Below are 57671 nucleotides of genomic sequence, written 5' to 3' on the forward strand. Positions count from 1 at the left end.
CCAACGTATCGGCGATGAACGTTGTGTACGCATGACCGATATGGGCTTCGCCGTTAACGTAATAAATAGGGGTAGTAATATAGTTTTTCATTGGTATCCTTAGACAAATTGACCGTGCGTACAGTATCGATGGAATAATTATCGTAATTCTATCGGGTGTTACATTTGAAAGTATTAAATTGTAGGTTGATTTTCGGTAACTTTTAGAGCTTCTAGGGCGCATAATCTGATATGTGGGAGTTTTTCGCGAATCACCATTTCAATAATCGGAAGATTGATCCCTTCATAATCGTGAGCGATAAAATTGCGTATATCGTATGAGCCTTTGAGGTCTTCGCGATCAAAATGAGTCAATATAGAGAAAGATGCATCATTTTTAAGTTTTTCAAACTGTTCAGCCATGGCGACTAGATGCATCAAAATGGCAGGACGTTTGAGTTTAGTATCGGATAAAGCGGCGACTATTCCGCCACTTTCACTAACGATTTCGAGAATAAGATCAATTTTTTCGATGATGGTTTGAACCCGCTGCGCATCACGAATATCAGACATAAATCGCCTCTTTAAGCAATTTATCTCTTTTAACGTCATCTAACCCTGATAGATCACAAATATCGACACGTCCCCCACCAAAACGATGCGATATAGCACTTCGAAGTTCTTCGATCACACGCAATGCTTCCCATCCGGGATGAACTTGTAAAAAGCGGGGCGTAGTGTGCATAATGATGTCAATATCACTACCCCACACCGCACTTTCACGCGCGTAACTGCCAAACAAGCCTAATTTTTCGATCCCTTCGCTTTCTAATTTCGGGCGAATGGACGAGAGATAGGCTAAGATTTCTTCTTTTTTTGTCATGAGTTAATTATAACAGAGTTTAGGGGATTTTCTAGTCATTCCCGACTTGATTTTGGGAAGTGTCCTTTTGGAAAATAGTAATAAACCAGATTGTCATCTTTAAGCTTTAATCATATAATTTGCCTTGATTTTTATTTGATAGTTGTATGTAACGTTTAAATACAGTAGCAAAGTGCTGTAAAAACTTTATTAGTGTGCTATGTTTTGTTACATTTATCTTCTTACATACTTTTTTACTATTCCTAAATTTGCACATTCTAAATGAAAAGTATTAAATTTATCTGCTAATTTTTGATTTGCAAATGATGTTATATATTGCATATCTGCATTTGCTACAATCATATCATTTGTGATTTCTAATTCTTCTGCGATTATAAAATTATTAACTATATCTCTAAATCGTGGTTGAGTATGTCTATATTCAGAATTATCGTATGTGACCAACTCTCCAGTTACAGCACAAGGTACTTCTCCTTGACTGAATAATAGTTTTTTCTCTTCAATTAATCTTGGTGAGACAGCAGCACGACATGCTGAATAAAAATCTTGCAGTAATGTTGGATTAGCGCTATTTATACATGTTTTTATTGAAAAATCTGTCGTACTTCCATCATTTCGTTTTATATGGAAACAACTTGTTGGGTGATCTGGTGATTGGTCACGATAAAAACAATTAATTCCTATTCCAACTTTTTCTTCAACTTCAGGATGACGTTGAATTAAATCAAAAAGTATATTGTCATCATCATCGGATGAGACAACATCTCCATCGTTGTAACATGCAAGCATATCTTTGAAAAACTGTCTAGCTTCTGTTTTGGTCGAAAACTCTTTATGAGGTAATTTGATTGAGTAACCTGCCATTCTATCCCTTTGTGTTGATATAACATTTAAAGTGAGCAATTTTGTTTGTTTAACCTATTTCCCCAAACCTTGTTGAAAATCTTCCAGCATACGACTTTCAAAAACATTTCCCCCATATTCTTTTAGAGATACTTTACGTAGAACATTTAATACTTTTCCTAAATCATCTTCACGATGAATTACTTTTGATTTAACTAACTTTTCTGATAGTTCTAAAGGAAGTCCATATTCTTCGAGTGCTAGAAAAGATTGCGGTTGGAAAAGATGTTCAATGGCACCTGCGAAAGGAATATAGTCACATGCTTTTATACCTTTCTTCGCTAAAATAACCTTAACAACATCATTTAGTGCAACAAGATATTTTGGATAACTAAAAGAGGCCCAGTTTCGTAAAAATGACAACACATCTTCTACTGCATCATCAGGTTTGGCTCCTCCATTAATCAAATTATTTATTCTTATTTTTTGAAACTTTGATACATTTCGTTTTTTGTACAAGTCATTTATCCAGAATGTCATCATTTTTTCTGATCGAAGTCCTGCCCTTTTGGCTGATTGTGCTCCATTTAGTTCATTCCAAATAATATATGACGTAGCATCTAGTTCGTCGTAATCTGGATTACCGCTCCATGCAAATATTGCAATTTCTCTAGGGTTCATTAAAAGTAATTTTTTAGCAGTATCAATAAGGTATTCTGGTTCTATGCCACTATGTACTTGTAAAAGTTCGAGAGGTAAAATATTATCTATTAAAAGTTTATCTAATCGTTTAATCAGCTTGTCAGGCAAACTTTGTTTATCCATCTGTAACAATAGGCTATTTGGAGTTGTATCAGTTGGATTAAATGCTGGAATATCAACAAAAGGCAATTCTGCAACAGGAGGCTTATCAAACACATATACATGTCCGATAAAATGTTTAAACATACGTCCAGATCTACCTCTAATGTTATTGTAAGTAAAAAAGTCTAGCTTTCGTCTATCTAAAAGATTATCGAAAATAACGACATTCTTTGCACTTGTATTTACTCCTTCAATTAATGTCGAAGTACACAATAGTACATTGATTTTTTTCTCTTCAAACGCACGAATCATAAATCTACCAAGTGCTCTAGGCAATCTACCATGATGAATTCCAACACCATGCTTTAATGCTAGAGTCACAAGCCATTGATCGTGATAATTGTTAGCAGTCCATTGTGCCGCTTCTAATAATTCTTCATCTTGAGTAATTGTAAAAACATTCAATTCAATTAACTTTTCTGCTAACTTACGTGTACTATTTGGTGACTTGCAATATATAAGAGTCTGATCTTGCATCTGATTTAGAGCTTCAGCAAGAACTTGTTCTTTTGATGGTTTTTTCACTAAATGATGTAGTTCTAATGCTACAGTATGATAATCTTCAACAAAAAACTTACAATCAAGCTTCGCATGTACAATGTCTGGTATTTCTTGAATTGATGGACCTAAAAGGTAGAATTGAGCCCCAGTATTGAATAAAAGTAAAAAAGCATGATTTAATAATGATGCGCGGCTGCCATCACCACCTATTGACAACTTATAAAACTCATCAATCACGAAAAAATCCGGATCAGGCATACTGTCTTTAATCGCCAAGTAACGTTCTTGCGTTAAAACAAAAATGTTTTTGTAGCCTAAAGGTTGACTGACATTAGTTATTACTTGATAATCAGGTGAGAATCGTACCATTCTTCGTCTTGTTTCTTCAATTAAAGCAATTGTCGGAACAATTAATATAACATTGCTAAAGTTTTTTGCAGCAATGATTGTATCAATTATCAAACTTTTCCCGTAGGATGTTGGAGCACTAAGGATAACTGAATGTCCATCCAGTAATGCTTCAAAAATTTTATTTTGAGAATTATGAAGAACATAATCAGACATTTCACCAATCGCCCTATGAGCAGCATGATTAAACGCACTTCGTAAAGAAAGTTGTGCAAGGTTATCAACATAAGGATATAAACCTACTTGCATGGCAATTTCGTCTAATATTTGCTGTGAATTTGCCTCAAGTTTGCTTTTTGAATCTAAAGCTCGAATGACTAATTCCCTTGCCTCATTGGAATTCTTTGTACACATTGAAGACAAAAGTCGTAAAATTTCGAACTGGCCTTTTTCCCACCACTGGCCTCGTAGTATATTTCTTAGTTCAGTTACTGTTGTCATCCTTGAAGTTCCTTAAGACGCTGGTTCAATGCAGTTGTAAGGGCAGCTTTATCCTTCAATGGAAATAATAATATGTGTACTGTAATTTCTAGCGATGATCCATAAGTTTCTAAGTGCTTATCTTCTAAACGTTTTCTCAATTTAGTATAAGCGGATGTAAGCTCTATTTTGATATCATCAAGGTACTTCTGATCTGAAATATTTGAGTCTTTGACAATATCACTGTCATATGTTAAAAGGATAGGTATTGTAGCTTTTGAAAAAATTTCATCTAAAGATGTATTTTCATCAATAAGTTTTTTTAGGTTTTCTGCATGTGGCCAAGAAGAGTCAATTTTATTAGTGATTAAGAGGAACTCATTTCTTAAATAATCAGTATTCAGATGATCAATTATTTCATCACAAACATCTCTTATTGCTCTACCGACATCATTATAAAACTTTGTTTCACCTATCCATAGTTCGAGCTCATCACCTGTATCGACAACATGAACTGCATCAAAACCTTTAACAGTTTCATTCACTGCACTTTTATAATAAATTTTGCTTACCGCTGGAATAGTAGTAAAGATTTGTCTGATAGCTATATGAAGAAGTACTTCACCAAATTCACCACGGTTACCATACTTTTCAGTCTTATAAACAGAATTTGCGGCTCTTCGTACCATACGTTGAGCATTGTGATAACTAATGCTTTGCAGTTCATCATAAGTTAATGCAAACTCTGGAAGCCATTCCATAACATGTTCGACTAAAGCACTTTCACGCCATTCTCCACGTTCGAAACCTGCACATAGTCCTACATCATTTCCTTTAGTATGTATATCATGAAAGACTATATTTAAAAAATCTGGAGGCTTTAACATTTATTGTAATCTTCTGCATAAAATGATATTTTTTGACACAGTGTTTCCTTTATGATAATTATCAGGTTAACGTTTTGTTTAATGGTGGAGTCCGTGCGTTTCAACTTGTTAACACTTTAGTTTCTCCCTGGAAGCATAAACTCATGCCCAGTTAATTCCGAAGATATTTCATCAATGAATTGTGCTGTTGCCGAACTGATAAACTCAGATAGAAGCCAGTTATGCTGACAATCAAAATGCTTAGATAGTTTATCTGGTGTATATCGAGACATTTCAGATAATTTGTGCATGGCAGCAAACGTAATAGTCATTGAACTTCGAGGGATAATACCCGGAGTATTTCCTCCTCGTTTGATATACCATAATCTAGAAGCACCATTGATATAGTAAAGATGTTTTCTCAACCCTTTATGATAATTTTTATATCGCAATAAGCTTGCTGCCTTTTGAGTAGGTCTCCAATCAAAACGATTGCTAGCTCTTATAATCCACTTATCACTGACACTTGATTCTCGTTCAAATCCATTTGGTAATTTATTAATTGAATGTTGATTTGCGAATTTGTCAGTTAGCTCGGCACAGAACCATGATTCATGTGTTGTTTGAGACCTGACAATTTTAGGGTTAAATATAGGAATAAATAATTCAGTATCAGCACTATAAGTCAAATCAAATGCTCTATGAATATTAGGCAAGTTATACAAAAGATCTTTTAATGTATAAACCTCTCCATTTGCAGACTCACCTAAATGATTACATAGTGCAGGCAATATACCGCCAGCCTTGAATTTAACTTTTTCATTACTCAGTGATGTTTGACCACCAATCGTAAATCCAGAAACACCGTGCTGGTCACTGAATTGTAAGCCCTTAGTCAAAAGAAGGGCTTTCGTTGCATTGAGAAAACAATAATATGCCGTCAGAGGCGCTGATGTTTTAGGGAGTAGCTGTGTAGCATCATAGAAACTATGAGCTTGATTCCAGAAAAACCTTGCATCATGCTTTCCTGCACGCTTAAGCCATAGGTCAACGTAATCCCATGTGCTTGTGACAAGAACTGTTTTTTCATTAAAGCGAGGCTCTGAAACTGCTTTGTGAATCGTAAGGTTTTTATTCTTGTGACTTATATCTCTAAACCCCAATTTAAGTTCCTTTTGCTCCATAACTATTAATTAATAAATATTATATACAAAACAACCAATTAATTCAAAATTAATTGACACAAAATACGTTCATTAAAATGATTAAATCATTGTAATGTACAATATTCTGAGTCTTTTTTTACCGAATCCATTAAAATGTTTAAAATATCGATGTGGATTTAAAAATATTTTTAGCGTTATTTGGTCATTTTGTCGCTTAAATGAATGAAAAGTATTAAATATACATTGTGTCGTTTAATTTTTAGGAGCTTATAACGAAAAAAAACTACTTGATATAGTTGGTTAGTACAAAATGACGTAGGGGCAGGAATAATGGAAGAGGGATATGGATTCCCAATCGAGTTGGGAATGACGAGAGAAAATAACGGAGTATTAAAAATCAAACCCGCCGGTTTCACCTTTGGACATACTCTCATAGACGGCGCGGATGTATTTGGCGCGAATCTCGCATCCGATACATTTTTCACAGACGTAGCAACTGATTACATCATGCTCTTGTTGGCATTCTTGGAGAATTTTTATGGCTTCATCCAATCGTGCTTCGTATTCACTGTTGTCCGGCATAGACACTCAAAACCTCATTAATCTCTTCATTGGAACCGAAAAAGCATGGACTTGTATCGTGAACGTGTGCAGGCTCTTTTTCTAAAACCCGCTTGGTTCCATCCACCGCTTTACCTCCGGCTTTTTCGAAAATAAAGGCGAAAGGAAATACCTCGAATAACATACGAAGTTTCCCTTCCGGTTTATCGCTGGCACCCGGATAGCTGAACAATCCGCCCCCTTTGAGGAGTATTTGGTGCAAATCGGGAACCATACCGCCGGAGTAGCGAAGGCGATAGCCGCGTGCGAAGAAGGAATCAATCATCGTTTTATGAAACGGTGCCCAACACTGCTGTGTACCGCCGGGTGCATTGATCTTTCCTTTTTCATTCAAATGGATATGTTTCACAAACTCAAATTCTCCCGCTTGGAGGAGATAGAGAGAGACTTTGTGCTCATCGGCGTAGACTAGCTCAACACGCGGACCGTAGACAACATAGCAGCTTGCGACCATTTTAGTAGGGGTAAAAGCACCGTCGTAAATGCCGAAAATTGAACCGACACTGAGATTTACATCTACCAAAGAGGAGCCGTCAAGCGGATCAAATGCAATAAAAAAGCGGCCGTTTTCATTGAGAACCATAGGAAGTTCTTTCTCTTCACTTGCGATCGTGTGAACACTGGAGATTTGGCTGAGTTCTTCTTCGATGATCAAATCGCTTTGGATATCAAGTTGAAGTTGGGTTTCACCGGAGCTGTTTTGTTCTTGGGAATAGCCGATATCTTTAACATCGATCGCGTGTTTGATCCGTATGGCACTTTTTTGGATCGCTTCTAAAATAACATTCATTTCATAACCTTTGCGTGAGTTAAAATCCATTCGATCACCTGATCTGGGTTGTTGAGATCGAGAAGATCAATCCCTTCTGGGATTGTGTAGTGAGAAACATTGATACTCTCATCGATAGCCAATGCGTTCATATAAGGAAAATAATCGGTGTCGATAGAGCCCCTGAAAATACTGATTCGAGGAAGCGGAAGGTTTTTCAACCCTTCAACCAAAAGGACATCAAAATCACCGAAAAGGTCAACCAACTCATCCAGTTCTTTGTGTCGTTGAGAGAAATAGGTAGTCCGTGTTGGAGAGGTGACAATCACTTCAGCACCGGTATCACTGAATTTATAACTGTCTTTACCCGGAACGTCAAACTGCGCTTTATCTTTCGGATCATTCTTAATAATGGCAACATCCAAGTTATGTTCATGAATCAATTTGCGGGCTACTTTGAGAATCAGCGTTGTTTTGCCGCTGTTGGAGGGACCTGTGAATGCAATCGCTAAACGTTTTTTCAAAAAACATACCTCTAATAAAATGAGGGATATTATAGTCAACAATCATTTGAATATTGCTAAAGTGGTACTGGGAACTATTAAAATGCTAGAGAAGTGGAGGATATATTTATTTTATTGATAATTTATCGCTTTAACAATCGAATTCTTTGAAATCTATGTTATCATTAAAAACAGATCAAAAAAGTTAGTTATTAACCTAATTATTTTGTTGCTTAATGATACCTTTTTCTAATATAAGGAGTTCGATGAAAGCTGTTGTGATGGCTGGTGGGTTTGGGACACGGATCCAACCGCTAACAAATTCTATCCCTAAACCTATGCTACCGATAATGAATCGTCCAATGATGGAACACACCATAATGAGCCTTAGGGCTTTGGGAATTACCGACTTTATTGTTCTTCTATATTTTAAACCTGATGTTATTAAAGAGTATTTTAAAGACGGAAGCCAGTGGGGGATTAACATCACCTATGTTCTTCCGGATGATGATTATGGGACTGCGGGTGCCGTTAAAAAAGCCCAAGAGTTTATCGGTAAGGAAAATTTTATTATTATCAGCGGTGATTTGGTCACCGATTTTGATTTTCAAAAAATATTCGATTATCATAACTCCAAAAAATCTAAACTTACTATTACCCTGACCTCTGTTGATAATCCGCTTGAATTTGGAGTTGTTATCGCCAACAAAGAGGGGAAAATCGAAAAATTTCTTGAAAAACCGAGTTGGGGAGAGGTATTTAGCGATACGATCAATACCGGAATTTATATTATAGAACCGGAAATTCTTGACTACATCCCCAATAATGAAAATTTTGATTTTGCAAAAGACCTTTTCCCCCTCCTTATGCGTAAAGGGATAGATTTAATGGCGGGATATGCACAAGGGTACTGGCGTGACGTCGGAAATCCTGAGAGCTACCGTGATGTCTATGAGGATCTTCTCAGCGGGAAAATAAAGCTGAATCTGGGTGGAGAAGCGGTTAAGTATATTGATGGTGTTCTTATTTGCGAAGAAGACAATACCCTCGATGAAAGTGTCGAAGTAATCGGGATCGTTGTCATCGGGAAGAATGTAACGGTTAAGAAAGGGACGAAACTTAACAACGTTGTTATTGGAGACAATGTCACCATAGGAAGTTCGTCCAAAGTGTGCAACACGGTTATATGGAATGACGTTGTGATCGGACGCAATGCCAAACTTGACGGATGTGTCATTTGTAACAACAACCATATCGGCAAAAATGTGACGGCAAAATCAGGATTGATTTTAGCGGAGGGGTGCGAACTCGGTGAATTGGTCATGGTTGAAAAAGATGTCACCATTTGGCCGGACAAAGTGATCGAAGATGCCTCTATCGTTAGCCGAAGCGTTATTTTGGGGAGTAAATATAAGAATTCTATTTTTGAAAACGGGATGGTTATCGGAAAGGCAAATGTTGAAATATCCTGTGAGATGGCGACCAAACTTGCCGAAGCATTCGGTGCGCAACTTCCTGTAGGTTCAACAGTTTTAGTATCGCGAGACAACAGTAAAAGTTCTCGTATGCTTAAGCGTGCTTTTTTAGGGGGACTTCTTTCCTCAGGGATGAATGTTTTGGATTACAATGCGGTATCGTCTCCTGTAATGCGGTGCAGCCTCTCTTCACATGAGGAATACGGTGCGGGTGTTCATGTGAATCAAAAGCTTGACGATCCTACCAGTGTTGTCATTACGTTTTACAATGAAGAAGCGTTGCGGATCAATACCGAGGTAGCAAAAAAAGTGGAGAAAGCATTTTTTAAAGAGACTTTCCGTCGCGTTGATTACTCACGAATCGGACAAATTTATAATTCGGATCACCAAAAAGAGTACAAAGAGTACCAAAAAGGGATGGAAGATCTGTTAAAGTCACATATGTTTAAGTGCCTTGATTGCCGCGTTGCCGTTGATATGATGCACGGGATGGCATCAGAAGTTTTCCCTACTGTCCTTAACGATTTGGGGGTAGATCATATTATGTTTAATGCCCATCCTGATGAGCGCCGTTTGGAAAACATCAATACCCTCACAAAATCGACAAATGATGACATGAGTGCGGTCATTAAAGCGTTGAACCTCGATGCAGGATTTATGATTTATCCCCATGGACAGCGTTTGGAAATGATGTGCGATAAAGGGATACTTCTAAGCAAACAGTCTGCCCTTTATGCCGTATTGACACTGTTGAATATGGAAGCAGAAAATTTAGGTGTTAAAAAACGGGTATTCTTGCCGACATGGGCTGCTGATCTTGTTACTTTTAATCATCTTGAGATTGAATACGGGCAGTATGCGAATTTCAAATCAGAAAAAATGAAAAGTTATGATCTTGTCACTACGGGGGAGGGTAATTACGCATTTACCGAATTTTCTACCCATCGTGATTCGATGTACGCGACACTTAAAATCTTGGAGATGATCGTTAACCATCAGGTTAAACTTTCTGAAATCATGGAAACTATGCCGCGCTTTTATTATCACTCTTTTCAGGTTTCGTGCAAACAGTCGCAAAAAGGGAAAATGATGCGTATGTTTTTAGAAGATGCCAAAGATAAGGAATCCTCAACGCTCGACGGGGTCAAAATATGGCTCGATAAGCATGATTGGATTCTAATGATACCCGATCAGTACAATGATCACCTCAATCTCTACATTCAAGCAAAAAATCAGATAGCCGGTGAAAAAATTCATCAGATGTACACACGTAAAATTGAGGAATGGATGGCCTCTTAATGGATAAAAAACCTTTATCGCTTTCATTTTTCTGGCATATGCATCAGCCTGATTATCGAGGAAGTGACGGGGTTATGACTATGCCGTGGGTCTTTTTGCACGCCATAAAAGATTATTATGAAATGCCGTGGCTCGTGAGCCGATATCCCCATATCAAGGCAACTTTCAATCTGACAGCAACCCTTATGGAGCAGCTGGAACTTTACACGGATCCTCTAAAATACGATTATTTTCTATCCTTATGGGCAAAGTATCCTTCTGATCTCGACGTATTATCACGCCAATGGCTTATAAAACTGTGCAAATCGACCCAATTTGAAACTATGGTGAGGCCGATAAAACGGTATGAATATCTGTATGGCAAAAATGAGTACAGTGATGATGAGCTGATCGATTTAGAAGTCCTTTTTATGTTGGCATGGTGCGGAAACTGTCTCCGTAATGAAAACCTAATGGTTAAAGAGATGTTAGGTCGCGGAGAGGGATTTACTCAACATGATAAAGAGCGTCTTCTCGACGAGCTTTGCAGTTTTATCCAAACGATTATTCCGTTTTATGCCTCATTGCAGCAAGAAGGGCGTATTTCGGTCTCAACTACCCCCTATTATCACCCGATTTTGCCACTTTTGATCGATATGGAAAATGCTTCTTTGGCCAATCCTCACACGGTACTTCCTCAACGTCCTATTTCATTGGTTGAGGATGCACGACAGCATATTGAACGCTCCATTGCACTATACAAAAAACATTTCAAAAAAAAGCCGACAGGATTTTGGCCTGCTGAGGGTGCGGTAGATACGAAAAGTGTTGCCCTCTATCGCGAATACGGCGTGGAGTGGATTGCTACGGACGAAGCGATATTATTTCACACACTCGGGAATGAAAATCGAAAAGATCTTTATAAAACGTACAGCTTTAATGGTGTCACTATGGGGTTCAGAGACCATGGATTGAGTGATTTGATCGGTTTTACCTATCGGTTTAAAAGTGCTGAGGATGCGGTAAACCACTTTATCCATTCCGTTGAATCTATTTACAACGAACAAAGTGACCCTTCTGTTTTTGTGATTGTCGATGGAGAGAATGCATGGGAATTTTATGAGAATAACGGATTTGATTTTTTTAGCGCACTCTATTCACGTTTAGAGACAACACCGTGGTGCAAAAGCGTCACAATGGATGAGATGGCAAAAGGTAAAAATCATATCGAATTGGAAACACTCCATCCCGGAAGTTGGATTCACGGTACATTTGATACGTGGTCAGGGCACCCCCAAAAAAATAGGGCGTGGGAACTGATTTTTCAGACCCGTCGGGATGCCGGAAATTTTAAAGGAGCCGTTTCAGATGATACGGCACGTAAAATTTCGGAACATTTTTTAGCATCGGAGTGCAGTGATTGGTTTTGGTGGTACGGTGATGATCATGTTAGTGATTTTGCTGTTGAATTTGATCTTCTGTTTCGAAACCATTTGATCGCAATATATGAGTTGTTGGAATTTGCACCCCCTGCAAATCTCTATCAACCGATCGTTACAATGGCAGATAGTGCCCCTTTTTGGGTCAAACCGCAATCTCCTCTTACCCCGATTATTGACGGTAAATACTCCTCTTTTTTTGAGTGGCTGGGATGCGGAAGTATGGATGAACGAAAACTCTACTCCACCATGGACCGAGTACGCGGACCTATCGATACTCTCTATTACGGTCACGATAAAAAAGCGATTTATGTAGCATTTGAGGGAAATGTTTCTAAAATAGACCGTCGTGATTTAAAACTTCTGGTTATATGCGAAGAGAACTCTGAGCAGTTTGAGTTTGATTTGGAGAGACTAACATCAGCTGAAAATGATAGGGTTGCACTCGATGAACGGCTCGAAATAGTCCTTTCACGATCTCATTTTGGAACGATGCGATTGTTTCATTTGCGATTTGAGCTAGTGAGCGGATCAAAAATACTGCAAACGATGCCCGGTAACGGAGCGCTTGTGATCGATTTGGATGAGCATTATGCAGCCAACTGGTTTGTGTAACTCTTAAAGGAAAACGGATGTCTAAAACAGCACTTTTATTCGGGATACATATGCATCAGCCGGTGGATAATTTCGACTGGGTCATTGAGCATGCGATAGCAGTATGTTATAAACCTTTCTTCGAGGTGATGAGCCGTTATCCCACCTTTTGTTTCAGTGTCCATTGCAGTGGATGGCTGATGGAGCAGATACAAATGCGTGATCCTGCGTTGTATCATCAGATTCAAAAGCTCTCCCAATCAGGGAGTATAGAATTCTTCAGTGCAGGGTATTATGAACCGATTTTAAGTGTTATTCCCTCCCAAGATCGGGTTGCCCAGATCGAAAAACTTAACCGTTCTATCTCAGAATCATTCGGACAAATCCCAAAAGGGCTGTGGCTAACGGAGAGAGTATGGGAATCGTCGTTAATAACCGATTTGCATCGCAGTAAAATCGAGTATACGGTCATGGATGATTACCATTTTCAATGTGCAGGATTTGATGAAGAGGTCCTCGATGGCTATTATATGAGCGAAGAGGGGGGTAAACGGATCGGAATCTTCCCCATCAGTAAAAAGCTTCGCTATGCTCTACCGTTTCAAAGCGTCGAGAATGCATTGAGTGCCATTAAAAGTTATACACGTGAAAACAATTCGGCTGCCATTATTTTTGACGATGCCGAAAAATTCGGTATGTGGCCCGGAACCCACGCATGGGTTTATGAAAAGCGATGGCTGGAAAAATTTGTTGAAGCCGTTTTAGCGGATGAAGCGATTGAACCGATTCATTATGCGGAGTATTTCAAACAAAATAAGCCGCGAGGCCTCGCCTATGTTCCCAACGTCTCCTATTATGAGATGGGGGAGTGGAGTTTGAGTGCTGATGATGCTCTGCGACTTGAGCGGTACAAACAGGATATGGGGTTTGAGCAGTATGAAAAGGAGGGGGTGAAGTTTATCAAAGGGGGAATCTGGAAAAACTTCTTTGTTAAATATCCTGAGAGTAACCGTATTCATAAACGGATGTTGGAACTCTCCGAACAGCGCCCTGTTATTAATCGCAGTGATTTCGATACCGCCCTTTTTAAACTTCAGACGAATGATCCGCTGTGGCATGGAGTTTTCGGAGGTCTCTATTTGCCGAACTTACGTGACACTGCCTATCGCTACCTCATCGAATGTGAAAACATCCGATACGATAAAAGCAGTGTGATTGAGGCCAACAAGAATGAACTTGATGGATACGAGAAGGTTAAAGCACTGACGTCTGAGCTGATATTTCGATTTGATAGCGCTTGCGGAGGACAGTTGGTTGAGTTTGATGTTCGCGATCGATGCTTCAATTATCAAAACACACTCACCCGCCGTAAAGAGGCGTATCATCAAAGAGTACTTGAACCGGTTACTATCACCTCTAAGGAAGAAAATCCGGCTGAAGACGGAATCGATACGATCCATACCGCGATAGCAGAAATGGACGATAGTTTACGCGATGCGATTATCTATGACTGGTATCTTAAAAACTCGTTTATCGATCATATCAGTGACGAAACGTTTGACACGGAATGTTTTCGTCACTGTAACTTTAGAGAATACGGGGATTTTACCAATCAGCCTTTTGAATCGAAATGGAATCAACACTCCATCACCTTTTCACGTCACGGCGGGCTATATTTCCCCGAAAAAGTGGAAGCGTTTTTAGAAAAACAGTACGTTCCTCATGATAATTCTCTCGATTTTGAGATAAAGTTTACGAGTAAAGCAACAGAGAAATTGTTCTATATAGTGGAGCATAATTTACATTTTTCCAATGTCGATGAAGTACTTCTAAACGGATTGAGCGTCGAAGAAGAGGGGGAGATAGCGTTATGTTCAAGAGTCGAAATTATCGATCGCGTTCTCGGGAAAAAGATAACCCTCTCCCTAAGCCAGCCGTCTCATATCCATTATTTTCAACTCAAAACCCTTTCTCAAAGTGAGCAAGGATTTGATTTAACGGTTCAGGGGATCAGTTTTGCGTTCGGCTTTGATTTTGTAGGCTCTTTTGCCCTTAAAGGAACGATGGAGATAGTCAATGTCTGAAATAAGGTACGATCGCCTCCATGATACCCACGTCCTTATAGCACCTGAGAGACTCCGTCATCCGGATGTTCCCCTTAGTGAGAGTGACGCCTTTGTGGGTGAACCATGTCCGTTTTGTGAAGGGAATGAAGGGATGACCCCTCCTGAAATCTTTGCGCACCGCTCTGAGGGGAGTTTTCCGAATGAAGGGGGATGGGAGACTCGTGTTGTCCCCAATCTTTTTAAAGCAGTCCAGCTTGAAACCCCTCCTCATCACCATTTCGGATTATTTGAGTATTGGGAAGGATTTGGCGCCCATGAAGTGATTATCGATACTCCGCGTCACACTACTTCGATGTCTGAGTGGAGCGAATCTGACGCGGTTTCTTGGCTTAAAACCCTTCGTCAGCGAGTCGGAGATTTGCGCCGTGATCAACGGTTGGCCTATCTCTCTTTATTTAAAAATGAAGGAAGAAATGCGGGCGCGACGATGAGCCATTGTCATACACAGTTGATCGGTCTTCCGATGATTCCAAAAAATTGTGGAGAGATTTATCGAAGGTCGTATGAGTATTTTCAAACCAACGGCCATGCCCTGATGGAGTCTATACTCCAACATGAAGAGGAAACAGGGTGTAGGGTTATTGAAAAAAAGGGAGAGTTTACCGCATTTTGCCCTTATGCGAGTACCTATCCTTTTGAAGTGATGATCAGTTCGATGAAAGAAGCGGGGCAAATCGATACCCTGAGCCGCACCCGCATTGAAACAGTTGCTTCACTTTTAGTCTCAACACTACAGCGGCTAAAGCGGCAACTGGGGGTATTTCATTTTAACCTATGGGTGTCTACACCCCCTTTGATCGAAAACGAAGGGATCGGTTCGGCAGATTTGTGTCGTTTTACGATTCGTATTATGCCGCGTCTTTATCAATTCGGTGGATTTGAACACACGACGGGCATTGTGATCAATCCGGTTACACCTGAGTTGGCGGCAAAATTATTACGGGAGAGCACACATGAATAAAAAACGTATGTTGTTCGCGTCAAGCGAAGTTTACCCCTTTGTTAAAACGGGAGGGCTGGCAGATGTTTCCCATTCGCTTCCTAGGGCGTTGAATGAGAGTTATGCGGTGAGTGTCGTATTACCCCTCTACAGCTCCATCGACCGTAAACAGTTTAAAATCAAACCTATCGAATCGTTTGAGATTGCTATGGGTGGTTCCTTGTATGCGGTTGAAGTGTATGGAACGATCTATGAGAACGTAGCGTATCGCTTTATCTATGCGCCCTTGCTGTGTGATCGGGAGTTTTTGTATGGTCCTCCTGAGTGCGGGTATGAGGATAACGCTCTTCGATTCGGACTCTTCTCGTATGCTATCGCCGAATTGCTACGACGTGAGAAATACGCGATTGCCCATCTAAACGATTGGCAGTGTGCACTGGCCGCGCTTTTAATAAAGGAAGATAGCACGCTAGAGACGAAGTGCGTGTATACCATCCATAATTTAGCGTATCAAGGGGTATTTCCCCCTTCGCTATTGCCACAAATCGGTATTAATGAGAGTTATTTCACTATGGATGCGCTTGAGTTTTACAATCAGGTCAATTTTATGAAAGCGGGAATTGCGTACGCTGATGCCGTTACAACCGTAAGCCCTACCTACGCAAAAGAGATTTTAACGCCAGAATTCGGATGCGGACTGGAAGGATTTTTACACGTTCATCGCCGTAAACTGAGCGGGATCATAAACGGAATCGATCCGGATCATTTTTCCCCTTCGTGTGATGAGGCATTGGTTGAGAAGTACACCAATGCCAAAGGGAAGAAAAGCTCAAAAAGCGATCTTTTGAAGCAGTTGGGGCTTAAAGGCTCTAGTAAACCCCTTTTTGCCTTTATCGGTCGTTTCACCCATCAAAAAGGGATCGATATTTTGGTGGAATCTCTACCGAAAATTGCTCAGATGGAGTGCAATGTCGTATTGCTGGGAGAGGGAGAAGAGGGGTATCGTGACGCACTTGCCTCTCTCTCTGAGGGTTACGGTAATCTCCATTTGAGCTTCGGATATGATGAAGTAATTTCACATAGGATGTACGCGGCGGCCGATTTCTTGCTAATGCCCTCACTCTTTGAACCATGCGGGCTGAACCAGATGATCGCCTATGCCTACGGAGCCGTTCCGATAGTGAATAAAGTGGGGGGATTGGCTGATACGGTGAAAAAAGTTGAATCATACGATGAGAATACTCCATTTGGATACGGAGTAGTGTTTACCTCGCCGACCTCACGTTCTTTGGTCGCGGCGGTGAAAAAATCGTGTGAACTCTACAGTGATAAAAAACACTTTGAAGCCGTTGTCAATCACAATATGAAATGCGATTTTTCATGGAGTGAAAGTGCCAAAGCATACGAAGGGATCTATGCGAGACTCTCGAAGTGAAAAAACTTTTTATCGATATCGGCGGCACCCATCTTCGAGGTGAAATAGAGAGTGAAGAGGGTAGCTTCCGTGATACTATCAGCTCTCACGAGATGGGGTTGTTGACTTATATTGATACACAAATGGCTCTTCATCCCCAAATCGATTTTATAGGTATCTCCTATGCAGGACAGGTCAACAAGGGGGTTATAGCGGCTTCCCCTAATATTAATATTGATAAATATGATATTGTCGCGGAGATAAAATCCCGTTATGGGATACGCTCTTGTATCGATAATGATCTCAACTGTGCCGTTCGTGCTGAAGCCTCATACTGGAAATCAGACAGTATTGCCGCGTTATTTGTCGGAACGGGTATCGGTGCGGCGGTGATTGATGAGGGGGGATTGGTACGTGGCAGCCGCAATATGGCGTACGAAATTGGACATATTCCTTATCGAGAATCGCCGCTTCACTGCGGATGCGGACGAAGCAACTGCATCGAGCTCTATGCATCAGGATCTGGGATGGAAAAATGGCTAAAGTATTACGGCAGTGAAAAGCCCCCTTATTTAGAGAGTCTAAAAACATCAAACACCGATGAACACGCTGTTGCCACCCAATTTGAAGAGGCATTTCTTTATGCGGCAGGAGTCTTAGTCACCCTTGCCAATCCTGAGATTTTGGTGATTGGGGGAGGGGTAATAGATCAGAACCCTTATTTGGTTACACTGTTACGAGAAAAAATAAATCATTATGCCTTGGCTCCTGCATTGGAAGGGCTACGTATTGAGATGAGCGTATTAGAAAATGCTCCATTAGAGGGGGCAAAATTGTTGGAGGATGATAATGGATAAATTGAAGCTACTGATTGCCGCCTCAGAGGTCGTCCCGTTCGCTAAAAGCGGCGGATTGGCGGATGTCGCAGGCGCGCTCCCTAAAGCACTTCGTGCCTTGGGACATGATGTCCGCATCGTTATGCCGCGCTATTACAGTGTGGATCGTGAAAAATATGCCCTAAAAATGATGCACGGTTCTCTTGGTGTCCCGATGGGGGCATTCGGTGAACTGTGGGCCGGTGTCTATGAGGGGACACTCCCCGGCACCGATATTCCGGTCTATTTTATCGAGCATGAGGGATTTTTCGGGCGCGGTGGATTGTATGAGGAGAATGGATTTAGCTATTTGGATAACGACACACGGTTTATCTTTTTCTCCCGTGCCGTGATGCAGCTTGCCAAAAAACTCCGATTTCATCCCGATGTCATCCACGCAAACGACTGGCATACCGCTTCCATTGCGATGATGCTCAACACCCATTATGCCTATGATGGCGATTTCGCCTATACCGGATCGCTTTTAACTATCCACAATCTTCAGCATCAAGGTCACTTCAGCAAAGGGGCAATGGATGTTTTGGATATCGGATGGGAACATTTCAATGCCGATGAGATCGAAGAGTATGATGGGGTCAATCTTCTCAAAGCGGGGATAGTTCACGCCGATGCCATCAGTACCGTAAGCCGAAAATATGCACAGGAGATACGGACTCACGAGTTTGGATGGGGATTGGAGCGATTGATTGATACGAATGCCTATAAGCTTCAGGGGATTCTTAACGGTGTCGATTATGATGAATGGAGCCCTGCTGTTGATCCCTTTATCGCACAGAGCTTCGAGTGTGACTCAATGGAGGGGAAAAAAGTGTGTAAGCGTGCCTTGCAGAACACCTTTGGACTTCCGCAGCGCGATGATGTTCCCGTGATCGGTATGGTAGGAAGACTCGTGGAGCAAAAAGGGATCGAACTGATTGTCCACTCGATTCATGCGCTGATGCAGATGGAGATTCAAATCGTCCTTCTCGGTGCGGGAGAAAAATGGGCAGAACATTTTTTCAGCGATATCTGCGGACGATATCCCCATAAATTCGGCTGTTATATCGGATATCGCAACGATCTGGCGCACCAAATCGAAGCGGGAAGCGATCTCTTTTTGATGCCCTCGCTGTTTGAGCCGTGCGGACTAAACCAAATCTACTCTCTGCGCTACGGAACACTCCCTATCGTTCGGGGTACGGGCGGGTTGGATGACACGATTGAAAATTATGCCAATGACTCTATGCATGGGACAGGGTTCAAATTTTACGATGCGACACCGGATGCATTGATCAATACCGTAGGTTGGGCTGTGTATACGTGGTACAATGATGCGCAAGGGTTTTCACAAATGCAGCGTAATGCGATGGAGAGACGATTTGATTGGAATGGAGCGGCAAAAGAGTATGAAGCACTTTACTATCATATTAAAGCGGGGAGAAGGGGAGAATGAATAATATCCAACACTGTCCTATAACGTATGAAGTGTCAAGACTGAGTGAGCTTGATATCTATTTGTTTAAACAAGGCAATCACACCAAACTCTATGAAAAGCTCGGATCACATACCATGGTTTCTGAGGGGAAAGCAGGGGTGTATTTTGCAGTGTGGGCACCTAATGCTGCACGTGTAAGCGTACGGGGCGATTTTAACCATTATCATACCGATTCACATCCTCTGAAGTTGCGCGAAGATGAATCGGGTATCTGGGAGGGGTTTATTGCGGGAGTAGAGCAAGGGCTTACCTACAAATATCATATTGTTTCAAAATACCATGATATCGTCCATGATAAAAGTGATCCTTTCGGTTTTTATGCGGAAGAACCGCCGAAATCGGCTTCACGGGTTTGGAGTTTAGAAGGATACGGCTGGAGTGATACTACGTGGATGGAGGAACGCTACCTCCATAATGCTCATGATGCACCGGTCAGTGTCTATGAGATGCATGTCGGTTCATGGAGACGCAAGGTTGAGGAAAATAACCGTTTTCTTACCTATCGGGAACTTGCGGTAGAGTTGGTGGCGTATCTGAAATCGATGAACTATACCCATGTCGAATTTATGCCCCTTACCGAATATCCCTATTTCGGTTCATGGGGATATCAGGTAGTAGGCTATTTTGCCGCTACGGCACGTTTTGGGACGCCGCAGGATTTGATGTACTTGATCGATGTACTGCATCAAAACGGTATCGGAGTGATTATGGACTGGGTACCGTCGCATTTTGCGGTGGATATGCACGGGTTGATAAATTTTGACGGTACTGCCCTTTATGAGCACGATGATCCGCGTCAGGGGTACCATCCTGAATGGGGAAGTATCATCTTTAATTACGGGCGGAATGAAGTACAGTCGTTTTTGATCAGCTCGGCAATGTTTTGGTTGGATAAATATCACATCGACGGTATTCGTGTCGATGCGGTTGCCTCGATACTGTATCTCAACTATGCAAGAGAAGAGGGGGAATGGATACCTAACATCCATGGTGGGAATGAAAATCTTGAAGCGATTGAGTTTTTGAAAAAACTCAATATTAGTGTCTACGGGGAATTTTCCGATATTTTGATGATTGCCGAAGAATCAACCGCCTATCCGATGGTAACTCGGCCGGTAGATGTCGGAGGGCTTGGGTTCGGATTCAAATGGAGTATGGGGTGGATGCACGATTCGCTCAAATACATGAGTTATGATCCGATTTATCGTCAGCATCACCACCATCAGCTTACCTTTAGTATGTGGTATGGGTTTGATGAGAACTTTATGCTGCCGCTGAGTCACGATGAGGTCGTTCACATGAAAGGCTCACTCATCAACAAAATGCCCGGTGACACGAATCAGAAATTTGCCCATTTACGCTCATTATATGCATATATGATGGGACACCCCGGCAAAAAACTTCTCTTTATGGGGGGTGAAATTGCCCAATTCGCAGAGTGGAGTTTTGAACGCTCCCTTGATTGGCATCTGTTGGAATATCCTCTCCATAGAGGTTTAAATAAAATGGTCTCTGATCTCAATACCCTCTATAAAAATGAGCGTGCATTGCATCTTTATGATGAAAAACGTGAAGGGTTTGAGTGGATCGATGATCGCGATTCCAGCCATAACTGTATCAGTTTTATCCGTAAAAGCGATATTTCGGATGAGAGTGTTTATGTGGTGTGTAATTTTGCGGATCATGTGAGAGAAAATTACTGTTTAGGTGTACCGTATGAGGGGGAATATGTTGAAATTTTCAATTCCCAATCGTCCTATTACGAGGGGTGGAATATTGGAAATACAGGACCTTTGCAATCAGAGGAGAGGGTGATGCATGGACGTCCTTACACCTTAACATTAACGCTGCCTCCATTGGGCGTACTGTATCTCAAACGAAATGCAGATAAAAATAATTAAGAACTTGCTACAATTATTGCATAGATACACCATTAAGAAGAAGAGATCATGATATTACACGATTACGAATACGATTCGAAATACACAAAGAGTATCGCCTATTTTTCGATGGAGTTCGCTATTCATCAAGGGCTTAAAATCTATTCGGGGGGGCTTGGTTTTTTATCCGGCTCACATATGAGAAGTGCGTATGATCTACGTCAAAACGTTGTAGGTGTCGGTATTTTGTGGAGTTTCGGTTATTACGATCAAACTCGCAGCCCTGATCGCAGTCTCAAAGCGGAATTCGTCCGAAAACATTACTATTTTCTCAAAGATTTGGGCATTCAGGCGAAAGTAATGATCCATTCCCAAGAGGTGTATGTCAAAGCTTTTTACCTCTCTCCCGATGTTTTCAGCTCCGCTCCGTTGATATTGCTCTCTACCGATATCCCTGAAAACGACTTTTTGGCACGTACTATCACCCACAAACTTTACGATGCCAATGAAGAGACCCGAATTTCGCAAGAGATTATTTTAGGGATCGGCGGAGTTAAGGTTCTCGAAGCGCTTAAGCAAACCATTGATATCTATCACATGAATGAGGGGCACGCATTGCCACTTGTTTTTGAACTGTATGCTAAATACAAGAATATGGATGAAGTAAAAAAACGAGTTGTCTTTACTACCCATACTCCTGAAGACGCGGGAAATGAGCAGCACAATATCGATTTACTCCATAAGTTCGGTTTCTTCAACGGTTTAGAATTGGATACGGTTCGTTCCATTATGAAGATGGAAAATGAGCAAAATTTTAATCTCACGGTAGGGGCATTGCGTTCGTCTAAAATTACCAACGGTGTCTCCAAATTTCACGGAGAAGTGGCGAACCGCATGTGGAGGGATTGCGAAGGGCGTTCTGAAATTATTCATGTCACAAATGCACAAAATCGCCGTTTTTGGACCGATAAAGAGTTACTGGCGGCATTGGATGATCATGAAGATTATGAAATCATTAGCCGTAAAAAACATCTTAAGAGAACCCTGTTTACCGTCGTCGCCGATCAGACCGGAAAGATGTTTAATCCTGATGTTCTGACCATTGTTTGGGCACGCCGATTTGCGGAATACAAACGTCCCGGACTTATTAAATACGATCTTGCCCGATTTAAAAAGCTCCTTCAGCGTACCGAAGAACCGATCCAGATTATTTGGGCGGGTAAACCTTATCCGTTTGATACCAATGCAATCAATGTTTTCAATGAGCTGATCCATATCAGCCATGATTATCCGAATATGGCAGTGTTAGTCGGCTATGAGCTTGATCTCTCCAGAATGCTCAAAAAAGGCTCAGACGTATGGCTCAATACTCCGCGTGTATCACGAGAAGCAAGTGGAACAAGCGGTATGACGGCGAGTATGAACGGCTCTATTCATTTCTCTACGGATGACGGATGGCACCCTGAATTTGCCAAACATACGATCAACTCGTTTACCATTCCACCGATTGACCACAGTCAGCCGATCGAGCTTCAGGACGCCGAAGACAATAAAAATATGATGGACATACTCGAAAACGAGATTATTCCGATGTATTATAATAAGCAAGAGCAATGGACGCAGATGATGAAAAATGCGATGGCGCATGTTATCCCCGCATTTGATTCCGGTCGTATGGCACATGAATACTACACCAAAATGTATGACGCTTAGATAGTGTTATTTCGTACAGCGGTTATTGCGAAAAAATTACTACGCTGTAAGCGCCGATAGAAACCGAAGCATAAGAGGGTAGGCCATCACACGCACCTTCATTTGCGACAATATCGGTACTGGGATGGTTGCTAAAATCGTCATTGTACCCTTCCCAATCACTATTGAAGCGGAGTTTCCAAGCTCCCTCACTCGGAAATCCTATGACGTAGTCTTGCTGTGCCTCATGTGAGAAATTTGCAACGATCACAACATCATCCGATGCACCCCCCTTGTCCCAGCGATGATATGCAATAACTTTGCGTTCATTGTTCAGATGGTACACCTGTGTAAACTGCCCGCACAAACCGCGTGTAAAGCCCTCACGATTGCTGCGCAACCGTATAATATCTCGGTACAAGCGGACGATTCCGTGAAACTCGGCACATTGATCCCAATCAACAGGAACCGTATCACGAAACCATCCCCCCTCTAGGAACTCTTGACCTTGGAAAAGCATAGGTATACCGGGTGAGGTGAAGACCATTGCGGCGGCCAAGGTTGAACGTTTTCGTGCGTACCACCCTTTGGGGTCATTCGGATTGATCTCTTGGGGTACACGCGCATGGCCGTTTGCTACCTCATCGTGCGATTCGCTGTAAATAACCCGATCAAAGGCATCATCGTTGTAGCGGTATAAGATGGCATCACGGATGGCATCGAGGGATCGTTGCTCGTCTTGGGGTGTAATAACCGCTTGACGTATGGGATGGACAAACATAGCGTCCCACTGAGAGGCGAATCCGGCTCCGCCGGCTCCGACTTCTTTTGTGAGCCATCTATTGTTTTGAAGGTCTTCAGCGATGGTGACCCGACCGGGAAATTTCTGTGTGATTTGGCTATTGATCCATTGGAGTAGGCTCCACCCCTCAGGAATATCCTGCTTATCTGAATCATTGACCATGCGGATAAATTGGGTACAGTCGAAGCGGATTCCGTCTACATGGTACTCCTCCAGCCACATCATGGCATTATCCAAGAGGTACTGACGAACCTCTCCCCGTCCGTAATCGGGTCTGGTATCTCCCCATGGGGTGTGTGCTCTATCATCGTTATAAAAATAGATTCCTCCAAGAGCGTTTTCGCTCCAGCCGTCAAACTGCCACAGATCCAGATCACTGGGGCCAAGGTGGTTGTACACAACATCCAATATCACTGCAATACCTGCTTGATGGGCACGCTTGATAAACTGCTTAAACGCCAACGGACCACCGTAATCGCGTTCTACCGAAAAAATATGGGCAGGGTTATATCCCCATGAGCTTTCACCCGCGAACTCCCCTATCGGCATAATCTGTATCGCATTGATACCGAGCTTTTTCAAATGTCCCAGACGTGCGGATACCGATGAAAATTCCCCCTGAGTGATAGCATCTTCTTGATCATTAAACGTCCCGACATGCAGTTCGTAGATGACAAGTTCATTCCAAGGGACGATGCTAAAATCATCCCCCTGCCAGTCAAAACGGGTATCGTGAACGATGGCATTGCCGATCGAGCCTGTCACTTCACGGGCATAGGGATCTATCCGTTTGAACTCACCTTCAGGCGTTGTGAGGAGAAACAGATACTCATCACCTGCATGGGCTTCAGCGATATTGGCGTACCAATACCCGTTTTCCTCACTCTGCATAGAGTGCTTGGTTCCATCCCATTCGTTAAATGATCCGATAACGGATACGTGTTGTGCATGGGGTGCCCATACGCGAAAAGCCACTCCATGCGTGTGTAGAATCGATCCCATCCCCTTGATGATAGTTTCATGGCTCATGGTTTTATTCTTCTTTGAAAGGGCTATTTCCACTGAAAGCTCGGATTATAGAGCAGTTTATTTTTACGAAAGATCAAATCCATTTGCCTGAAAATAGTCGTTAGGATCTTGATCGTCTCTAGGGCATAATCTCCTTTATTTAACATCACGCACTCCGCCTTATGGGCGAAGGCAACATCGGATATCTCGGCACGGCTGGGCATATTGGTTTTCATTTTATTCTCTAGTACTTGGGTCGCTAAGATAACAGGCATATGAGCGGCTGTGCATAGGTCTAAAATCTCCTCTTGCATATACGCTAGATTTTCAAATCCGATCTCTATCGCTAAATCGCCGCGTGCTATCATAATACCTGAGTTGCCGTATTTTATAAGTTCCTCGAGAATCAGCGGTAAATTCTCAACCCCTTTTTTCGTTTCGATTTTGGCTACGATAGTGATTAGGCCTTTTTTACCTAAAAAATCGAGCTGATCTATCAAATCGTGAATATCTTCGGGGGTCTGGGCAAAAGATATCCCGATGATGTCGGCGTATTCACAAATATGGGGTAATACCTTTTTATCATGATCACAAATTGCTTGAATATTAATATTACTATCGGGAAAGTTGATCCCTTTTTCATCTTTGATAGTGCTTCCGGATTCTTTGTTGGTGAGAACACCGCAAACGATATCCTCCCCCACTATCTCTTCAATGACCATTTCGATTTTACCGTCATCAACAAATACTCTATCTCCGATCTTAACAAGATTACCTATGTTTTCGAGAGTGCACCCTATACTGTAGTGCTTTGATTTTTTCTTCTGTGTGGAGTGTTCTGAGTGAATCAGAACTTTGTCGCCAAAATAGAGTTTGATCTTTTTTGGTTTTCCCGATTTTTTAGATTTAGTGAGAGAGGTTCTGATTTTGGGACCGGCGAGATCGACATAGATTTTTAAATCTTTTTCACCTGAGTTGACATTGCGTATCGCTTGAGCCATCTCGCTCCAAGCTTTTGGGTTATCATGGGCTGTATTAATACGAAAGAGGTGCACCCCCTCGCGGGAGAGGTTGCTAAACCAATCTTTATCATCGTTAAAATTGGAAGGGACGGTGATCATGATTTTGGTTTTATCACTGGAAGATGAGAAAATTCTACTGTTTTTATCCATAATGGCATGAGATTTTTCGTAACTTAAAGGTGATGGTGCAAGATGTACTTTTTTTTGTAAGGCAAGAGAGAGCATCTCAATCGCTACGTTAATACTTGCCTCCATATGTGCTTGAGAACGTCCGAATGAGGATAATCCTACTTTGGTCAAGTTATCTTGCAATTGCGAAAAATCATACTTGCGGAGGTTTAAATAGTGCTTCATATTGAGCAAAGAGACATTTGTGTGTGCTTTATTGATATCCAGCGACATTTTTTCTTTCATATCGAGTAATTTTTCAAGCAATGTTGTGAGCACATGGGGGTTCACTGTAACTCCTAAAGATTTAAATTTTCTAGATGAAGCTATTCTAGTGTATTATATACATAACTGTGTTGAATTTTTTTTGTTAAATAGGATAGTAGATGGTTTTTGTTTATCAACGTACTGACAGCGCTTTTGAAACAGCAAATTTGAGTGAAATAAAAGAGCTCGACAAGATAGTTTGGATTGATATCCTTCAGCCCAATGAAGAGGAAATTAAGCAGATTGAAGCGTTGTTTAATTTTAAATTGCCGACCAAACATGATCGTGAAGAGATAGAACTAAGTTCACGCTACTGGGAAGACAGCCGAAGTATCAAGATCAATTCCTATTTTTTTGTCTCTTTCTTTTTTGTCGAGAATGCAAAATCACATTACAATGAAAGTGTCAGTTTTGTTTTACAGGACAATATCTTATTTACAGTCCGTGACAGTGAACTTCAAACATTCGATATGTTAAGTCAGATGCTATTGTCGTATCCTAAAGAACTTTACACCGGATATGATGTGTTTATGCAGATTTTTGATATTCGAATCGATCGTGATGCCGATTTACTCGAATATGCCTCCAGGGAGTGCGATGAAATACGTAAAAAGCTTTTGTGGGAATCGGGGAGTCACTCGGTAGAGGTATTGAGAAAAATCTCTACTCTGCAGGAATTTACCTTAAAAGTGCGGCAATCGGTTTTTGACAAGCGACGTATTTTGACGGCAATGGCAAAATCGCCTAAGCTCTCAAAACAGATAAAAGAGGATCTCTCGATTATGATGAAAGATATTAACTCTTTGATCGAATTTATAGCGATCGATGACAATACGCTGGATAATCTTCAAAATCTCTTTTTAGCCCAAACCAGTATCGAACAAAACAAGATCATTAAACTCTTTACGGTAGCGAGTGTCGCACTCATGCCTCCGACCCTGATTGCCAGCATCTACGGAATGAATTTCCATTTTATCCCTGAGCTTAGCTGGGGTGCGGGATACCATTTTTCTTTGGTGTTAATGGCACTTTCCAGTGCGATTCCGCTGATCTATTTTCGTAAGAAAAAGTGGCTCTAAACTTATCCGTGACACCCTTTTCCGGTATAGCAGCTTTGTGCAGCCGCAATTTTGAGCAGTGCTTTATCGAGACTAAACGGATCATTGAGATCGTTTAAAATTTCATGATGGAAAATGGCACCGTCTTTTGAGATAATAAAGAGGGCTTTAGTAAACTCTCCATTCAGTTCCCCGCCTGATAAGCGAACCCCGTAGTAATCTCCGAATGCTTCATCATAATCAAAGCCTACGAGCCACTCTTCAAGTGGAGGCATTGTATGTTTGTCGGTGGCGACGATGAGCGTTTTGGTGATTCCCCCCAACGCGTTGATAAAGAGGATAGAATCCATCTCTTTTAGTTGAGCGATACAGTTGTCGTCGATAAAGGGGAGGGTAATAATTAGCTGCGTTGAGCCGTTTTGTCCCCCGATGCGAAAGCTCTCTCCCGCACTGTTTTTGAGATCTACCCGCTCAGAAGAATATCCGATATCGAGGGGCATATCTTCGAGTTCTAAGAGGGCTGTATGATAGGTTATCTGCATTTTTGGTCCTTTATGCGGGATGAACGTAACGAAGATGTTCTGCGATCTCGGATGCAATGACGAAATGTTCGATCGCATGAGTGGCGGTTTTAATAAACGGGGGGATTTTATGGAGTTTGATACCGACATTTTTCATCGCAAACAAAGTGTTTAGACAATACTGATCAACTATGAGAATATTGGATTTCCCTATCACTTCGAGCAACGCATAGTGTTCGCTGATATGATAGGGGTCTTGAGCCAAAACACTTTCACATTCGCATGATTTCATTTTCGGGTCAATAACCATATTTCCTGAGTACTTTTCCCAAGGATTGAGTTTGGTTTCAATATAGCGGTACCGTATATCTTTTCGGTCACCGCTCACTTCATAAAGTGAGAATTTCATACATGCACACGGGTTATTATGGTAAACACGTTCTCTCGCATCCAGGGGAATCGCAATGATCATGGGTAAACTCCTCACATTTCACTATAAGAAATGCAATTTTTATTCTGATGTAGTTGTTGTGACAATAGATGGAATTTGAGATGCATAGATATATAGATATTTAGTAAATTTAGTATAAAATTAGAATATTTAAAGTTTGGAGGAAGGTTTGCGGTTAATTAATCATAGATATGAAAACCGACATCTCCTTTCGTCCTTTATCGAAACACACATCCCTTCTTCGTATTCTATATTCATACAGCTCTTTAGTGGCAATATGGATCTTAGAGTGATCCAGTCTGTCCTTGATGAGATAGCCCTAAAACTTCCTAATGCCGTACTCATCGGTGCCACTACGGCAGGCGAGATTATGAATGGATCAATGCAATCGAATGAGATTATCCTCGCTTTTTCTCTTTTTGATACGACCGATATAAAAAGTCGTTATTTCTCTTGCGCTGATTTTGAAAGCGGTGTTTTGGCAGCTTGTGAGCTTCTCAGTGAGCGGAGCAAAGCTTGTATTGCTTTCGGAGAAGGGTTGCATGGTGATTCGGAGTCCTTTTTAAGAGGATTCGCATCGATTAGAGACGATATAATCGTAGCCGGCGGGAATGCTGGAGATGATTTGACATTTACCCATACCGCGATTATGCATAATGATACTGTTTATGAAAGAGGTATCGTTATTGTGGTACTGGAGAGTGATTGTTTGCAAGTACATAACAATTACTCTCTTAACTGGACATCTATCGGTAAAGAGATGGTGGTCACACGTGCAGATAAAAATATTATTTATGAAATTGAAGGGCGCCCTGTCAAAGAGGTGTATGCCCATTATCTAGGACCAGATGCGGTTTCAATGCTTCCTGCAAGTGCAGTCGAATTTCCTTTTATTAAAGTTTGTGACGGAGTTAGGATTGCCAGATCGATGATTGGGCAAAATAAAAAGGGCGGGTTTGTGTATGCCGGCCATTTTGAAAATGGGGATAAAGTTCGTTTTGCTATCGGAAACATTGAAGAGGTGCTTAATCATGCTTCCGACATACGAGAATCTGTCGCTTCTAGACCTGTTGAAGCTACCTATATCTATTCTTGCTCAGTCCGGAAAATGTTTTTGCAGGAGGAGCTTAATTATGAGTTTTCATTGATTAACGAAATAGCTCCGACAGCAGGATTTTTTACCTATGGAGAGTTTTTTCATTCCCCTCACGGCAATCAACTTCTTAATATCACGACTACGGCTCTTTCATTGAGTGAGTCGGATACGTTAAATAGGTTTGAACCTTCAAAAGGGATACGCAATGTCCCTCACACAATGTTGAAATCTTTAACTCAGTTGGTCAATATAACTCAAAACGAGTTGGATGAAAATATCAAAATTCTTGATCAATACAAAATGGTGTTGGATCAGAGTTCGATTGTCTCTAAAACGAATGCGAAAGGGATTATTACCTATGCCAATGATGCATTTTGTGCTATTTCCGGATATAGCCGTGAAGAGCTGATCGGCCACCCTCATAACATAGGTCGCCATCCGGACAACCCTAAAAAACTGTACAAAGATTTATGGAGAACTATCAAATCGGGTAAAGTTTGGAAAGAGACATTTAAAAACATTACCAAAGACGGGCACGATTATTACGTCAAATCGGTTATAGCCCCTATCTTTGATGAAGAGGGGAAAATTATTGAATATATTTCGGCTCGAAACGATGTTACGGAACTCGTCAAGCAAGAAAAAATCATTCAGCGTCAACTCCGAGATCCCCTTACGGGATTGAAAAATCGTACGGCGCTGTTCAACGATTTGGAAAGCGGAGGCTCTGAAATAACCTTGATGCTTCTAAACATTGACCGGTTTTCAACGGTCAACGATTATTTCGGATATGAGAACGGAGATTCCCTTTTAAAAAATTTCGCGCAGCATCTGCTTGAGACAATGCCTCATGAGTATCTCTATCGCATCAGCGGTGATGAGTTTGCCATAATCTGTATCGATAGAAAGTTTGATGAAATCTTACGCGATCAAATGTTTGAGCACATCAATAAGTTAGAAAATTTTAAATACAATGTAGCCGGAAATGATATTTCCATCACTATTACAGGCGGGATAGCGCATGCAACCTATTCGGATGTCTATAATCTTGCCCATATGGCTTTCAAAGAGGCAAAAGAGAAGCAAGCAAAATTGATTTTTTTCAATGACAATACGGCATTGACAGAGAAAACCCGTAATAATATATGGATGATCAATAAAATCAAATCGGCTATTGAAGACGATCGAATCGTCCCTTATTTTCAGGGGATTGTCGATAATACAACTCGACGAATTGTTAAATATGAAGCATTGATACGTCTTGTGGAAAAGGATGGTACCGTTTTAAGCCCGTTTTGGTTTTTAGAGCATGCAAAAAAATCAAAACTCTATGACAAATTGACCCGTATTATGATTCAAAAAACATTTGATGTTTTTGAACAAAACAACTATGAATTTTCGTTGAACCTTACCGTTCAGGATATTGTCTCCGATGAAACGAGAGAGTTTTTATATCAGATATTGGAGTCCTCACCTGCCGCTGAGCGATTGGTGTTTGAGATCGTGGAATCGGAAGGGATAGTCAATTATGAAGTGGTGGTGGAGTTCATCCATACCGTCAAAGGGTTCGGGTGTAAAATAGCGATTGACGATTTCGGTACCGGATATTCCAACTTCAGCTATTTAAGCAAACTCGATGTCGATTACATCAAAATAGACGGGTCTCTTATTAAAAACATCAATCAAGACGACGACCACCTTTTTACTGTAGAGAGTATCCTCTTTTTTGCTAATCGCAAAGGGATTCAGACAATCGCCGAATTCGTTGAAGATGAGGCAATTTTCGCGAAAATGGTTGAACTCGGTATCGATTACTCACAAGGGTATCTTTTTTCTATCCCTAAGCCCACCATCTAAATACCAATATTCTACATACCCTTACAAAAACGTCGATTTTTGTTAATTCTCCTTTTTAAAGCCATAGAACACTCTTTGCATTAACTCCATTAAGAAATGATTGCGTGCTGGATGAGGCAAGAAAATCATTTGATTTAATCTCAAGGAGATACCCATGAGCTGTTCGTCAAGCCATAGCGAAGCTTTTATGCCCGATGACATCAAAGAGAAGATTCACAATCATCCATGCTATTCAGAGGGGGCACACCACCATTATGCCCGTATCCACGTTGCGGTAGCCCCTGCGTGTAATATCCAATGCAACTACTGTAATCGTAAATATGACTGTTCCAACGAGTCTCGACCGGGAGTAACGTCTGAACGATTGAGCCCGGAAGAGGCGGCAAAGAAAGTGATGTTTGTCGGCGGTGAAGTACAACGAATGAGCGTTTTAGGAATTGCAGGTCCCGGTGATGCGCTGGCAAATCCTGCGAAGACATTTGAGACATTCGGACTGGTTCGTCAGTTTGCTCCCGATCTTAAACTCTGCTTGTCGACAAACGGCTTGGAATTGCCGAGTTTTATCGATGAAATGGTTGAACACAACATCGATCATATCACCGTAACGATCAATACCGTCGATGAGACCGGAGAGATCGGAAGTCAAATCTATCCGTGGATTTTCTATAACAACAAACGTATTTATGGAAAAGAGGCAGCAAGAATTTTGCTCGAGCGGCAGTTGGAAGGGATGCGTAAGTGTGTTGAAAAGGGGATTTTGATCAAAGCCAATTCGGTTCTTATTCCTGGGATCAATGACAAACATTTGGTAGAAGTTTCTAAAAAACTCAAAGAGATCGGTGTGTTCTTGCATAACATTATGCCGATTCTTTCTGAACCTGAATTCGGAACAAAGTTTGCCCTTGACGGTGTCCCGAGTGCTACCGATCAAGAACAAATGGCCGTTCAGGAAGCATGCGGCATGGATATGAAGCTCATGCAGCACTGCCGTCAATGTCGTGCCGATGCTGTAGGTCTTATCGGTGAAGACCGCGGTGCGGAATTTACCAAAGATACATTTTCTGGACTCAGTTTCGACGAACTCCAAATCAAATACGATCTCGAAGCACGTCAAGCGGCCCAGGCAAAAATTGAAGAGTTCCGATTCTTTTTAGACAAGGCAAATGAGCGTGTTCGTAAAGAGAAAGAAGAACTCAGTTCTACCGGTGTGACTATTCTTGTCGCCGTTACGACGGCAGGCGAGGGGATGATCAATCAGCATTTCGGAAGTGTACGTGAATTTTTGATCTATGAAGCAGGGGACAAGGGGATTCGATTTATCCACCATCGTAAAGTAGAGACAGAGTACTGTGCGGGACCGGACGGTACCAATCCTTTGACACCTATTTTGGAGAAACTCAAAGATATTCAATTAATCCTTACCGCAAAAATCGGCGGGTGTCCGCAAGATGATTTGAAATCAGCGGGAATAATTGCCGATCAAAGCTATGCGTATCAGCCGATTGAGTTATCTGTACTGAAAGCGTCACGCAAATATTTCGGGTTGGATGAAAACGCGGAAGTGAATTAAGGAGCCGATTATGGCACTCATAAATGACACCACTCTACGCGATGGGGAGCAGGCTCCCTACGTTGCCTTTAATACCGAAGAGAAACTTCGTATTGCGACACTGCTTGATGCATGCGGCGCCGATGAACTTGAAATCGGGATTGCGGCGATGGGTGTCAAAGAGCGTGAGGATATCAAAGAGCTGTTAAATCTAGGGCTAAAGGCTCGGATGATGACATGGAACCGGATGAAGATGGAAGACTTGGATGCCTCCCTCTCATGCGGTGTTAAAGCCGTTGATCTCTCTATTCCTATCTCTGATTTGCTGATCGGTGTCAAATTCGGCGGAAGCAAATTAAAAGTTTTGGATGAGCTTGAAGCTGTTGTAAGTGCCGCATCTGGCGAGGGGCTTTTTATCTGTATCGGAGGGGAAGACAGTTCACGCGGAGAACTTTCCTTTATACGCGATGTGATGGAGCTTGGACGTGAGTATGGTGCGCACCGTTTCCGCTATTGCGACACAATCGGTGTTATGACGCCGACACAAACGTACCAAACGGTAAAAGAGTTATGCGGTTATGATCTGCTCCCTATTGAAATGCATACCCACAATGATTTCGGTCTTGCCAATGCCAATGCCCTCAGCGGACTTGATGCAGGAGCCATAGGGCTGAATACTACAGTGATCGGATTAGGAGAACGTGCCGGAAACGCATCGTTTGAACAGATTCTTATGGCACTTAAACATCTCTACGGAGAGTCAAGATCGATCGATCCGCTTTTATTGCGTGATCTTGTACAAAGCGTTGCTCATGCCGCAAATATCAATTTGGCTTTCAACGCTCCTATCATCGGTGATCGGATATTTGCGCATGAGAGCGGTATCCATGCGGATGGGATGATGAAAGATTCCCATGCCTATGAGCCGTATGAAGCTCATGAAGTGGGGTTAGAGAGTTCATTCCCCATCGGCAAGCATTCAGGAAGTGCGACGATTCGCTACCATTTGGCACGAATGGGAATTAGTGCCGATAACTCTATTCTAGGGGACCTTTTACCGAAAATTCGTGAGATTGTTACGTCACGCAAACGTGTTCTCGACAATTTAGAATTAAAATCCCTTTATCAGGATGCGGTATGTTTATAGGGTGGCTTAAATATTCGGATGTTGCGGAACTGACCAAAATTTCCGAGGAGACAGGGTGGTTGTTGGACGGTTATCATGTGAAACTGATGATGATGCACGCTCCCCATTTGTGCTACGGTGCGTATGAGGACGGGGTATTAGTCGGTGCCGTTATGGCCATAGAGTTTGAGACAACGGCCATGATTAAATATTTTATGGTGAAACCGAGTCACCAAAAACAAGGGATAGGAAAACGCCTTTTTAATACGTTGTTCGATGTCTTAAAAGAGGAACACCCCTCCCTTTATCTGCATGCTCATCCACTCTTAGAATCTTTTTTCAAGGGATATGGTTTTAAAAGTGTGATGGAAGTAGGGCGGTTTTTAAATGTCGGAAAAGTTCCACCCTTTAGCTTTACCAATGCACAAGCCAAAGAACTAGACGGCGGTAACTTTGATGCAACCATTCGTAAAATTGATTTGGAAACTTTCGGTGAAGATCGAATGCATTTTATGATGGATGAAATGGAGCGAAACAGTTCCCTTAAATTTGCCCTTCCCAATTCTTTTCAGCATTCCAGCGTAATCAATGCACGCGGCGTCTATCTCGGACCATGGCAATGCAGGGGAGGCTTTGAAGATGAAGCGGAGAAAATGATGCAGGGGGTTCTCTATTTTAGAGGACTCAAAAAAGTACTTGCAGATGTTCCGATGGGCAATCTCAATGCAGTTACATTATTTGAAAAATACCACTTCCAACAAAAAGGGACTTTTATCCATATGTGTTACGGTGAAGCGCGCATGATAAAATTTGAAAATATTTACGCATTTTCTTTATAGAAATCGGTTAAGGGGAGTTTGCGTATAATACTACCAATACGATCTAAAAGGATGTCGATGCGTTTTTCATGGATAGCAATATCAGCTTTATTGCTCTTTAGCGGTTGTGCGCAAAAGGGGGCATTTGACCTTTTTAAAATGGATGAGACACATGAACGTGCGGTAGAGCAGCTGCGCACAGGTTCAATCGTCCTCTCTTTAGAGACCAAAGCGATTTTCTCTTCTTTGTATCTCAATAAAACAGATCCGATCAAATATAATGAAGGTGAAAATTTTATTGTTTCGGTTTATTTTGAAAAAGATGATCGAACGAACAAAGTTAGAGAGTTAGAGTCTAACGGCTATACAGTGAGCCTAAACGGAAAAAAAGCAACCCTTATCGAGCCTCTTGATGATAAAGATCCAAAACGCTCTTTTATGCCGATCCAAAACGCTTGGAATCGGTACTATTTTATCCGTTTTAATTCGGATTTAAACTCTTCTTTATCGCTTCGGCTCGAAAATAATCAGACTGGGAAGGTTGTGTTAAAGTATCAAAAATAGTCGCTATCGAGACACTTTCTCCTAAAATCTTCTTGTACATTACATAGTTGGCAAGTACTTTCTTGCCATACTCTCGACTCTCGGCATTTCCCACCAACTCCATGCTCATAAACGGTTCATATTCACCTGCATTGAAGTAAGCGCCGCTCAATAACAGACGTTTCGTAAATCCGATTCCGCCATTATAGGCATATGCCGCGAGTACCGGATTAAAGAGGGTCGCCTCAATGTGCTTCATGTGTTCGATCGAATAGGCAATGCTAAACTCCGGATTAAACATATCGTCATACGATTTAATTTTAAGCGGATGAATTTTAGAAATGGAATCGACGTTAAAGGGCATGATTTGCATTAAACCTAAGGCAAAAGATCGCGAAATCAACCCAGGAATGAGTCGTGTTTCTTGACGCATCAGTGCATATAACATCGCTTTTTGGTCAAGGGTGAGGGTTGACATATATTGATCATAGGGCATAGTGAAATTATGAATATAGGGTTGATAGACACGCTCAATCATATAGGCCTGTACCGCGAGAGAATCTTCCCCGTCATACCGCTCAACAATCTCATAGAGCTTTTCAGGTGGGGTAACAACAAGTTCTTGATGCAGCGCATTCCATTCAAACGGATTATCCCCTTTGAATCCCTCTTTGCCCTGTGTCGGCAAGGTTGTGAAATAGTTTTGGGTTTCAATACCGAGCTTCTCTTTGGCCCATAAAGTGTACATATTGATGTCGAGACTCTCGCTTAGCTCTTTAAGGGCTGTTTCGTCTTGAGTAATACGATACAACCAAAAACTATTTTTGTCTCGTTCCATAGGAGAGAGTGCTTTACGTTTTGCTTCTTGAAAATGAAACAGAGCATTATCGACACGATTGAATTTCAATGCATTGATACCTAGATAAAAGTGGGTTTGGCCGCTGTAAACACCACCGCTGACATTGCTAAGAGATTCTTGGAGTTTAGTTAGTTTGTGTTCCGTTGCACTAAGGTAAACCAGTTGATCAAACCCTTTTGCTACCGTCAGTTGAGCAAGAATATCATTGTCAATCGGAAGATTAAAATGATCTGCTCGATACTGCATTCCCGAGATGAGAAAAAGTTTAAGGGAGGAGGATAGATCACTGAATGCGGAGAAGTGATTATTGTGGTTCATGGTACGAAGCCATTGTACGTCGCCGAAACGATCACCAAGACGCGTGGCAATAAGCTCCCGCTGGTAACTTTCCAAATGCTGGGCTTTAATCGGTGTAAGAGCGAGATAGAGGCAATCGTCTTCAACAATGTTCATTAGGTCAGTAGAGACCTTCTGGAGACACTCTGCGGTGTATCGGATCTCGGGTTCATCGGTTTTACAAGCGTAATCGAATAAAAACCGTTCGTTGACATACTCAACCTGATAAAAAGCTTCGGATGCCTGAGTCGTATTAATGTCTTGACGTAAGTACTGCCATATCAAAAAGTTTTTTTCGCGAGATGCGGGTTTACTATTGATCTCATCAAGTGTTACGCCCCAAAGATTGGCGCAGAGCAGTGCCGCAAGGGAGAAGGAGAATTTCACGACATAACCACCGCATTTATGATATTAACCAATATTACATCGATTACGTTCAATAAAACGATCAAGATGATCGGAGCTAAATCCAGACCGTTAAACACGGTCGGCATAATCTTGCGAACCGCACGATAGGCAGGTTCAGTTAGTCGGTAAATAATTTGCACAATCGGATTATATGGATCTGGGCGTACCCACGTCAAAAGAGCCCCGATGATAACAACCCATGTATATACGGTAAGGAGAGAGTGGACAATGCCGCCCAAACCTGAAATAATACCTTCCATCATTTTGCCACCTCTTTGAGATAATTTTTAATATGTGTGTAGAGATCGTTCATCTCCGGTCCGTGTTCTGCACCGCCGATAAGAATTCGCAACGGCTTAAAGAGACTTTTCCCTTTGAGGCCGCTGTGTTCTATCAAATAGGCTTTGTACGATTCATAATCATCAAAATGGGGAGCTTTCAAGGTTAAATCGCGTAACACATCAAACCCCTCTTTGTACTCATCAGGGACAATTTTCGGAGCAAAGATCGCACCGATTTTCTCACGCAACTCTTTAAGGGTGCTTGCCTCTTCTAAAAAGAGTTTTGCAAGGTTTCCGATCTCTTCATCCGCAAATCCGACGTATCGTGAAAGCTCTTTAGGATCAAGCCCTTTGAGATGCTCACGGTTGATGAATTTAAGTTTATCAATATCAAAACGAGCAGGTGCTTTGGAGAGAGTTTTCAGATCGAACCACTTGATGGCCTCTTTGAGAGAAAAAATTTCACACGGCGGTTTATTCCCCATCAAGATGAGATAATTGGTGATCGCTTCGGGAAGATATCCCTCTTCAAGAAGCCATTTGACACTGGATGCGTCATCTCGTTTCGACATTTTTTTACCTTCGTTACCGAGGATAATCGGCAAGTGGGCATACTCTATTTTTTTGTCGTATCCCAATGCTTCATGGATGGCCATTTGTTTAGGGGTATTGCTCAGATGATCTTCTCCTCGAATAATGAGAGAGATATCTGCGAGCATATCATCAACGGCACACGCAAAATTATAGGTTGGGTATTTATCGGCGCGCATCAAAATAAAACTGTCGATATCATCTGCGGCAAAGGTACTTTCTCCCTTGATTATATCCGTAACGGTAATCGAATGGCTTGGTTTTTTAAGGCGAATCGTAAAAGGGAGAGGGTTATCAATCACCTCTTCGGCATGGAGATTCTCACATGCTCCGTCATAGCGATAGGCTATTTTTCCCTCTTTGGAAGCTTCACGCTTGGCATCCAATGTTTCTGAGGTACAAAAACAGTTAAATGCTTTTTTATCTTGTAGAAGTTGAAGAGCCATTGCACGATGAAAGCGAAGATTGTTGCTTTGCAGTTGTTGCTCTTGGTATTCGATACCGAAAAGTGCCAAAATTGCAAATATTTCTTCCTCTTTTCCCGGAATATTGCGCTCTTTATCGGTATCTTCAATGCGGATAAGGAGCGGTTCTTCACGCTGAACGGAAGAGATGTAATTAAATAAAGCGACACGGAGATTGCCGATGTGCATATCACCGGTCGGGCTTGGGGCAAAACGGAGCATAAATATTCCTAAATCTTTTTTGCAATATTAGCAGAAACTGTGTTCAAGCTAACTTTGCCCTGATTTAAGTGGGGAAAAGTCTCTGATAGGGTACAATTATAATTATTTTACAACTATCAGGGATGAAGGTGTCCATTCTAAAAATCGCTAAGTACGCCAAACACTTTGATCTTCTTGTGGTTTATGAATCAGGAACTGATCTGCCTTTTCGTGAATCGGCTGAATCTGTTTTTCGTACTTCCGATTTCAGGTCTTTTGATCAGATTCAAATAGATGCTTCGCCTCTGAGCTGTCACTTACTTATCCTTTGCGGCTCAGCCTCTTTTTTAAGAGAACCCGATTTAAAAAACTCTATCTCTTTGGTTCAGTCCCTTGAATCGATCCTGTTGACATCCGATTTTAAAGATATTAATGTTTTAAGAGCCGCTCTCTCTCTTCGTATGTCTGCTGTCAATAATATTCCTAAAAATGAAGAAGAATTTGCTCAGGTAATGATGGGGATTTTTTCGACATTGGTAAAAAAACATAATGAATCGATCCTTACCAATTACGACCGCACTATTTCTGAATACTCCAATAACCTTTTTTGGATACACAAAGAGGGGAAAGCGGTATACGCCAATGATACTATAAAACGTAAGTTCGGAATCAAAAGTTTGGGAGACTTTGATTGCTATTTTGAAGAAAAGGAGATGGCTTCTCTTATCAAAACATCGGGGTTCGCTCAAAAAATAATTTCTCGAAAAGATATAAATGGTGAGTCAAAAGAGTATTTTGTTACGAATCAACCGTTAAAAGAGAATGAGTTCCTTGTAAGTATGATCCCTTTGATCGCACCGATACAAAAATGTAACAAACAACTTCATAATCGAATGGGCTTTATCGAACTTCTTAAAGATGCTTTTGTCATCCATAAGAGAGAAAATGAGGCGATTCCGGTCATTATTATGTACATTGAAAATTCGGATAAGATCATTGAGATGCGGGGTGAAGATATCTATAATGAAGTTTGTAAAGAGATACTAAAACTTGCAGAAACTCATTTTGACCATGATACACAAATGGCTCAATGGCACAAAGATATTTATACACTTATCTCTTCAAGTCTTACACTGGATGAACTCAAGCATAGATTACAACGTTTTCATGAAAACCTTAATCTCGAAATATCGATAGAAGGGGCTTCTCCGGTCATTGATTCTTTTATCATCGATATGCATGGCGTGGAACTGAATAAAGCGATCGGTATCATCGATCATATAAATCAAAAACAGCTGCTTTCACGCGATTTAGCTCATCTCGTCCATTTCCAAATTTCAGCCGCTCCGAAAGAGATTGACGAAAAGACGCAAGCCCTTCATTATCTTGAAAAAATGATTATGACAAAGACATCGGTCAAGATGCTTAATTTTTACAAAGGGATTCGTATCAGCACGGCGGCACGAATTGTCAAGATATCGAATGATTTGGTCTATGTGGCCATTGAAAAGATGCAAGGGTATGCCATGAAACTCGAGGGCAATGTCGTCATTCAAGGCACAAATATCCCTTTTGATATATTGGCGAATGTCAAAATCGTCGATGTTGCTAAAAAGATTGCCGTATTGTCCAATTTTGAGCCACTGGAAGCTTCCGGTAACAATCGTCAATACATCCGTATTCAGAGCGATCATCGTATGCATGTGACGATTTCGACGGCTAAAAGCGTCATGTCGGGGACAATTTTAGATATTTCTATAAAATCAATTGCGTGTAAATTAAGCGTCTCGAAAGTTCCTCTAAAACTGGACTCTAAGGTTAGTTTACAATTCAATCTGCCTCTGGAGCGATTTGATGGCGGGATGGTAACCATGGCAGTTGCCGGGAGAATACAGTATATACAAGAGGGTGATGAATTTACCAAAGTGGTGGTAGAACTGAATCTTATGGAGCCGTACGAGAGCTACCTTATCGAATATATTTATGCTCGTCAACAAGCACTTGTTAATGAAATCAAAATAATCGCCAATAAACTGTAAACGGAAAAGGTAAAAAAGAAGATTAAGGAGTATTGGCTTAATAGCCAAATACTACCTTAAGGATAAAGAAGAAGAGGGCTGCCATTGCTGCAGCTGCGGGTAGGGTAATGACCCATGCCAGCGCGATTGGCTTCATCAATTTCCAGTTAGCATCACGGTTGAGTACACCGATTCCGATAATCGCACCGACGAGGATATGGGTCGATGAAACAGGGATTCCTAAAACGGTCGCCAGTAAAATCACCAAGGTTGCACCAAGCTCAGCAGCAAATCCGGTTACGGGAAATATCTCGGTAATACGGCTTCCGACAGTATCGATAACCTCTTTACCGATAAACCACAATCCGGCGACCAGTGCAATACCAAACGTTGCCATAGCGATTACGGGGACAGGAGATTCCGCATTTATGTTACCGGTTGCCAAAATATCGATGATAGCGGCAAACGGTCCGATAGCGTTCGCGATATCGTTGGCACCGTGACTGAAGGCAAACGATGACGCGGTTAGGACTTGGAGCATACTGAAAACGCGTAACGTTGCTTTGTGCGGAGTGTCTTTGTGCATTACTTTAATGATGGCGTAAACAACACCGTACATAAGGGTAGATAAAACTGCCAGCAACATATAGATTTGGGCATCATTTAGACCCAAATTGGCGTGTTTAAGACCTTTGAACAAGAGCATTCCGGCAATCATCGCCGTACCGAATGCCGCAACAATGGGTGCATGGGTACGAAGGGCGTAAAAAGCGTTTTGCTTTTTCTTGAGACGATTAAGCTCGTGAACTTGTTCTTCGTGCTTTATTTTTTCTTCCGCAGTTGCTGTTTCTGCATTGTGTAAAGCATTCAGTGCCGTGATTTGTGATTTAATATCATCAATGTGTGCTTGAACATTGTCATTGTAGTCGAGAATATTTTTTTTCAAATACCAATAGATTCCGAATGAAGCCATACCGCCTAGAATCGGAGAAATGACCCAGCTTATTGCAATTTTAGTCACTTGATCCCAATGGACAAGACCAAATACAGATTCTCCCACTTCCATCGTAGCGTATCCAAGAGCGATAGAGCCTCCTAGAATCCCTCCGATAATGGCATGCGTCGTTGAGACAGGATACCCTTTGAATGTTGCATACAAAAGCCATGTCCCTGCGGAGAGGAGTGAACCCATCATAACAAAAACAAGGAGCATCGGATCAAAATTCATGGCCGAGATATCTACGATCCCTTTGCGGATAGTATTCGTAACTTCGGCTCCTGCGAGCATAGCTCCGCCGAGTTCGAAGATTGCGGCAATCATTAGTGCTTGTTTAACGGTGAGGGTTTTAGCCCCTACACTCGTACCAAATGAATTGGCAACGTCATTACCGCCGATATTGAAAGCCATAAAGACACCAAAGAGGGTAGCTAATACAAAAAGGGTGTAGTTGTTTTCGAGATAGTTAAATCCCCAAACCATAAAAACGGCGGTCATTATGATAAATATACCGCCGAAAAAGAGGTTGTCGCGAGAGAACATGAATACTCCATTCATTAAAATTGTAATCTAAGGGCGGAATTTTATTACAAAACCGTTACCGAAAGGTTACGAAATGATTACAAAATTATGCCCGATATTCTCTTTAAAATGACTTCGTATTCCATTAAATCTTTTTACTGAGCGCTTCGATATGACCGCTGTTTCCTAAAACAACAAGAATATCCCCTTTTTCGAGAATATCGTCTTTTTCAAACGAGGTATACCAAACTCCCTGATGTTTGTAGGCAATCGGTTTGACTTCAAACTCATCTTCAAAAATCGGGGAAAGAATAGATATGCCAACCCAAAAAGAGGGAACGGTCAGCTTGGCAATTTTCATCGTAATAGAGAGATCAATGGTCTCGTAGTGCATATTTTTAACCATTTTTTTAACGATTTTTTTAGCTGATTCCATCTCTGGATAGATTACTTTCGCCGCTCCAAGTTTGGAAAGGATCTGACCGTGTACGGTTGTAATCGCTTTGGCGACTACCGTTTCCACCCCGAGCTCTTTCAGTGCCATAACGGTGAGAATACTCGCTTCGATATTTTCACCGATGCTGACGACCGCAACATCGACATTCCCGATCCCTGCTTCACGAAGCGCACGTATATCGGTAGAATCGAGTATGATAGCATCTTGAACAAATTCATTGATTTCTCGTATTTGTTCCTCGTCTAAATCGACAGCGATTACGCTAAGCCCCTGTTGTGCCAAGCCTTTGGCAACGTGAAATCCGAATTTTCCTAAACCTATAACTGCATATGTTTCCATGTTAAATAATTACCTTTCCTTCTGCATATTTAATTCTGCTCTCGATCGCTTTTCCGACAATGATAATGGTAAAAGCAAAGACTCCTACCCGCCCCATGAGCATCAACACAATGATGTTAAGTTTTCCCCAATCACTAAAGAGGGCACTGTAGCTGAGAACACCGCCGTTTCCTGTCGATAACCCTACCGTACCGAATGCAGAAGTCGTTTCAAACAATATCCGCAGAAACGGCAAACGCTCAATTTCACTCAAAAGAATAGTGGAAAATACCACATAGAAAGAGGCTATAAAGATAACGGCATACGCTTTGTTGATCTGATAGGGGGAAATAGAACGACGGAAAATATGGGCATGGGTATCGCCTCTGAGGGTATACCATACACCGATCAATGCAAGTGCAACGGCTGTCGTTTTTATCCCTCCGGCAGTTCCTCCCGGGCTTCCTCCCGTCATCATAAAAAAAGTACCGAAAAAGAGATTGGAATCGGTCAAAGTTGAAAAATCGATACTGTTAAATCCGGCAGTGCGATAGTTAACGGATGCAAACCAAGCCGCTAAAAATTTTTCGTCCCACTGCATGGATCGAAATGCATTATTCCACTCCAAAGAGAGAAGCAACGCCATACCTGCAACGATCAAGATAGCACTCATATACAAAACGATTTTGGTATGGGTAGAAATACGGACTAACTGACCGCGTCGATAATTGTAGATTTCGAGCAAAACTACATACCCTAAACCGCCGAGAATAATCAAAATCGGTATGGTAAGATTGATAATTGTATCACCGCGATAGCTCATCAAGTTATCACTGAAGAGAGAAAAACCGGCATTGTTAAATGCTGAGATAGCATGAAACACTCCAAACCATGCGGCTTTTGCAAAGGGCATATCGATCCAAAATCGCAAAGTTAAAATGACGATTCCTACTACTTCTATGATGATAATTGAGGCAAATACGATTTTTAAAAATCGTACCAACCCATCCATCCCTGGGTGATTTAATGCCTCTTTGAGAATAAGACGATCTCGGTGACCGATTTTTTGTTTACGCATAACCGCCATAAACGTAACGGCTGTCATATACCCTAGTCCACCAATTTGGATAAGGGTAAGGATGATCACATGCCCTGCGGAGGTAAAATCAACAGGAGTATCTTTCACAATCAATCCCGTCACACACACTGCGGAGGTAGAGGTAAAGAGTGCATCGATAAATCGTAACTCTCCATTATGGGCAAACGGAAGGGAGAGAAGCAGTGCACCGAAAACGATAAGTCCTATAAAGCTATAGAGAATTATTTTAATTTCTTGCGTATGTATGGTTGATCCTTTATTCTTGATAAGCGATATCGCATGTAAAACGATAGCCGATACCCATTTCTGTATGAATGTAGGTCGGTCGTGCTACATCGGTCTCTATTTTTTTACGTAACGTATTAATATAGGTTCTTAAATACTGCATCTCATTTTGATATCCTACGCCCCATATCTCTTTTAAGATACGGCTATAGGGAAGAACTTGATTACGATGGAGGATAAAATATTTCAGTAAATTAAACTCCGTGGGAGTCAATTTTAAAGGCTCTCCCTTTTTTGCAACAAGATGATGTTCTATATCTAATGTTATTTCATGGCATAGTATAACATTTACATTGGGCTGAAGACCTAAGAAACGACGTTGTGCCGAACGGACTCGTGCAAGAAGCTCATCAATTGAAAACGGTTTCATAACATAATCATCCGCCCCCGCATCAAGTGAGGCAATGACCTCCTTTTCTTCATGACGAGCCGATACGACAATAATCGGAACCGAGAGCTCGGCACGCACTTTTTTGATCAATCCTTTGCCGTCACCGTCAGGGAGACCTAAATCGAGGATGATCAAGTCGGGGCTATTGGTATGTATCAAGCGCACTGCACTTTTAATATCAGCAGCAAGCAATGTTTTGAATCCATGCTGATGGAGTGATAGACTGAGCATTTTTGAAATGGCTTGGTCGTCTTCAATGATTAAAATCAACTCTTGTGCTTTCATAGTAAATCTTTTAATCCACTGACAGGAGATTTAGCAACCGGAAAGGTGATTTCGAAACAGACACCTTTTTGGACATTATACGCCTCTATTTCTCCATTATGAGCACTAACGATATCCCGACAAATGGATAGCCCTATACCGCTTCCTCTGATATCTGCGCTATGTTCAAGGCGGTAAAAGCGATCGAACATATTTTTGAGATCGGCTTTTTTGATCGGATATGACTCATTAAAGCAAAGAACTTTTATTTTCTTTCCCGTTTCCGTTATAGTGAGTCGAATTGCTTTTCCCTCATCCGTATATTTGAGTGCATTGTCAATCAGATTTACGATGAGTCGAACCAATAGAGCGCAATCACCCCAAAAGAGCCTCAACTCCGGATCAATGGTAATCTCAATTTGAGATTGTTTCGGGTTATAGCGAAACTCCTGAAGCGCTACACCGACTATGTCTTCAAAATCGCACCACTCCTTGCGAAGCGCACTCTGCGTATCCTGTAATCGGGCACTGTCAAGAAGATTGGCAACCAAACGGTTCATTCTCTGACTTGAGTCGTTAATTTGTATCAAGACTTCACGACGGACATGGGGATCGTTCATCTTCTCCTGTAATAATAAAGAAGCATTGCCCAGTATGGAGGATAAGGGGGTTTTAAGATCATGAGAGAGGGTATTGAGAAAAATCTCCTTGATCGCATTGGTCTGAATCCGTTTTGCCTGAGAACTGATCGTATATCCCACAATAAAAAAAATAATAAAACTCCATATATACGATAGATCATGAACATCAAAACTTTTTTCTGGGGGAACATGCAGCAAATCGAATATCAAGACGGTACTGAGCGTTACCATGAATGTTGATTTCATATTACCGTGAAGTGCTATTACAATGACAGGAATTAAATGGATTAATGCAATATTGATGAGACCCAACTGCAATTTAAATACTTGACTCACGATTGTAATGAGTATAATTAATAAAATTGAGACCATATAATGGCGGTAGGGATAGATTAAATTCATTTATTGATAGTTGATGCGATCTTTACCAATATTACTATTACAAGAGCGAACAAAACAACCCCCTCACTCACAACAACCCATATATTATCAGCTAAGTGCATACGCTTCCATTTTTTTATAGAATTGTATCCCCTCTGATGTCAAGATGGTATCAAAATTTTAATAAGAACACTTCAAAATACTCTTTTAGTTATAATAATGAAAAGCAATAGAAGATTGATACTGTATGAATGAATTACTTGAAGGTAGAGAAAAATGCTACCAATGCTATCGTCCGATCAGTTCGTGTATGTGTCCACATATCAGACCGATAATGACACAGACAAAATTCGTTATCCTGATGCATCCGAAAGAGTTTAAAAAAACAAAAAACGGTACAGGACGGCTCACCCACCTTTCCCTTCCAAACTCAGAACTCTATATCGATATCGATTTTAGTGAACACACGGCCGTCAATACGTTGATCAATAATCCTAATAATCTCTGTTATGTCCTTTACCCCGGTAAAAATGCACTTCATCTCAACAAAGAGAAGATCGAAACGGTAGGAAAACAGGTTGTGATATTTATCATTGACTCGACATGGCCGTGTTCAGTGAAAATGCTGCGTCTGAGCAGCAATCTTCAAAATCTTCCACGCATGAGTTTCACCCACTCTAAAAGTTCGCAGTTTCGAATCAAAGAGCAACCTAAAGAGTTTTGTCTCTCTACCATCGAATCGACACTGAGCGTTTTGGAATTATTGAATGAACAAGGGATTGAAGAGATAGAAGAGGGTGCTTTTGAATCCTTTTTAGATCCGTTTACCTCGATGGTGGAGTATCAGTTAGGATGTGCTTCAGACTCATTAAAGTCCGTACGCTTTGTAAAAAGGGATTAATGAGTATGAACGAGTCGAAGGAAATTCTCAACCGCATCATCGACACGTCCTGCTAAATCTCCTCCCGCTACTATCCAGTATTTGATCATACCAAAGGTTATGCCATCATAAAGGAAAAAGAGTTCCAACGGGTTTTTATCGGTATTAACACTCTTGGATAAAGGTTCCATAACATGGTTTGCAATATAAAGATACATCCCCATCAGCGGATCATCATCATCTGCTGAGACGTTTAGGAAAAAGGTTGGATCATTGATTAGATTTTCTTTGAGGGCATTTTTATTTTTAATAATGGCGGAGAATTTGATGGCGGTTATTGCTTTAAGCATATCTACCGGATCGGTATAGCGTTTTAATTCTTCTTGGATAATTTCGATGTAATACTCAATTTGTCCCATAATATAATGGTTATATATATTCTCTTTGGAACCGAACATACTGTATATAGCCCCAACGGAAACTCCGGCATTTTTTGCAAGGTCTGATATTTTCATGTTTTCATAACCCTCTTTGATGAAGAGGCTGGTAGCTTCTTCTAAAATAAGGTCACGTTTCAGTTCTTGCACTTTCCGCTTTAAGGACATAGTTATTCTTTTTCATCTTCAAACTCTAGAAGCAACCCAGAAGCGTCAACGATCTCTTTGTCCATCTCTTTTTGAGCTTCAGCCTCCTCGACTTTGGCATGCTCGTCTTCGACATATTCGATGAAGGTTTCAATATCCTGATCGGGTTTATAACTTTGTTGATACCCTAACGCGATATCAACAAATTCTGCTCCACACCCAAAATCTATGAGCTTTTGCTTTAAATCCATATATCAATACACTCCTGAAGCTTTTTCTTTATACGAATCAAATATTTCATCCTGAGCGGGGGCGAGTTGAAAATAGCCGTCAAGTTCACGATGTTTTGACTGCAATAGGGATTCAAAATCATTTTGAGTGATCGGAATATTGTCTTGGAATTTATCGAGTAAAAGGGTGTTGTTCCCCAACAATACTAAATAACTCATGGTTCCGAAATCTAGCATCGCTACCGTGTGGGAAGGATCAAGGGTTTTTTGGAACCGAATGTGGACACCACCGCTATCTCCCCCGATAGGAAGAGGGTTTGAAAGTGTCGCTTTGATTTCGGCAGTTGATTTGTTAAAAAGCCAAGGGGTTTTAGGCTCGCTCTGGATGGTCGCGGCACGTTTGGTTATATTTTGCTTTAACCAAAACAAAATACCGATACCGATTACTAAAATACCGATAACAACATAATAGCTTTGTTCAAATTCATTGCTTTTTTTGGTTGGAAGGCTGTTGATCGCCGCTTCATCGACCGGAGCGGATTCTATTGCCCTCTCAGCCGCTACAGGGTGTGTAAAACGTAAACGAAGACCATAGGAGTCCGATGTTTTAGACGCTTGCATTACGACATCGTTCGCAACCTCTGCAACAATTTCAATGTTCTCTTCTTGGGGTGAAATAGTAAGTTTATTTAAATATTTAGAATTAACCTCTTTTACTTTCGGATCTTCGATAAAGGCTTCTTCTAGTTTAATAATGACGGTATTGCCTTGACGATTTTGGCGAAGTACCCCTTCATAAGGGGTATCGAATGTCAACATAACATCAACACGGTCGTTTCGATCATAGACGTTATAGCTTAAGATTTTGGCTCCCCATAAAAGGGCAGGGAGCAGCAGTAAAGGGATTAAGTATCTCATAGTCTCTCTTTTGAAAGGTAGTAAAGTACGGCACTCGAATCGAGCACCTCATTGATACGGATTGCTAAGTTCTTTTCATAAACCATGACTTCTCCTTTGCCGATAATACGCCGATTCACATAAGATTCAACACTTTCACCCGCAGGTTTACCTAAATCGATGACAGACCCTTTTTCAAGCTTCAGTATCTCTTCCAACGAAAGTGTCGTTTGTCCCAAATCGGCAACAAATTCAACTTCCATATCCAGTAACCCTTCGTAATCCATCCATGATAGTTCTCGTTCCGGATCAAAAACATGATCTTTAGGAAGGGTAGATTCTGCTACTGTTTCATCCATCTCTTAGAGCCTTTGTAATGCGATTGTCATTTCACCGCCATTAATTCCGATACATTGAACTTCATTTAACTGAAGCGAGGCAATCTCTTCGTGCGATAAAACAAACGGTGTCGCAATCGTCATTGTCGTTTCGTACAACTCACCTGCAAGTACTTTTGCACTTCCGACGATCATATTGGTTGTCTCTAAGAGCATATCAATAAGTGTTTGTTCATCACTTTCATCTTCACCTAAAAATATCTCAGCAATGGTTTGAATTAACATTACATCACATCCAATATAAGCACGGTGGGTATCCCCGTTTGCCGTTTCAATATCAATATAAGCAAGAAGTGTTCTCTTTTTGGAGGATTCAGTTACAAAATCATAAGGAAGGCGGATTTGATGAAGACAAAAATTAGTTGCAGCTTCGACAATAATGGGTAACATCACATCCTCACTCTTTTTTAAGTATGATAATTGATTATAGCGTAAAATCAATTGAACTAAAAGGGTATTCGTTGAAGCACTAAGGGAGTATAATCGCGCGATACAAACCCTAGGTAAAGAAAAAATGAGCATTGAATTAGTCCTATTAGGTATCAGCGTCGGTATACTCTCCGGATTTTTTGGAATCGGCGGAGGGACCGTCAGTGTCCCTATTTTGCTTTATATTGGTTTTGGGATCAAAGAAGCGATCGGTATTTCGGTGACACAAATGGTTGCAGGATCATTGATGGCGGCTTGGATTCACCATAAAAAGCAAACCTACGAAGTCAGCAATGTCAAATATTTCGGATACGGCGGAGTATTGGGGGCAATCGCTGGTGGAATTTTTGTCAAACTTTTGAATGAAGCCGTGTTAGAATGGTTCTTTTTAGGGATCGTTGCCTTTACTTTAGGGCGTTTGGCTCTCTCAAATCCTGCTCCGACCAAGGCAGAAGTTATCAACCGTCCGCTTTATACAGCCATCGGTGGGGGAATTGGGGTGTTTTCCGGGATGTTGGGGGTAGGCGGTTCGATATTAATGACTCCGATATTGGTGAGTTTTATGGGCTTTCCGCTTAAAAAGGCTTCGGCAGTAGGTTTGTTTTTTGTGATGTTTACCTCTGTATCGGCATTTGGAACCTTACTTTGGCTGGGGATGATTAATCTTCAGGCGGGTTTAGTGATGGCACTTTCATCACTTCTTGGAATAATATTTGGTATTTGGCTTCTACATCGGGTTAAAGTAGTCCAATATAAACGGATTTTATTGTTTTTTTACATACTTATTTTTGCTATTACAGCATACAAATTGATCGCGGGGTAAAACGTTATGGATATGATTAAAATTATTGGTGCACGAGAACACAATCTCAAAAATATTTCTCTGGAAATACCAAAAAACAAGCTCATTGTTTGTACAGGGATCAGCGGAAGCGGTAAATCGACCTTGGCATTTGATACTCTCTATGCAGAAGGACAACGCCGCTACATAGAGTCACTCTCTTCGTATGCACGACAGTTTCTTGACCGTGTCGGAAAGCCTGATGTGGATAAAATAGAAGGGTTGACTCCGGCCATTGCGATCGATCAAAAAACTACCTCCAAGAACCCACGATCAACCGTAGGAACCATAACCGAAATCTATGACTATTTACGTCTTTTGTATGCCCGTATTGGGGTACAGCACTGTCATCTGTGCGGTAAGCAAATCTCAAAAATGTCGGCTCAGGATATTATCACACAGGTATTAAAGCTCCCTGATGGAGCAAAGATTGTTATTTTGGCACCGCTGGTACGGGAGAAAAAAGGCTCATTCGCCGATATCCTTGAATCGCTTCGCCACAAAGGGTATGTACGTGCAATGATCGATGGTGTCATGGTTCGTCTCGATGAAGAAATAGAGCTTTCTAAAACCAAAAAACATACTCTTAAAGTGGTCATAGACCGTCTGATCATTAAAGACGATAACCATGACCGCGTCGCACAAGACGTCGAAAAAGCACTCAAAGAGAGCTATGGAGAGGTGGAGATAGAGATTCAAAATCACGACGAAGTAGGGATGGCGGAGAAACTGATCCACTACAGTGAACACAGTGCCTGTTTTGACTGTAAGGTGAGTTTTGATCCGCTGGAACCTCTCTCGTTTTCGTTTAATTCTCCCAAGGGAGCGTGTAGTGAATGTGACGGATTAGGTATCCGCTATGCCCTCGATTATGACAAAATTATCGATTCGGAACTCCCTATCGAGAAAGGGGCGATCAAGATCGTTTACGGGTTTAACAAGGGATATTATTTTACCTTCTTAAAAGCATTTTGTGCCGCATCCGGAATCAGCATTACCGCACCGTTTTATACCCTTGAAGAGTATCAAAAGAAAGCGATATTACACGGTAGCGTCGATGAAGTGGAGTTCAAATGGCAAGACCATCCTATCAAGCGTATTTGGCCGGGGATCGTCCGTATCGCCTATGATATTTTCAAAGATGAAAAAGATCTTGCCGACTATATGTCTGAGAAGCCGTGTAATATCTGTAATTCGCACAGACTGAAGCGCGAATCGCTTGCTGTTCGAGTAGCAGACAAAGGGATCGGGGATGTAATCTCGATGCCTCTAAAAGATTCGTATGCGTGGTTTGCCGATCCGCAAACGTTTAAAGGGCTTAGTGATCAGAGTGCTATGATCGCTGCATCGATTCTGAATGAAATCCGTGAACGTCTCTTTTTCCTTTTTGATGTGGGTCTTGGATATCTCTCACTCAGTCGTGATGCTCGTACTATCAGCGGGGGAGAAGCGCAACGTATCCGTATTGCTTCGCAGATCGGAAGCGGTTTGACGGGGGTGATGTATGTTTTGGATGAACCGAGCATCGGATTGCACGAACGTGATACTCTAAAATTGATTCGAACGCTGCGGTCACTGCAGGAAAAAGGGAATACCGTTATCGTTGTCGAACACGATAAAGAGACGATTGAGAATGCCGATTTTATTGTCGATATCGGTCCCGGTGCGGGGAAATTCGGGGGGAACGTCGTATTTGCGGGTACGCTTGAGGAGATGAAAAAATCCGATACGTTAACGGCACAGTATCTTTCCGGTCGAAAAAAGATTGAATATTTTTACCGAAGAGCTCAGAAAGAGTGGATGTCGATCAATAATGTTACATTAAATAATATTAATAATTTGAGTGTTAAAATTCCTCTTCATAATTTTGTCTGTGTAACGGGAGTGAGCGGAAGCGGTAAAAGTTCCCTTATCTTGCAAACACTCCTCCCCGTAACCCGTGAAATCCTTAATCATGCCCGTAAAATCAACCGTGTTGCTGGGGTAGAGGTTGAAGGGTTGGAAAAACTTGATAAAGTAATTTATCTCGATCAAAGTCCTATCGGACGTACTCCACGCTCAAATCCTGCAACTTATACGGGAGTAATGGATGAAATCCGTAATCTCTTTGCCAAGACAAAAGAGGCTCAAATTCGTGGTTATACGGCGTCACGATTTAGCTTCAACGTCAAAGGCGGTCGATGTGAAAAGTGTCAGGGAGAAGGGGAGATTAAAATCGAAATGCACTTCTTGCCCGATATTATGGTCAAATGTGATTCGTGTCACGGCAGCCGCTATAACATGCAGACGCTTCAAGTGGAGTACAAAGGAAAGACAATTTCTGATGTCCTTAATATGTCTGTTGGGGAAGCGCTAGAGTTTTTTGCACCGATTCCGAAGATCAAAGCAATTTTACAAACCCTCAGCGACGTTGGTCTGGATTACATTACCTTGGGACAAAATGCCGTCACGCTATCGGGGGGTGAAGCACAGCGTATCAAACTGGCCAAAGAACTCAGCCGCCGCGACACGGGAAATACCCTCTATATCCTTGATGAACCGACGACAGGACTTCATTTCGATGATGTTAACCGTCTCACCAAAGTGCTCCATAATTTCGTCGAACTCGGCAATTCCGTATTGGTTATCGAACATAACCTTGATATGATAAAAAATGCCGATTACATCATCGATATGGGGCCTGAGGGGGGAAGCGGAGGCGGCTTGTTGGTAGCTGAGGGCGATCCTGAATGTGTTGCCCGTGATTGGGAAAAAACAGGGAGTTTTACCGGAAAATATTTGGCTCTTGAGTTAAATAAGCTATAATAACCCTAATTGCTTTTGTAGAGGATCACGATTCATGAAGAGTTCGATTATAAACAGTATTAAATCTTTACCACCGCTTCCTAAAACAGTGATTGATATGCAGCGAATTTGCAATGATCCTGAAAGCTCAATTAATGATTTGATAAAAACCGTTGAACATGATCCGATGATCGTTGCGAATTTGCTCAAAGCGGCCAACTCACCGTTATACAGCTTTCGGCGAGAAATACTTAATGTCGGACAAGCGGTATCGTTGTTCGGTATGAGCATGACCCGCTCTATCGGTCTTGGAAATTCGGTTCGCAAACTTCTGAATGTCGATATGGAACCCTATGGGATCAGCTCTGATCGTTTTGCTGAAATTTCTTCGATGCAGGCGGCGTTAATACACGAGTGGTATATGAAAATAGATCGCGCAAAAGCCGATAAGCTTTTTTTGGCCTCTTTTTTGCAGGAAACCGGAAAAATTATTATTGCCAGTGACGTTATCCAAGAAGATTTAGCAACAAACTTCAAGGCGGATATTGACAGCGCCATTGATATCGCGAGTGTTGAACGCTCTTATGTGCAAGAATCTACGGCAAGCGTGACCGCTGCGATTTTTACCCACTGGAATTTTGATAAAGAGTTTGTTGAGATGATTCAATTTTCGGATACGCCTGAAGAGGCACCGGATGAAGTAAAAGAGTATTCGACAGCTTTAAATATTATTAAAACTATTCTCCCTATTAATAACCCTTTTGGTGAGCACGGAATCTCATATGGCCTTAAAAAAGCTGAAGAAGCAGGATATGATATTGCAAAACTTCAAGCATCGATTGATTCGATACTTGAAAAAATTCGCGCCTGATAAAGGCGATTGATGGCTCAACCTACCGTTACGATTATTGATACATTCGGATTTTTTTTCCGCTCATTCTATGCGCTTCCTCCTCTGAGAAATAAACATGGTTTCCCGACAGGTCTTTTGACCGGATTTATAAATTTTATTGCGTCACTGCACAAAGATCACAGTAGCGATTATCTGATTTTTGCTCTTGATGCAAAAGGGCCAAGCTTTCGTGCCGAGATAGACCCAAATTATAAAGCCAACCGTTCACCTGCACCCGAAGAATTAGTGAAACAACTTCCCATCGCAATCGACTGGATCGATAAAATGGGATACAAATCGCTCTCTCAAAGCGGGTTTGAGGCCGATGATATGATCGCTTCAGTCGTTCGCCAAGCTCGTGCACATGGGTTTCTTGTCCGAGTCGTTTCTCACGATAAAGATCTCTATCAACTGATTGATGATGATCGGGTCGTATTGGTCGATGCCATCAGCAAAAAAGTGATGAACGAGAGCCACTGCGAAGAAAAATACGGCGTTCATCCGCGACAGTTTATCGATTACCAATCCCTCATCGGAGACACGGCTGATAATGTCCCCGGAGTCAAGGGGATCGGAAAAGTAACGGCACAAAAGCTCTTAGCCCAGTTTGTGACGTTGGATGCGATGTATGAGAGACTTGAGGAAGTGACACCTCCTCGGATCAAAGGACTGCTGGAAACGTATCGAGATGACGCATTCCGTTCGCGTGAACTCGTCAGTTTGCGCGACGACGTGTTTGAAACTCTTGATTTTTCGGAATTTGCGATGCACTTTGACAATCCGTTTCTTCCGATTTATGATGAGTTGGTTCATTATGAGATGAATGCCGTGTTGCGTACCCTCAAAGCCAAAGCACTCTTTGAAGAGTCACAGCCGATTAGTGATTCGAAGAAGGTAGATATAATAGAACTTCCGAAATGTGAAAGTGTAGAAGGGTGCAGTGTACTCATCGATTCGGACGAAGTTCTTGGAAAGATAATCGCTTCGATTCCCCAAGGCTCCATGATCGCATTCGACACCGAGACAACGGGACTCGATCCTACCAAAGATCATTTGGTCGGTTTTAGTTTCAGCATCGACGAAAATACAGGCTATTACGTTCCGATGGCTCATAGTTATTTGGGGGTAGGGGATCAAGTAAGCCCTGACGCGGCGGCTCAAGCGATTCGAGCAATTTTCACACATCGTGTTATCGGACATAATATCAAATTCGATCTCCACTTCGTCACCCGATTTTTAGAGGTGGATCGTTTAAGTATTCATGCCGATACGATGGTACTCGCTTGGCTGACTGATTCATCACGCTCACTCTCTATGGACAATCTTGCAGAGTCGCTTTTGAGTCATGAGATGATCCATTTTAAAGATACGGTGAAAAAAGGGGAAAACTTTGCCTCCGTTGCCATCGAAGATGCGTGTAAATATGCCGGAGAAGATGCCTATATCACCTTCCAACTCTACAAGGTACTTAGCGAACAACTTCTCTTAAAAGGGGGCGAAGAGGCACTCAATGAAGCGTTTAACGTTGAATTTCCTTTCACCTTGACATTGCTGGGGATGGAAGATGCGGGAATCGCCGTCGATACGGCGGTATTGGAAACATTTAAAAAAGAGGTGGCATTAGAGATCGCAACTCTCACGGAGCAAATCCACAGCGCGTGCGGAACCGTATTTAATCTCAATTCTCCGAAACAACTCGGAGTTATTTTGTTTGAAACGCTGGGACTTGCACACGGCAAAAAGACCAAAACAGGATACAGTACCGATGAGCAGGTTTTGGAAGGGCTAAAAAATGAGCACGCTGTTATCCCAATGCTATTGCAGTACCGCGAATACCACAAACTCTATTCCACCTACATTGAACCGCTGATTACATTGGCGCACAATGATCCATCATCGCGTATCTATACCTCGTTTGTTCAAACGGGAACGGCAACGGGACGACTCAGTTCTAAAAATCCAAACCTCCAAAATATCCCTGTAAAAACGGCATTGGGGATGCGTATCCGCGAAGCGTTCGTTGCCCCTGCGGGTAAAAAACTGATAGGGATCGACTATTCGCAAATCGAGCTTCGCCTCCTCGCCCATTTCAGTGAGGACACGGTTTTGGTCAATGCCTTTAACGAGGGGCATGACATTCACATGCAAACGGCGATAGCGTTGTTCGGGGAAGCGGAAGCTGCGAGTAAACGTAATATCGCCAAAACAGTCAACTTCGGTCTCTTATACGGTATGGGGCAAAAAAAGCTCTCTGACACCCTCGGGATTACGACCAAAGAGGCAAAAGAGATCATCGAGCGCTATTTCGAGACGTTTCCGAGCGTCAAGGGGTATTTCAGCGGTATCGTTGAGCAAGCCAAAGAGATGGGGTATGTTGAGACATTACTCCATCGCCGACGCTATTTCGATTTCGGCTCTGCTACTCCAATGCTTAAAGCGGCGTACGAGCGCGAATCGGTCAATACCGTCTTCCAAGGTTCTGCCTCTGATCTCATCAAACTCTCAATGAACAAAATCGACACGATGATCCGCACTGAGGCTCTTCGCGCCCGAATGCTCTTACAAATCCACGATGAACTGATCTTTGAAGTGGATGAGGATACTGCAGAGACTTATGCGGTGCGCTTTGTCGAGGTGATGGAGAGTATTTTAGAACTCCGTGTTCCTCTAAAAACCTCGATGCATATCGGGAACCACTGGGGTGAGTTGAAATAATAATCAGGAAATTTATATGGTCGAAAAAATCTTAGCCAATCTCGAAAAATCGAACTGTGTGACCGATAATACTTTCTTACAAGCTGTGAGTGAAGTCCTCACTTCACTAGAGCCTATCGTTAAGACTGACTCACGCTATGAGCAGTTCGCCATACTGGAGCGTCTCGTCACTCCTGATCGTGTTATTCAGTTCAAGGTTCAATGGCTCGATGATAACAATCACGTTCACATCAACAACGGCTATCGAATCCAGTTTAATAACTCCCTCGGGCCCTACAAGGGAGGACTTCGATTTCACCCGAGTGTGACAACAGGGGTTTTGAAATTTTTGGCATTCGAGCAGATCTTTAAAAATGCGTTGACGGGTCTTCCGATCGGCGGTGCCAAAGGGGGAAGTGATTTTGATCCCAAAGGTAAAAGTGATTTTGAGATTATGCGGTTTTGCCGCGCCTTCATGCGAGAACTTTATCCCTATATCGGCGCACGTGTCGATGTACCGGCGGGAGATATCGGAGTAGGTTCCAGAGAAATCGGCTATCTTTTCGGTGAATACAAACGGATCACTCACCAGTATGACGGAGTGCTTAGCGGTAAGCCTTATGCGTTCGGAGGTTCGCTGATGCGGCCTCAGGCGACAGGATACGGTGTCGTCTATTTTGCCCGTGAGATGCTGTCTCAAGAGCTGCAAGAGACGTTAGAGGGGAAAGTGTGCACCGTGAGCGGTGCAGGGAACGTAGCAATCCATACGATAGAGAAACTTCAACAATTGGGTGCGATTGTCGTCACCTGCAGTGACAGTGACGGAACTATCTATGATCCAAGAGGAATTGATCTCACCGTTGTCCGAGAACTAAAAGAAAACGGGAGACGATTGTCACTTGCAGGTTATGCTGATCAGATTCCGGGTTCTGTGTACACACAAAAAAGTGATTATCCAAACGGTGCTCATGCGGTATGGAATACTTCGTGTTTTGCCGCATTCCCATGTGCGACACAAAACGAACTGACTCTCATCGATGCTCAAAATCTGATTAAAAACGGATGTGTTGCGGTAGTGGAAGGGGCAAATATGCCGACTGAGCCCGAAGCTATTGCTCTCTTGCAGAGAGAAAGTGTTTTGTTTTCTCCGGGAAAAGCTTCCAATGCCGGAGGAGTAGCGGTCAGTGAATTTGAGATGTCCCAAAATGCTTC

General features: G+C 41.8%; 49 protein-coding genes (1 of these 49 running past the window's edge). 22 read left to right on the plus strand and 27 right to left on the minus strand.

Features of this window, described 5'->3' with window-relative positions:
• From Q8O20_RS11975 to mobB, 10 genes are all read right to left on the minus strand, one after another.
• A partial coding sequence (locus Q8O20_RS11975) for a class I tRNA ligase family protein (RefSeq protein ID WP_371131549.1) occupies positions 1–91 on the minus strand: 91 nt, incomplete at its 3' end.
• 83 nt (positions 92–174) lie between these two features.
• Positions 175–552 carry a DUF86 domain-containing protein gene (locus Q8O20_RS05645; protein ID WP_305530353.1) on the minus strand — a complete coding sequence of 126 codons (378 nt, stop codon included), beginning with the start codon at positions 550–552 and terminating at the stop codon, positions 175–177.
• Positions 545–862, minus strand: a complete 318-nt coding sequence (locus Q8O20_RS05650; protein ID WP_305530354.1) for a nucleotidyltransferase family protein — start codon at positions 860–862, stop codon at positions 545–547. Before Q8O20_RS05650 ends, Q8O20_RS05645 begins: the two co-directional genes overlap by 8 nt.
• A 213-nt stretch (positions 863–1075) precedes the next feature.
• Entirely contained in the window at positions 1076–1726 is a 651-nt protein-coding gene (locus tag Q8O20_RS05655) for a DCL family protein (protein ID WP_305530355.1), read from the minus strand.
• Between the two features lie 54 nt (positions 1727–1780).
• Positions 1781–3919 carry a DEAD/DEAH box helicase gene (locus Q8O20_RS05660; RefSeq protein WP_305530356.1) on the minus strand — a complete coding sequence of 713 codons (2139 nt, stop codon included), beginning with the start codon at positions 3917–3919 and terminating at the stop codon, positions 1781–1783.
• On the minus strand, positions 3916–4785 hold the full coding sequence (locus Q8O20_RS05665; RefSeq protein WP_305530357.1) for a DUF1837 domain-containing protein: 870 nt from the start codon (positions 4783–4785) through the stop codon (positions 3916–3918). Before Q8O20_RS05665 ends, Q8O20_RS05660 begins: the two co-directional genes overlap by 4 nt.
• 116 nt (positions 4786–4901) lie before the next feature.
• Entirely contained in the window at positions 4902–5948 is a 1047-nt protein-coding gene (locus Q8O20_RS05670; RefSeq protein ID WP_305530358.1) for a YaaC family protein, read from the minus strand.
• A gap of 372 nt (positions 5949–6320) precedes the next feature.
• On the minus strand, positions 6321–6512 hold the full coding sequence (locus Q8O20_RS05675; protein WP_305530404.1) for a hypothetical protein: 192 nt from the start codon (positions 6510–6512) through the stop codon (positions 6321–6323).
• Positions 6496–7341 carry a class 1 fructose-bisphosphatase gene (locus Q8O20_RS05680; RefSeq protein ID WP_305530359.1) on the minus strand — a complete coding sequence of 282 codons (846 nt, stop codon included), beginning with the start codon at positions 7339–7341 and terminating at the stop codon, positions 6496–6498. The genes Q8O20_RS05675 and Q8O20_RS05680 overlap by 17 nt, the downstream gene beginning before the upstream one ends.
• On the minus strand, positions 7338–7844 hold the full coding sequence (mobB, locus tag Q8O20_RS05685; RefSeq protein ID WP_305530360.1) for a molybdopterin-guanine dinucleotide biosynthesis protein B: 507 nt from the start codon (positions 7842–7844) through the stop codon (positions 7338–7340). Before mobB ends, Q8O20_RS05680 begins: the two co-directional genes overlap by 4 nt.
• A gap of 245 nt (positions 7845–8089) precedes the next feature.
• Between mobB and Q8O20_RS05690 the strand changes: the two genes are divergently transcribed.
• Genes Q8O20_RS05690 through glgP form a run of 9 tightly spaced genes read left to right on the plus strand, consistent with a single transcriptional unit; the run spans position 8090 to position 23052 of the window.
• On the plus strand, positions 8090–10597 hold the full coding sequence (locus Q8O20_RS05690) for a sugar phosphate nucleotidyltransferase (protein ID WP_305530361.1): 2508 nt from the start codon (positions 8090–8092) through the stop codon (positions 10595–10597).
• On the plus strand, positions 10582–12630 hold the full coding sequence (locus Q8O20_RS05695; protein ID WP_305530362.1) for a glycoside hydrolase family 57 protein: 2049 nt from the start codon (positions 10582–10584) through the stop codon (positions 12628–12630). The genes Q8O20_RS05690 and Q8O20_RS05695 overlap by 16 nt, the downstream gene beginning before the upstream one ends.
• 17 nt (positions 12631–12647) lie before the next feature.
• Positions 12648–14693 (plus strand): alpha-amylase/4-alpha-glucanotransferase domain-containing protein, encoded by a 2046-nt coding sequence (locus Q8O20_RS05700; RefSeq protein WP_305530363.1) that lies wholly within the window; start codon positions 12648–12650, stop codon positions 14691–14693.
• Positions 14686–15696, plus strand: coding sequence for a UTP--glucose-1-phosphate uridylyltransferase (locus tag Q8O20_RS05705; RefSeq protein WP_304742213.1), 1011 nt, complete (start codon positions 14686–14688; stop codon positions 15694–15696). The genes Q8O20_RS05700 and Q8O20_RS05705 overlap by 8 nt, the downstream gene beginning before the upstream one ends.
• Positions 15689–17110: a glycogen synthase gene (locus tag Q8O20_RS05710; protein WP_305530364.1), complete on the plus strand. Its 1422-nt coding sequence runs from the start codon at positions 15689–15691 to the stop codon at positions 17108–17110. Before Q8O20_RS05705 ends, Q8O20_RS05710 begins: the two co-directional genes overlap by 8 nt.
• Positions 17107–17946, plus strand: a complete 840-nt coding sequence (locus Q8O20_RS05715; protein WP_305530365.1) for an ROK family protein — start codon at positions 17107–17109, stop codon at positions 17944–17946. Before Q8O20_RS05710 ends, Q8O20_RS05715 begins: the two co-directional genes overlap by 4 nt.
• Positions 17939–19417: a glycogen synthase GlgA gene (gene glgA, locus Q8O20_RS05720; RefSeq protein ID WP_305530366.1), complete on the plus strand. Its 1479-nt coding sequence runs from the start codon at positions 17939–17941 to the stop codon at positions 19415–19417. Before Q8O20_RS05715 ends, glgA begins: the two co-directional genes overlap by 8 nt.
• Positions 19414–21360 (plus strand): 1,4-alpha-glucan branching protein GlgB, encoded by a 1947-nt coding sequence (gene glgB / locus Q8O20_RS05725; protein WP_305530367.1) that lies wholly within the window; start codon positions 19414–19416, stop codon positions 21358–21360. Before glgA ends, glgB begins: the two co-directional genes overlap by 4 nt.
• Positions 21361–21408: 48 nt before the next feature.
• Positions 21409–23052 (plus strand): alpha-glucan family phosphorylase, encoded by a 1644-nt coding sequence (gene glgP, locus Q8O20_RS05730; RefSeq protein WP_304742199.1) that lies wholly within the window; start codon positions 21409–21411, stop codon positions 23050–23052.
• Between the two features lie 22 nt (positions 23053–23074).
• Here glgP and Q8O20_RS05735 read toward each other — a convergent pair whose 3' ends face one another.
• Positions 23075–24862 carry an alpha-amylase family glycosyl hydrolase gene (locus Q8O20_RS05735; RefSeq protein WP_305530368.1) on the minus strand — a complete coding sequence of 596 codons (1788 nt, stop codon included), beginning with the start codon at positions 24860–24862 and terminating at the stop codon, positions 23075–23077.
• Between the two features lie 23 nt (positions 24863–24885).
• Positions 24886–26322: a pyruvate kinase gene (locus tag Q8O20_RS05740; protein ID WP_305530369.1), complete on the minus strand. Its 1437-nt coding sequence runs from the start codon at positions 26320–26322 to the stop codon at positions 24886–24888.
• A gap of 95 nt (positions 26323–26417) precedes the next feature.
• On the opposite strand from Q8O20_RS05740, the gene corA reads away from it, so the two are divergent.
• Positions 26418–27377, plus strand: coding sequence for a magnesium/cobalt transporter CorA (gene corA / locus Q8O20_RS05745; RefSeq protein ID WP_305530370.1), 960 nt, complete (start codon positions 26418–26420; stop codon positions 27375–27377).
• Between the two features lie 2 nt (positions 27378–27379).
• Here corA and Q8O20_RS05750 read toward each other — a convergent pair whose 3' ends face one another.
• Positions 27380–27898 (minus strand): hypothetical protein, encoded by a 519-nt coding sequence (locus Q8O20_RS05750; RefSeq protein WP_305530371.1) that lies wholly within the window; start codon positions 27896–27898, stop codon positions 27380–27382.
• Positions 27899–27908: 10 nt separating this feature from the next.
• Complete coding sequence (locus Q8O20_RS05755) at positions 27909–28349, minus strand: hypothetical protein (protein ID WP_305530372.1); 441 nt, start codon at positions 28347–28349, stop codon at positions 27909–27911.
• Between the two features lie 148 nt (positions 28350–28497).
• On the opposite strand from Q8O20_RS05755, the gene Q8O20_RS05760 reads away from it, so the two are divergent.
• The 5 genes from Q8O20_RS05760 to Q8O20_RS05780 all read left to right on the plus strand — a co-directional run bounded on the left by Q8O20_RS05760 (position 28498) and on the right by Q8O20_RS05780 (position 35338).
• Positions 28498–31281 carry an EAL domain-containing protein gene (locus tag Q8O20_RS05760; protein WP_371131548.1) on the plus strand — a complete coding sequence of 928 codons (2784 nt, stop codon included), beginning with the start codon at positions 28498–28500 and terminating at the stop codon, positions 31279–31281.
• A 154-nt stretch (positions 31282–31435) separates the two neighbouring features.
• A complete protein-coding gene (gene nifB / locus Q8O20_RS05765; RefSeq protein WP_305530374.1) occupies positions 31436–32851 on the plus strand; it encodes a nitrogenase cofactor biosynthesis protein NifB in 1416 nt (471 codons plus the stop codon).
• A gap of 10 nt (positions 32852–32861) precedes the next feature.
• A complete protein-coding gene (locus Q8O20_RS05770) occupies positions 32862–33977 on the plus strand; it encodes a homocitrate synthase (RefSeq protein WP_305530375.1) in 1116 nt (371 codons plus the stop codon).
• A complete protein-coding gene (locus Q8O20_RS05775) occupies positions 33968–34795 on the plus strand; it encodes a GNAT family N-acetyltransferase (RefSeq protein WP_305530376.1) in 828 nt (275 codons plus the stop codon). Before Q8O20_RS05770 ends, Q8O20_RS05775 begins: the two co-directional genes overlap by 10 nt.
• A 57-nt stretch (positions 34796–34852) precedes the next feature.
• Positions 34853–35338, plus strand: coding sequence for a hypothetical protein (locus tag Q8O20_RS05780; protein WP_305530377.1), 486 nt, complete (start codon positions 34853–34855; stop codon positions 35336–35338).
• Here the strand turns inward: Q8O20_RS05780 and Q8O20_RS05785 are convergent.
• From Q8O20_RS05785 to gltX, 3 genes are read right to left on the minus strand one after another with little or no spacing between them, the layout of a single operon-like run.
• Positions 35256–36899: a transglycosylase SLT domain-containing protein gene (locus tag Q8O20_RS05785; protein ID WP_305530378.1), complete on the minus strand. Its 1644-nt coding sequence runs from the start codon at positions 36897–36899 to the stop codon at positions 35256–35258. The two genes, Q8O20_RS05780 and Q8O20_RS05785, sit on opposite strands and share 83 nt — an antisense overlap.
• Positions 36896–37183 carry a YggT family protein gene (locus Q8O20_RS05790; RefSeq protein ID WP_294896745.1) on the minus strand — a complete coding sequence of 96 codons (288 nt, stop codon included), beginning with the start codon at positions 37181–37183 and terminating at the stop codon, positions 36896–36898. Before Q8O20_RS05790 ends, Q8O20_RS05785 begins: the two co-directional genes overlap by 4 nt.
• Positions 37180–38478 carry a glutamate--tRNA ligase gene (gltX, locus tag Q8O20_RS05795; protein WP_305530379.1) on the minus strand — a complete coding sequence of 433 codons (1299 nt, stop codon included), beginning with the start codon at positions 38476–38478 and terminating at the stop codon, positions 37180–37182. Before gltX ends, Q8O20_RS05790 begins: the two co-directional genes overlap by 4 nt.
• Before the next feature lie 128 nt (positions 38479–38606).
• On the opposite strand from gltX, the gene Q8O20_RS05800 reads away from it, so the two are divergent.
• The gene (locus Q8O20_RS05800) at positions 38607–40496 is read left to right on the plus strand and encodes a PilZ domain-containing protein (protein WP_305530380.1); all 1890 of its coding nucleotides are present in this window, start codon (positions 38607–38609) and stop codon (positions 40494–40496) included.
• A 37-nt stretch (positions 40497–40533) separates the two neighbouring features.
• Here the strand turns inward: Q8O20_RS05800 and Q8O20_RS05805 are convergent, their stop codons facing one another.
• The 5 genes from Q8O20_RS05805 to Q8O20_RS05825 form a co-directional block, all read right to left on the minus strand.
• Positions 40534–42015, minus strand: coding sequence for an inorganic phosphate transporter (locus tag Q8O20_RS05805; RefSeq protein ID WP_305530381.1), 1482 nt, complete (start codon positions 42013–42015; stop codon positions 40534–40536).
• 124 nt (positions 42016–42139) lie between these two features.
• Positions 42140–42790: a TrkA family potassium uptake protein gene (locus Q8O20_RS05810; RefSeq protein ID WP_304743023.1), complete on the minus strand. Its 651-nt coding sequence runs from the start codon at positions 42788–42790 to the stop codon at positions 42140–42142.
• Between the two features lies 1 nt (position 42791).
• A complete protein-coding gene (locus Q8O20_RS05815; RefSeq protein ID WP_371131550.1) occupies positions 42792–44180 on the minus strand; it encodes a TrkH family potassium uptake protein in 1389 nt (462 codons plus the stop codon).
• Positions 44125–44829, minus strand: a complete 705-nt coding sequence (locus Q8O20_RS05820) for a response regulator (RefSeq protein WP_305530382.1) — start codon at positions 44827–44829, stop codon at positions 44125–44127. The genes Q8O20_RS05815 and Q8O20_RS05820 overlap by 56 nt, the downstream gene beginning before the upstream one ends.
• Entirely contained in the window at positions 44826–45851 is a 1026-nt protein-coding gene (locus Q8O20_RS05825) for an ATP-binding protein (protein ID WP_305530383.1), read from the minus strand. The genes Q8O20_RS05820 and Q8O20_RS05825 overlap by 4 nt, the downstream gene beginning before the upstream one ends.
• A 226-nt stretch (positions 45852–46077) precedes the next feature.
• Here Q8O20_RS05825 and Q8O20_RS05830 point away from each other — a divergent pair, with 226 nt between their 5' ends.
• Positions 46078–46731, plus strand: coding sequence for a tRNA-uridine aminocarboxypropyltransferase (locus Q8O20_RS05830; RefSeq protein WP_305530384.1), 654 nt, complete (start codon positions 46078–46080; stop codon positions 46729–46731).
• Here the strand turns inward: Q8O20_RS05830 and Q8O20_RS05835 are convergent.
• The 5 genes from Q8O20_RS05835 to Q8O20_RS05855 are packed head-to-tail and all read right to left on the minus strand — an operon-like array spanning position 46728 to position 49209.
• Entirely contained in the window at positions 46728–47315 is a 588-nt protein-coding gene (locus Q8O20_RS05835; protein ID WP_305530385.1) for a TetR/AcrR family transcriptional regulator, read from the minus strand. The genes Q8O20_RS05830 and Q8O20_RS05835 overlap by 4 nt on opposite strands.
• A gap of 2 nt (positions 47316–47317) precedes the next feature.
• Positions 47318–47545 carry a hypothetical protein gene (locus tag Q8O20_RS05840; protein WP_304743033.1) on the minus strand — a complete coding sequence of 76 codons (228 nt, stop codon included), beginning with the start codon at positions 47543–47545 and terminating at the stop codon, positions 47318–47320.
• Positions 47546–47548: 3 nt separating this feature from the next.
• Positions 47549–48442, minus strand: a complete 894-nt coding sequence (locus Q8O20_RS05845) for a hypothetical protein (RefSeq protein WP_305530386.1) — start codon at positions 48440–48442, stop codon at positions 47549–47551.
• Positions 48439–48780 carry a flagellar motor switch protein FliN gene (gene fliN / locus Q8O20_RS05850; protein WP_294896765.1) on the minus strand — a complete coding sequence of 114 codons (342 nt, stop codon included), beginning with the start codon at positions 48778–48780 and terminating at the stop codon, positions 48439–48441. Before fliN ends, Q8O20_RS05845 begins: the two co-directional genes overlap by 4 nt.
• Positions 48781–48783: 3 nt before the next feature.
• Positions 48784–49209 carry a chemotaxis protein CheX gene (locus tag Q8O20_RS05855; protein ID WP_305530387.1) on the minus strand — a complete coding sequence of 142 codons (426 nt, stop codon included), beginning with the start codon at positions 49207–49209 and terminating at the stop codon, positions 48784–48786.
• 124 nt (positions 49210–49333) lie between these two features.
• Here Q8O20_RS05855 and Q8O20_RS05860 point away from each other — a divergent pair, with 124 nt between their 5' ends.
• The 5 genes in view from Q8O20_RS05860 to gdhA are tightly spaced (at most 34 nt apart) and all read left to right on the plus strand, a layout consistent with a single transcriptional unit that may run on beyond the window.
• Complete coding sequence (locus Q8O20_RS05860; RefSeq protein WP_305530388.1) at positions 49334–50071, plus strand: sulfite exporter TauE/SafE family protein; 738 nt, start codon at positions 49334–49336, stop codon at positions 50069–50071.
• Positions 50072–50077: 6 nt separating this feature from the next.
• Positions 50078–52894, plus strand: coding sequence for an excinuclease ABC subunit UvrA (gene uvrA / locus Q8O20_RS05865; protein ID WP_305530389.1), 2817 nt, complete (start codon positions 50078–50080; stop codon positions 52892–52894).
• A gap of 34 nt (positions 52895–52928) precedes the next feature.
• Entirely contained in the window at positions 52929–53744 is an 816-nt protein-coding gene (locus Q8O20_RS05870; RefSeq protein WP_305530390.1) for an HDOD domain-containing protein, read from the plus strand.
• 12 nt (positions 53745–53756) lie between these two features.
• Positions 53757–56480, plus strand: a complete 2724-nt coding sequence (gene polA, locus Q8O20_RS05875; RefSeq protein ID WP_305530391.1) for a DNA polymerase I — start codon at positions 53757–53759, stop codon at positions 56478–56480.
• A gap of 16 nt (positions 56481–56496) precedes the next feature.
• Positions 56497–57671, plus strand: the 5' portion of a protein-coding gene (gene gdhA / locus Q8O20_RS05880; protein ID WP_305530392.1) for an NADP-specific glutamate dehydrogenase. 178 nt of this gene lie beyond the right edge of the window; the window shows 1175 of its 1353 coding nt (coding positions 1–1175); its start codon is at positions 56497–56499; its stop codon lies beyond the right edge, outside the window.

Origin of the sequence: Sulfuricurvum sp., from assembly GCF_030691015.1 — a bacterium.
Classification (GTDB): domain Bacteria; phylum Campylobacterota; class Campylobacteria; order Campylobacterales; family Sulfurimonadaceae; genus Sulfuricurvum.

Excerpts from the sequence above, each read along its gene's own strand:
- Q8O20_RS05645 (WP_305530353.1), bottom strand. The coding sequence starts at position 552 with ATGTCTGATATTCGTGATGCGCAGCGGGTTCAAACCATCATCGAAAAA.
- Q8O20_RS05650 (WP_305530354.1), bottom strand. The coding sequence starts at position 862 with ATGACAAAAAAAGAAGAAATCTTAGCCTATCTCTCGTCCATTCGCCCG.
- Q8O20_RS05655 (WP_305530355.1), bottom strand. The coding sequence starts at position 1,726 with ATGGCAGGTTACTCAATCAAATTACCTCATAAAGAGTTTTCGACCAAA.
- Q8O20_RS05660 (WP_305530356.1), bottom strand. The coding sequence starts at position 3,919 with ATGACAACAGTAACTGAACTAAGAAATATACTACGAGGCCAGTGGTGG.
- Q8O20_RS05665 (WP_305530357.1), bottom strand. The coding sequence starts at position 4,785 with ATGTTAAAGCCTCCAGATTTTTTAAATATAGTCTTTCATGATATACAT.
- Q8O20_RS05670 (WP_305530358.1), bottom strand. The coding sequence starts at position 5,948 with ATGGAGCAAAAGGAACTTAAATTGGGGTTTAGAGATATAAGTCACAAG.
- Q8O20_RS05675 (WP_305530404.1), bottom strand. The coding sequence starts at position 6,512 with ATGCCGGACAACAGTGAATACGAAGCACGATTGGATGAAGCCATAAAA.
- Q8O20_RS05680 (WP_305530359.1), bottom strand. The coding sequence starts at position 7,341 with ATGAATGTTATTTTAGAAGCGATCCAAAAAAGTGCCATACGGATCAAA.
- Q8O20_RS05690 (WP_305530361.1), top strand. The coding sequence starts at position 8,090 with ATGAAAGCTGTTGTGATGGCTGGTGGGTTTGGGACACGGATCCAACCG.
- Q8O20_RS05695 (WP_305530362.1), top strand. The coding sequence starts at position 10,582 with ATGGATGGCCTCTTAATGGATAAAAAACCTTTATCGCTTTCATTTTTC.
- Q8O20_RS05700 (WP_305530363.1), top strand. The coding sequence starts at position 12,648 with ATGTCTAAAACAGCACTTTTATTCGGGATACATATGCATCAGCCGGTG.
- Q8O20_RS05705 (WP_304742213.1), top strand. The coding sequence starts at position 14,686 with ATGTCTGAAATAAGGTACGATCGCCTCCATGATACCCACGTCCTTATA.
- Q8O20_RS05710 (WP_305530364.1), top strand. The coding sequence starts at position 15,689 with ATGAATAAAAAACGTATGTTGTTCGCGTCAAGCGAAGTTTACCCCTTT.
- glgA (WP_305530366.1), top strand. The coding sequence starts at position 17,939 with ATGGATAAATTGAAGCTACTGATTGCCGCCTCAGAGGTCGTCCCGTTC.
- glgB (WP_305530367.1), top strand. The coding sequence starts at position 19,414 with ATGAATAATATCCAACACTGTCCTATAACGTATGAAGTGTCAAGACTG.
- glgP (WP_304742199.1), top strand. The coding sequence starts at position 21,409 with ATGATATTACACGATTACGAATACGATTCGAAATACACAAAGAGTATC.
- Q8O20_RS05735 (WP_305530368.1), bottom strand. The coding sequence starts at position 24,862 with ATGAGCCATGAAACTATCATCAAGGGGATGGGATCGATTCTACACACG.
- corA (WP_305530370.1), top strand. The coding sequence starts at position 26,418 with ATGGTTTTTGTTTATCAACGTACTGACAGCGCTTTTGAAACAGCAAAT.
- Q8O20_RS05750 (WP_305530371.1), bottom strand. The coding sequence starts at position 27,898 with ATGCAGATAACCTATCATACAGCCCTCTTAGAACTCGAAGATATGCCC.
- Q8O20_RS05755 (WP_305530372.1), bottom strand. The coding sequence starts at position 28,349 with ATGATCATTGCGATTCCCCTGGATGCGAGAGAACGTGTTTACCATAAT.
- nifB (WP_305530374.1), top strand. The coding sequence starts at position 31,436 with ATGAGCTGTTCGTCAAGCCATAGCGAAGCTTTTATGCCCGATGACATC.
- Q8O20_RS05770 (WP_305530375.1), top strand. The coding sequence starts at position 32,862 with ATGGCACTCATAAATGACACCACTCTACGCGATGGGGAGCAGGCTCCC.
- Q8O20_RS05775 (WP_305530376.1), top strand. The coding sequence starts at position 33,968 with ATGTTTATAGGGTGGCTTAAATATTCGGATGTTGCGGAACTGACCAAA.
- Q8O20_RS05780 (WP_305530377.1), top strand. The coding sequence starts at position 34,853 with ATGCGTTTTTCATGGATAGCAATATCAGCTTTATTGCTCTTTAGCGGT.
- Q8O20_RS05790 (WP_294896745.1), bottom strand. The coding sequence starts at position 37,183 with ATGATGGAAGGTATTATTTCAGGTTTGGGCGGCATTGTCCACTCTCTC.
- gltX (WP_305530379.1), bottom strand. The coding sequence starts at position 38,478 with ATGCTCCGTTTTGCCCCAAGCCCGACCGGTGATATGCACATCGGCAAT.
- Q8O20_RS05805 (WP_305530381.1), bottom strand. The coding sequence starts at position 42,015 with ATGTTCTCTCGCGACAACCTCTTTTTCGGCGGTATATTTATCATAATG.
- Q8O20_RS05810 (WP_304743023.1), bottom strand. The coding sequence starts at position 42,790 with ATGGAAACATATGCAGTTATAGGTTTAGGAAAATTCGGATTTCACGTT.
- Q8O20_RS05820 (WP_305530382.1), bottom strand. The coding sequence starts at position 44,829 with ATGAAAGCACAAGAGTTGATTTTAATCATTGAAGACGACCAAGCCATT.
- Q8O20_RS05825 (WP_305530383.1), bottom strand. The coding sequence starts at position 45,851 with ATGAATTTAATCTATCCCTACCGCCATTATATGGTCTCAATTTTATTA.
- Q8O20_RS05830 (WP_305530384.1), top strand. The coding sequence starts at position 46,078 with ATGAATGAATTACTTGAAGGTAGAGAAAAATGCTACCAATGCTATCGT.
- Q8O20_RS05835 (WP_305530385.1), bottom strand. The coding sequence starts at position 47,315 with ATGTCCTTAAAGCGGAAAGTGCAAGAACTGAAACGTGACCTTATTTTA.
- Q8O20_RS05840 (WP_304743033.1), bottom strand. The coding sequence starts at position 47,545 with ATGGATTTAAAGCAAAAGCTCATAGATTTTGGGTGTGGAGCAGAATTT.
- Q8O20_RS05845 (WP_305530386.1), bottom strand. The coding sequence starts at position 48,442 with ATGAGATACTTAATCCCTTTACTGCTGCTCCCTGCCCTTTTATGGGGA.
- fliN (WP_294896765.1), bottom strand. The coding sequence starts at position 48,780 with ATGGATGAAACAGTAGCAGAATCTACCCTTCCTAAAGATCATGTTTTT.
- Q8O20_RS05855 (WP_305530387.1), bottom strand. The coding sequence starts at position 49,209 with ATGTTACCCATTATTGTCGAAGCTGCAACTAATTTTTGTCTTCATCAA.
- Q8O20_RS05860 (WP_305530388.1), top strand. The coding sequence starts at position 49,334 with ATGAGCATTGAATTAGTCCTATTAGGTATCAGCGTCGGTATACTCTCC.
- uvrA (WP_305530389.1), top strand. The coding sequence starts at position 50,078 with ATGGATATGATTAAAATTATTGGTGCACGAGAACACAATCTCAAAAAT.
- Q8O20_RS05870 (WP_305530390.1), top strand. The coding sequence starts at position 52,929 with ATGAAGAGTTCGATTATAAACAGTATTAAATCTTTACCACCGCTTCCT.
- polA (WP_305530391.1), top strand. The coding sequence starts at position 53,757 with ATGGCTCAACCTACCGTTACGATTATTGATACATTCGGATTTTTTTTC.